This window comes from Acinetobacter sp. YH12108, assembly GCF_013419055.1.
In the GTDB taxonomy this organism is placed as follows: domain Bacteria; phylum Pseudomonadota; class Gammaproteobacteria; order Pseudomonadales; family Moraxellaceae; genus Acinetobacter.
This window is the reverse complement of record NZ_VPAW01000001.1, coordinates 112,930-170,600: the sequence shown is the minus strand read 5'-3', so window position 1 is coordinate 170,600 and position 57,671 is coordinate 112,930. Positions and strand designations below refer to the sequence as shown.

Here is a 57,671-nt window from a genome sequence, read left to right as displayed (position 1 = left end):
TTGGGTGGGATTATCCAGAAATCATCAAACGTCGGGGTAGCTAAATTAGCTCTGTCACTGCCGTATGAAACTTTACCGACTTTCTATAAACGTCTTGGTTTTGGTCAGCGTTCCGCAGTGAAATTTCCGGGTGAAAGTTCCGGTCTGATTCTGCCGCCAAGTAAATGGAATGTGTCTGAAGTAGCAACCATGGCCTATGGTTATGGTCTGAATGCGACTGTGCTGCAACTGGCTGATGCCTATGCCATGCTGGCGAACAAAGGTGTGAAAGTGCCTTTAAGCTTGTATAAATTAGAAGAACAGCCACAAGGCGAGCAGATGATTGATCCACAAATCGCAGAACAGGTTCTGCTGATGATGGAAACAGCAACTTTGCCTGGTGGTACAGCAACCCGTGCAACCGTACCTGGTTATCGTGTTGCAGGTAAAACGGGTACTGCGCATAAATTGCGTGCCGACCGTAAAGGTTATTCAACTAGTGAATACCGTGCTTTATTTGCTGGTGTAGCACCCGTGAGTGATCCGCGTATTGCTATGGTGGTGGTCGTGGAAAATCCGCAAGGGTCTTATTATGGTGGTACGGTATCTGCACCTGTCTTTGCCCGTGTGATGCAGGAATCTTTACGCCTGCTAAATGTCCCGTTGGACAAACCTTTAGAATCTCCCAAAGTCCAGTAAATAGGTGATCAATGTCCATTACATTTCAAGATCTCTACGCCGTTCAAGAACCTGCTGAATGGATGCGACAATCCTTTCAGGGTTTCGAACTGGACAGCCGCAAAGTTAAACTGGGGCAAATTTTTATTGCCCTGACCAGCTTGTCTCAACCTGAAAAAACCGCAGAATATGCCAAAAAAGCCCTGTCATTGGGTGCACTGGCCGTAATTTCAGAACAAGAGCTAGGTGTTACTCCAGCTTTGGTAGTACCCAATGTCCGTCACTTGATGGGCGAGTGGCAAAAGCGCTATCTGCAAGCGACTCAGCCAGTCAAGGCTGCCCGTATTCTGGCCGTAACTGGTACCAATGGTAAAACCACAATTTCCCGTCTGGTTGCTGAGTTGCTGATGCTGCAAGGCAAAGCTTGTGCAGTTATGGGGACTACAGGGAATGGTGTTTTGCCGAATCTGGAAGCCTCTTCTCATACCACACTGGATGCCCTGCAATTGCAAAATGCCTTGCATGCCTATGCACAGGCAGGCGCGGAATTTGCTTCAATTGAAGCGAGTTCGCATGGTCTGGAGCAGGGCCGTCTGAATGGTTGTGCGATTGAAATTGCGGCTTATAGCAATTTAAGTCGTGACCATCTCGACTATCACGGTACGCTGGAAGCTTATGCAGAAGCAAAATCGCGTTTATTCAGCTTTGAATCTCTGAAAGTTGCAGTCATCAATATTGATGACGCACATGCAGAGGTGATGCTGAATACTGCAAAAGCCAATCCGAATCAGCCGAAAATTCTGACTTATTCTTTGTCGCAAGCAGCTGATTATCAGGTTCAGGATATCCAGTACAGTATTTCCGGTGCTGAATTCAAACTGATCACTGCACAAGATACATTTACTGTGCATAGTCCTTTGCTGGGTCATTTTAATATCGAAAATCTGGTTGCCAGCCTGGTTGTGGCAGAGCAAGCCGGTTTTGCATTAGCCGATTTAATTGCAACTGTGCCCGAGCTGAAAGGTGCCCCAGGCCGTATGCAGGTCATTCGTGATGATGAGCGTTTATTTGTTGTGGATTATGCACATACTCCAGATGCCCTCACTCAGGTCTTGCTTACGCTGAAGCGCCATGTCAGTCAAAAACTCTGGGTTGCTTTTGGTTGTGGCGGTGACCGTGATCGTGGCAAACGCCCGTTGATGACTCAAGCGGCCCTCGAAGGTGCTGATATTGCAGTGCTGACTTCGGACAATCCACGTACTGAAGATCCAAACCAGATTTTCGCTGACATGAAGCAGGGTATCGATTTTTCAGGCAAAACCTATCATGAAACTCATGACCGTCGTGAAGCAATCCGCTTTGTAGTCGACCAGGCACAGCCAGGTGACATTGTGGTGATTGCCGGTAAGGGACACGAAAATTATCAGGAGATTGATGGGGTGCGACATTGGTTTGATGATGTGGTCGAGGTACAGGCCGCGATTGATGCCCAGCATCACAACCGTGATTTAGCATTTCCAGCGCATTAGGATTTTACATGCATACTTCAACAACAAGTACCGTGCCTCTAGAGCCATGGACAATTGAACAGTTACAGCAAGCCACTCAGGGTTATTGGCTGAATGATAAAAAACCTGAAGGCCAGATTAAGCGGATTTTAACTGATTCCCGTCATGCCGAAGCAGGTGATGCTTTTCTGGCATTGAAAGGTGAGCGTTTTGATGCGCATGACTTTATCGCCCAAGTGGCTGAGAAGGGCTGTGGAATCGCGATTGTCAGCCAACCTGTTGACGCAGAGATTTGCCAGCTAGTAGTTGAAGACACTCGTCTGGCACTGGGTCATCTTGGCGCTTATCGTCGTCAGCAAAACTCACAGCTTAAAGTCATTGCTTTGACAGGCAGTAGCGGTAAAACCACGACCAAGGAAATGCTGGGCAGTATCTTGTCACGTCTGGCACCGACTTTAGTCACTCGCGGTAACCTGAATAATGATTTGGGTGTCCCAATGATGTTGCTGGAACTGTGTGCTGAACATCAGTATGCAGTGATGGAACTGGGTGCAAGCCATCAGGGTGAAATTGATTACACTTCCAACCTGGTACAGCCGCATGTGGCCGGTATCATTAATATCGGTACCGCACACTTAGGTGAGTTTGGTGGCCGTGATGGGATTTGTCGCGCCAAGTCTGAAATCTATTCGCATATTTCTGAAACTTCGATTGTGCCTGCAGCTGATGATTATGCCGAGCAAATCCGTGCAGCCGTCAAAACTGAGAAAACTTTGAGTTTTGGTCAGGGCGGTGATGTCTATGCAACTGACGTAGAACTACATCCGCAATCTGCGACTTTCACACTAAATACACCGCAAGGCAGTAAAACCGTAAATCTGCCATTTGCTGGTGAACACAATGTGCAAAACGCAACTGCAGCGGTGGCTTTTTCTTTAGCAATTGGTATTAGTCTGGATGATATCGTGGCTGGCCTTGAACAGGCTGTTGGTGCCAAAGGTCGTTTGAACTTTATTCCGCACAAAGATTTTTTATTTATTGATGATACCTACAATGCCAATCCAAGCTCGATGCGTGCAGCGGCTGAAGTTTTAGCGCAGCAGCAGGGTATTCGAGTGATGGTGACCGGTGATATCGGTGAACTGGGTTCATCTGCCGCGATCGAGCATTATAAACTTGGTCGGGATCTGGTATCGGTCAAAGGCATTAATTTTGTGGTGGCTGTGGGTGAATTTGCTCCAGCTGCACAAGAAGGTGCACGTAGTACGCAATATGGTAAGAAGATGCAGGCTTTCCTCAATCAGGAGCAGGCTTTACCATTTTTAATTGATTTGATTGAAACACATCATCCCCAGCCAATGTCTTTTCTATTTAAAGGGTCGCGTTTTACCCATATGGAAACATTAATGGCTGCATTGATGGAGAAACTCTAAATGCTGTTATGGCTATTTGACCAGCTGGCGGGCTTTGATAGCACGTTTCAGGTGGTTCGTTATCTAACTTTACGTGCTTTGCTCAGCGTCTTGACCGCTATGACTATCGGTTTGGTCTTGGGTCCGATCATGATCCGCAAATTGCAGGCACTAAAATATGGTCAGGCAGTAAGTTCGTTTGCTCCTGAGAATCATGCCAAGAAAATGGGCACACCGACCATGGGTGGGGTATTAATCCTGCTCTCGATCGGGATCTCCACCTTACTGTGGGCGGACCTGACGAATCCTTATGTCTGGATTGTGCTCTCGGTGATGGTGATTTTTGGTGCCGTTGGTTGGGCGGATGACTGGATTAAAATCCGTTATAAAGACAATGCCGGTTTACCTGCACGTAAGAAATTCTTCTGGACATCAGTGGGTTCTTTGGGTGCTGGTATTGCGCTGTATGTGATCGCCCAGCAGCAACCGAATCCGGTAGTGACTGCCAATATGCTGGATGTGTTAATTCCATTCTTTAAGGATCACACCATTCCATTGTCTGTGATTCCGCTGGGAATTGGCTTCATTATTTTCACTTACTTCGTGATTAATGGTGCATCCAATGCCGTAAACCTGACTGATGGTCTGGATGGTCTGGCAATTATGCCAATTGTCCTGGTTGCGGCAGGTTTAGGGGTATTTGCTTATCTGGCAGGCGATGTACGTTTCGCTAACTACTTACATATCCCTTATGTAAAATATTCTTCTGAACTGGTAGTGATCTGCGCTGCGATGATTGGTGCCGGTCTGGCATTCCTCTGGTATAACGCTCACCCAGCTCAAGTGTTCATGGGTGATGTAGGGGCGTTATCTTTAGGTGCAATGCTGGGTACGATTGCTGTGATGGTGCGTCAGGAAATCGTGTTTGCGATTATGGCAGGTGTATTCCTGGTGGAAGCAATTTCAGTCTTCCTGCAAATCGGTTCATTAAGAATGCGTAATAAACGTGTATTCCTGATGGCACCTTTGCATCACCATTATGAAAAGAAAGGTTGGCGTGAAACTCAAGTCGTCATTCGTTTCTGGATTATTACGATTATGCTGGTAGTTTTGGGTCTAATGACCTTAAAATTACGCTAAGAAATGCATTTGAAAAAGTCGGCGCATGCCGGCTTTTTTGTTTTGGAGAAATTTAAAAATGAACCTACTGATGTGTCCTGTTTGTCGTGAGCAGTTACGCTTAAATGAACGTACATGGCGCTGTGACAATCAGCATAGCTATGATGTAGCCAAGCAGGGTTATGTGAATTTGCATGTGGTGCAGCATAAACATAGTAAAAATCCAGGTGATACGCCTGAATCTGTGCAGGCACGCCGTGCATTTCTGAGTGCAGGTCATTATGCGCCTTTGCAACAGGCTGTGGTTAAGAAAATCCGTGAGCTGCGGATTGAAAATCTGCTCGATATTGGTTGTGGCGAAGGTTATTACACCAATGCCATGCAGGCTGAAGTAATGCAATGTGTCGGCGTAGATATTGCCAAAAATGCAGTTCAGGTTGCAGCTAAACTGAATAAAGAAATTACCTGGGTGGTAGGGACAGGGGCAACCTTGCCGGTATTGGATCAATTCATTGATCTCTGTACCAGCTTATTTAGCCCGATTCCGAAACAGGAAATCTTGCGGGTATTAAAGCCAAAATCTTATTTGATGGTAGTGACGCCTGCACCACAACATTTGTACGCGATGCGTGAAGCCTTATTTGAGGAAGTGAAAGCACACGAGCCACAGAAATTTGTTGAGCAGTTGCAGGATGTATTTAATCTGGTAAGTGAACAGGTGATTGATGCGCCAATGACTTTGCCTCAAGCGGATTTAAAAAACCTGATTGCTATGACTCCCTATGCTTATAAAGCCAAACCTGAACGCCGTTTGGCACTTGAGCAGCAGGATCAATTCGATTTAATGGCCCAATTCCAGATTTATGTATTTCAGAAGAAGTAAATCGGTTATTTAGAAATAAATAATCCCTCATTATTGAGGGATTTTTTATTGGTTCAGATTATTCAATTTCTTCAATCAAGTTTTCCAAAGGATCCACCACCCGATTTGGTTGTAGTGGCTGGTCTCTTGGCGCCACTCTTTCATCATCCGGTATGCGGATTTCCTGATCAGGCAAATCTTCAAAATCATTGCTTTGTCGTTTAGGTGCTACAACCGGGGCAGGGCGATATAGAGGCGTCGCTAAAGGTGGAGAAGACGGATCATACTGTTCCTGCTCACCTTGCACTACTTTATTACGGTTAATAGGTGCTTTAGCATTACGATCCAGGCGAACCCAAGCTTCTGGTGTACCTTTTAAGGCATTACCCATAAAGTCGGTCCAGATTGGTAAGGCTGCCACGCCACCGTATTCACGGCGACCTAAAGTTTTTGGCTGGTCGAAACCGACCCAGGCAACGGTGACTAGCTTGCCATTAAAACCTGCAAACCAGGCATCTTTGGCATCATTGGTGGTACCGGTTTTACCCCCAATATCACTACGACCAATTCTTAAAGCAGCACGCCCCGTACCATGCTGAATCACATCACGCAGGATATTGGCCATATCATAAGCAGAACTAGATTTTAGAATACGTTCTGCCTGACGGTAATTACTGTCTTCAGCCGAGATTTTTGGTGTCTCTGGTTTCTGTGCTAAGGTTTTGTTATTGATTTCAATGGCTTCATCATCAGGAGTGAGTGCGCCTGTTGGTTGAGGACTTTCTTCCTGGGCATTAATACACGAGATGCAGGCATATTCAGGCTTAGCCTCAAAAATAGTCTTGCCATAGGCATCTTCGATACGCGTAATAAAATGTGGCTGAATCCGATAACCACCATTGGCGAACGTAGCATAACCAGTGGCCATCTGGATTGGTAAAACCTGAGGTGTACCTAGAGCAATGGTATAGTTCCGTGGAATCTGGTTATCCTGCAAGCCAAAATCCATAAATAACTGACGTGTACGCTCAATACCAACAGTTTGTAATAGGCGTACTGAAACCGTGTTACGTGACAGATATAAAGCACGACGTAAAGGAATCATCCCTAAATAACGGCCATCCGAATTACGCGGACTCCATTTACCAATAGTAATCGGTGCATCATTGACCATGGTGTGTGGAGTCATACCACGTTCTAAAGCCAGAGCGTAAACGAAGGGTTTAATAGTTGAACCCGGTTGACGCCAGCCTTGAGTCGCGCGGTTAAATTTGGATTGATAAAAATTATAACCACCGACAATGGCTTCAATCGCACCATTATTCGGGTTTAATGCAATTAATTGGCCCTGTACCTGAGGCGTTTGTACCAGTGCCCAGGAACTTTTATTCTCGTTAGGTCTTAAACGAACAATATCTTTAACTTTAACAATCTGTGAAGCTCTGCTTGGTGCAGCACCTACACTATCTGCACTACGATAAGGACGGGCCCAGGACATGCCTGACCAAGGCACAGTTACGGTTGTACCATCCTGCATCAACGCTTCAAAGCTATTATTATTGACCTTGGTCACTTCAGTAGGGTAAGTGTTGGCATAGACACGGAAATTTTGCAGGGGCTGATCGTGAGCTTCAGCACCTCGCCAGCCATGACGGCGGTCATAAGCTTCTAAACCATCCTGAACTGCCTGTTCAGCATAAGCCTGACGTTCACTGTGGATCGTCGTGTAGACTTTATAACCTGAATCTATGGCTTGTTCACCAAAATTTTCTACTAGTTCGGAGCGAACCATTTCACCGACGTAGGGAAATTTGTTACGCGTACTGCGGTCAGGCATATCCAGGTTAATCGGTTCAGCAATGGCTTCCTGATATTGGCTTTGATTCAGATACCCCAATTGCAGCATGCGACCTAAAATCCAGTTACGGCGTTCTAATGCACGTTTAGGGTTGGCCACCGGATTATAACGAGAAGGTGCTTTAGGTAGGCCAGCAATCATTGCCATTTGCGCAATCGAAAGCTCATCTAAACTTTTGTTGTAATAGATTTTCGCTGCTGCCGCGATGCCATAAGCGTTTTTTCCTAGGAAAATTTTATTGACATATAAAGTCAGAATTTCTTCTTTACTTAAATTCTGTTCTATTTTACGTGCCAGGAAAATTTCAGTCAGCTTACGCTTTAAAGTACGTTCGGGACTTAAATAGTAGTTTTTGGCGACCTGCATGGTAATGGTCGAACCGCCAGTCTGTACATCAGAGCCGGTAATAGTTTCACTGACTGCACGTCCTAAGCCTTTAAAGCTGATCCCGCTGTGTTCGAAGAAACTGGAATCTTCTGCAGCGAGGAAGGCGTGAATAAATTCTTTCGGAATCTGTTCATAATTCACAGGAACAGAAAGCTTGCCACCATACTCTGCAATGAGCTCATTATCTGAGCTAAAAACTTGTAAAGGCTTTAATAAAGGTGCCTTTTTAAGCGTAGACATTTCAGGCAAAGATGGGGCAATATAGAGATACATGCCATAGAAACCCATCGGAATTGAGATCAAAATAATGATAATGATCAAAAAAAATGGATGAACAAGGCCTGAACAAGATAGCTTTTTCATAACAAGTAAGTTTTAATAAGAGCTAATGGCAAACTAATTACCGGTCAGTATATCCTTTAGATATACATATTGTTAGATGAGTTATTGTATCTGTATAAAATTATAGGCCGGCACAGATTGGTGAGTTTGTTTTTATTGGGGATAAAAAAATAATAGGAATTGTATTGTGCGCAGGTTATATCGTAAGCCAAATAAGGGGTTAATAGGAGTCGATATTAGTTCGACTTCTGTTAAAGTTTTAGAGCTCTCTGTAAAGAACGGTCGGTACTGGGTAGAAAGTTATGCTTTAGTCCCATTACCAGAAAGTAGTGTCGTTGAAAAAAATATTTTAAATCCAGAAGCGGTGGGTGATGCGTTGGGGCGTGCGATTAATTTGGCCAATACCCAGTCCAGTCAGTCAGCCTTTGCGATTCCAACTTCTATGGTCATCACCAAGATCATCGAAATGGATGCCGATATGTCGGATGATGAACGTGAAATTCAGATTCGTGAAGATGCCGAACAATATATTCCTTTCCCACTTGATGAAGCCAGTCTGGACTTTGAAGTTCTGCCAGACCGTTTAACCAATCCGAACCGGGTCAATGTCCTGTTAGTAGCGACCCGAATCGAAAATGTTGAAGCGCGTTCTGAAGTACTGCAAATTGCCAACCTCAATCCAAAAATTGCAGATGTCGAAAGTTTTGCATTAGAAAATGCATTCAAGGTGTTTTCGGATACCTTACCGATGGGGGTAAATACTGTCGGGATCCTGGATATTGGTCATAGTATGACGACCTTATCCGTCATGCAAAATAACAAGATCATTTATACCCGTGAGCAGGTTTTTGGTGGCAAACAGCTGACTCAGGAAATCCAGAACCGTTATGGATTGTCTTTTGAGGAAGCAGGGCGTGCTAAAAAAACCCGTGCCTTACCGGATGATTATGACATCGAAGTGCTGGAACCTTTCCTGGATGCAGTCGTGCAGCAGGCAGCGCGTTCATTACAGTTCTTCTTCTCTTCATCTCAGTTTAACGAGATTGACCATATTTTATTGGCAGGGGGGAATGCCAATATTCCAGGTCTGGCAAAACTATTACAGCAAAAACTCGGCTACCGGGTCACGATTGCCAATCCATTCCTGCAAATGGGCTTTTCTCCTCAAATTGATATTAAAAAAATTGAAAATGACGCGTCCTCACTCATGGTTGCATGTGGTTTGGCATTGAGGAGTTTTGATTAATGGCAAAGATTAACTTACTCCCTTGGCGCGATGAGCTAAGAATTAAAAGAAATAATGAATTTGTAGCGATTTGCGCAGGGGCACTTTTTCTAGGATTGGCAGCAGCAGGTTCAACCTGGTTCTATTACGATCAAAAACTTCAGGATCAGGAACAGGCCAACCAGCTGGTGGTCAGTACTAACCAGAATCTGGATGTACAGCTGAAAGCATTGGATGGTTTACAAGACCAGCGTAATGCAATTGTTGAACGTATGAAGCTGATTCAGGGTTTACAGACTCAACGGCCGATTGCAGTTCACCTGATTGATGAAATTGTACGGGTCACACCAGGCAATATGTACATTACAAAATTTCAGCGTACCGGCGATAAATTCACCATTGAAGGTAAGGCAGAAAGTCCGAATACAGTGGCTGAATTGCTACGTAATCTGGAAGCTTCCACCTGGTATCGTAATGCATTTATGAATGCTTTTCTGGTTGCTGAAGAGCCAAAAGATAAAGCGCCATCCTCAGTGATTCCTAGAGTAGAAGAATCTTATGGCAGCTTTACGGTCACGGTTGATCTGGATCAAATCGCTGAGCCAACACTTAAAGAAGGACAAACACCAGCCACAACTACAGCGGAGGCATCATCATGAGTAATGACGGATTCGATGAATTAAGCCAAGACGTAGTGGCTGTTCCTAGAAAAAAAATGACAGTTGAAAAATTCTTTCAACAATTCAATACACTAGATCCAAATAATTATGGTAGCTGGCCATTATCAGTCAAAATTACCTGCTGGATCTTTATTGTTATTCTGGTTTTTATGCTGGGGTATTTCGGGTTTATTCGCGGCAAGATAGAAGCAATTTCACAAGCCAGTGCTCAAGAACAAAACCTGTTAAATGAATTCCGGGAAAAGGAATCCAAGCTGCGTAATTTACAGCAGTATCAGATTCAGTTGCAGGAGATGGAAGCACGTTTTAATCAGCAATTGGAACAATTGCCGAAAGAAACTGAAATTCCAGGTCTGGTGGAAGATATTAACTTGAGTGGAGTGAACTCTGGACTGAAATTTAAGAATATTCGTCTTGAACCTGAAATCAAGCAGGAATTCTTTATTGAACAGCCAATCGCGATTGAAGCCACTGGGGATTATCATGCCTTTGGTTCTTTTGTGAGCAGTATTGCAGGGCTTTCGCGCATCGTTACACTGCATGACTTCATCATTACAGGAACTGAAAATAAAGAAAAGAAATCTGAAATTCCTGTCATTGATTATGTGGTAAAAGCAAAAACCTATCGGTATGTAGGTAATGCAGATGCTTCATCTACTCCGGCTACAACTGATATGCAGGGAGCTCAGTAATGAATATCATTAAAATTACTTCAGCTTTAACGCTCGGATTTTTATTGGTGGGCTGTGAATCAAGAATTGATGCAGTCAATCAGGAAATGGCCAATATTCGCAATCAACCGCCATTACCGATTGAGCCGGCACCAGATTTTATTCCGACAGAAATGTTTAATTATGCAGCTCATCAGCTGAAAAGTCCTTTTCTGCCGAGTTCTTTAGCGGCTGAATTGAAAATTATGGCAGGTAAGCGAGTTTATCCGAACTTGTCACGCCAATTACAGCCTTTAGAGAGTTATCCACTAGAGACCTTAAGCATGAAAGGCAGTATGCGGAATCAGGCGGGGCAGATTCTGGCTCTAATTCAAACGCCTGATGGGGAAATTGAACGGATACAACGTGGCAGCTATATGGGACTTAATCATGGTCGTGTAACGAGAATTACGCCGACACAGATTGACTTGATTGAGATTATTCCAGATGGCCGTGAGGGATATGTGGAACGACCACGAAGTCTGGTTTTGATTGGGCCAGCGCCATAAGTTTTAAGGAATAAAAATGAATAAGAGTATTAAAGAATTTATTTTTGGGGATGCTAATACAATGAATCATGTGTTTCGTCAGTTTTCTATGGGGGCTGTCGCGATTGCTGTGATGCAAGCAGCGAGTGCGCAAGTTTCAATGACCAATGTGGTGCCAATGCAGATTCCTGGACAGGGAACTGAAATCCGGGTGATGTTTAACGGTCTGCCACCTCAGCCTCAAGCTTATCAGCTTGAATCTCCATCACGCCTGATTCTGGATTTTAATGAGGCACAACAAAATCTAAAACAGTCTAGTATTCCAGTCGCAACTGCTGAAGCTAGTTCAGTGGATGTTAGCTCGGATGCACAGCGTTCTCGTTTGACAGTGAATCTTGCTAATGCAGGTGCATTTACAACGCGTGTGGAAGGCAATACCTTTATTTTAAAAATTAATTCTGCCACTCCAGTCGCTATTGCTCAGCCTGTACAACAGCAGGTCGCTCAGGGGATTACTAATATTGGTTTCCAGCGGGGTGCGCAAGGTGAAGGACTGGTGGTAATTGATCTGGCAGGTCAGAACACACCAGTCGATGTACAGCAGCAGGGAACCAAAGTGATTGTGCGGACTCTGGGCTCCAAGATTCCGGCACATTTGACCCGACGTTTGAATGTGAATGATTTTGCCACGCCTGTTTCAACCGTAGATGCAGTCAATCAAAATGGTTCAGGTGTAATTACTATTCAGTCTGCAGAAAGTTATGAATATATGGCTTTCCAGACGGATAATAAGCTGACGATTAGTTTGAAGCGTCCAGAAGTTAAGGGTCCATTACGTCCTAAATCAGTCGCTTATACAGGCAAGAAAATTTCCCTCGATTTCCAAGATATTGAAGTTCGTCGAGTTCTACAATTATTAGCCGATTTTACCGATATCAATATGGTTGCTGCAGATAGCGTACAGGGTAATATTACCTTACGCCTCAAAGAAGTGCCTTGGGATCAGGCTTTAGATATTGTATTAAAAACCAAAAATCTGGATAAACGTCGTAATGGTAATGTGATCTGGATTGCACCAGTGGCAGAACTAATTAAGGCCGAAGAAGAAGAAGCGAAAGCACTAGCACAGAGTGTTAAGCTTGCACCAATTCAAACTGAATATATGCAGCTCAGTTATGCAAAAGCAGCAGATATTGAAAAACTGATTACTCAAAATAAGAGTGCATCAGGATCAGGGAGCTCGAATAGCACAAGTAACGGTGATGATAGAGAAAGTTTACTAAGTTCACGTGGTTCTATCTCTATTGATGCTCGTACCAATACCATTATTGTGAATGATACCCAGCCTTTTATCGATAAAATTCGTAATATGGTCGATCTGCTGGATGTACAAGTGAAACAGGTGATGGTTGAGGCGCGTATCGTTCGTGCAACCACAGACTTTACCAAAGAAATGGGAGTGAAATGGGGAATCCTGTCTCAAGGGATTACCAATAATAATCACCTTCTTGTTGGTGGTAGTGATACGACTCTTTGGGATTTGAGGGAGCCTGAATTTGATAGTGAAAGAGGGGGGTGGACCTATGAAATTCAAAGACCAGATAACCTGAATGTGGATTTAGGTGTCACTAGTCAAGGTGCAAGCCGTATTGCTTTTGGCTTAATTAGCCTATCAGATTTTATGCTGGATCTTGAACTTTCTGCGCTACAGGCAGATGGTTATGGTGAAGTGATTTCTACGCCAAAAGTGCTCACTGCTGACAAACAAAAAGCAACCGTTGCCTCCGGTTCGCAAATTCCATATCAGTCTGCAGAAGGTGGTGGTGCTAATGCAGTGTCGACTACATCATTTATTGATGCAACTTTAAGTTTAGATGTAACACCAAGTATTACTCCAGATGGTAAGGTACAGATGGAGTTGAATATTACCAGTGACTCACCAGGGAATCCGACACCCACTGGACAGTTAACCATTAATAAAAACCAGATCAATACTAATGTACTGGTTGATAATGGTGAAACAGTAGTGTTAGGGGGTATTTTTGAGCAAGAAACTCGAAATGCACAAACTAAAGTTCCTTTCTTGGGCGATCTACCTTATTTAGGCCGTTTGTTCCGTAAAGATGTAAAAGCGGACAACAAACGTGAGTTACTGATTTTTGTTACACCTCGAATTGTTAATGACAGTGTTTCAAGAAATCATTAATATATTTTGAATTTAACAAAATGAATAGGTGACTCCTTGCCAAGCAAAGAGTTTGAAACCCTGCCAAATATCTATTTGGTAGGGCCGATGGGGGCCGGTAAAACAACAGTAGGACGACATTTAGCAGAACTGTTAGGACGAGAATTTCTGGACAGCGATCATGAAATTGAGCGGAAAACAGGAGCTACAATTCCCTGGATCTTCGAAAAAGAAGGTGAAAAGGGTTTTCGTCATCGTGAAACTGTTGTAATTGATGAGTTAACCTCACGTCCACAGCTGGTGCTTGCGACTGGTGGTGGTGCAATTACTCAGGCTCCTAATCGGGATTATTTAAAGCAGCGAGGCATCGTTGTTTATCTTTACACTCCAGTTGAAATTCAGCTTCAGCGAACCTATCGCGACAAAAACCGTCCCTTGTTACAAGTTGAAAATCCTGAACAGAAACTTAGAGATCTGCTTGCAGTGCGGGATCCGTTGTACCGGGAAGTCGCACATTACATTATTGAGACCAATCAGGGAGCTGCACGAGATCTGGCGCAGCGTATTCTGAATCTCATCCTTCCGAAAAAATAAGTTCAGTTGAAAAAGTGGTCATTCCTTCATGAAAACCTTATATGTCGAACTCGGTGAACGTCGTTACCCTATTTTTATTGGCAGTAACTTGAATCCTCAGGAATTGCTTGAGCCCTATATTCATGGCAAGCAGGTGATGATTGTCAGTAATGATACGGTGGCACCACTCTATCTGGATCGCTATAAGGCTGCATTGGAAAATTTGGGTAAAACTGTGGCGACCTGTATTTTGCCGGATGGTGAGAAATACAAAAATATTGAGCATCTAAACCTAATTTTTGATGCATTGCTTGAGGCGGGTTTTAACCGCGATTGTACAGTTCTGGCACTCGGTGGTGGTGTTATTGGAGATATGGCCGGCTTTGCTTCTGCCTGTTTCCAGCGTGGAGTATATTTTATTCAGGTGCCAACGACGTTGCTGTCTCAAGTAGATTCCAGTGTTGGGGGTAAAACCGGCATTAATCATCCACTGGGTAAAAACATGATTGGTGCTTTCCAGCAGCCACAAGTGGTGCTGGCAGATATGTCGCAGCTATCTACGCTGCCAGATCGTGAGCTATCTGCCGGTTTGGCTGAAGTGATTAAATATGCCTTACTCGGAGATGAAGATTTTCTGGTCTGGTTAGAAGCCAATATGGAAGGTCTTATTGCTCGTGATGAGCAATTGCTGGCCGAAGCGGTTTATCGTTCTTGTGCGCATAAAGCTCGTATTGTAGCGAATGATGAAAAAGAGCAGGGTGAGCGTGCTTTACTTAATCTCGGTCATACTTTTGGTCATGCGATCGAGTCTTATCTGGGTTATGGTGAATGGCTGCACGGAGAAGCGGTAGCAACCGGTATGGTGATGGCAGCAGATTTATCCCATCGCATGGGCTGGATTTCATTAGAAGACCTTGAGCGTACAAAAAAAATCATTTCTCGTGCGCAATTACCTATTGTTTGTCCTAAAATCCCACTTGACGATTTCTTGGCTTACATGGCTCACGACAAGAAAGTTTTAAATGGGCAGCTTCGTCTTGTATTATTGCAGCAACTTGGAAAAGCGGTCATTACTCGAGACTTTGATGTCGAGTTGATGCAACAGGCGATTTTAGCTCATCAGGCATAGGTTTAAATTTTTATGACAGCATTACGTACCCCTTGGCAAAAGATTCAGCATTATTTCTGGCTGGTCTGTGGCGTATGCTGTCTATTTGCTGCCTTGGTTTTTTGGGCTATTACCGATACAGATGAAGTGGTAGAAGTAGAGAAGAAGCCGGAAACGGAAGTTGAATTACAGATTCAACCAGAAAAAGTGGCCTCAATGACCCATCTTGGTGCACTTTCTGATGAGGTTAAGCCTCTTGCTCTCAATACTCGGATTGTTGTCAATGTTAGTCATGAGCCTGAATTCCGCGGAACCAAATATATTGGTGAAGTAAAGAAACAGCATGCGATTGAGCTATTTCGTGTAGGTAATGAAGCCATTCTAAAAACCTTCCTGAAAAAGCAGCAGGATCGTAAGCCTTTTGTTTATTTAAGGCTTTCGGGTGAGAACCAGCCTGAACAATATGTATTGTTATATGGTCTGTATAAAACCGCAGCAGAAGCTCAACAGGCTTTATCAGTGCTCAATCTGAATCTGCCTAAATCCGTCCAGCCTAAAGTTGTGGCCATGCAACAATATGCCAGTCTAGTCAACAGTATGGGTTCGGAAGAACTGGCAAGTAATCAAAAACTTTATGAAATTCAGTTGAAAAATGTACCTTTACCGAAAGTCGATGAATCCGTACAGATAAGACCGAAAGCTCAACCTTCAGCACCTGTGGTCACCCCTAAAGAAAGCACCACGAGTACCACGATTGTTCGACGTGATCAGGAAGGTAATGTAGTAGATGTACAGAAATCTCAAAGTCATGTCGAAGGAAGTCCGCGCTCATCAAATGGCAATTCTCGACCTCAAGAAAACGAGATTAGTGATCCATTTAACTAGGCCGGTCTAAAATAGCGCACGGACACTTTATCTTTATTATAAATGTGCGCTTTTGGTGCAAAAAATACGCACCATAAATAATCATAATTTTTCTTTTGTAGGCTAAATCTTTGTCATTTGTGTTGTTTTGATTTTTGCTCCTTAAGTTGGCATGAAATTTGCTTTATTGGTGCATGAATTGAATTAATCTCCCTGTTTTGGCGCGAAAATGATTCGATGAATAGGCGTAATTGTCATCTTTGTTGCTTATTTTTATCTTATCCATCAGCAAAATGAATGTTATTTTTCATGCATTCCGTCTGAAAAAGGATTATGTTGAAAAGATACTCAATGATATTTTGCTCTATAAAGCTGCTTAGCTTGCCGAGTAAATCAGACAGTCACGCACAGCAGAATTTAGATTGTTTAATAGCCTATCGGGCTTAGTGAAAAGAAGGGTACGCTATGCACATGCCATCGCCTAATAATGTAGCTCCCGCTCAAGGTTTATACCAACCGGATGAGTTTAAAGATAACTGTGGTTTCGGTTTGATCGCCCATATGCAGGGTGATGCCAGTCATGATCTGGTCAAGACCGCAATTCATAGTCTAAGTTGTATGACCCACCGTGGCGGTATTGCTGCTGATGGCAAGACCGGTGATGGTTGTGGTCTATTGCTGGCAATGCCTAAAGAATTCTTCCGTGAAGAGGCCAAACGCTTAAGTGACATTACCTTAAGTGAGATTTTTGCTGTGGGTACAGTATTCCTGAATCTGGATCCAGCATTAGCCGCACATGCAAAACAAGTCCTGACGAAAGAAATTGAAGAAGAAGGCTGTCGCGTTATCGCATGGCGTGTTGTACCGACGAATAATGATGCGCTCGGTGAGATTGCAATGCAGTCTTTGCCGGCTTTTGAGCAGGTCATCGTGAACTGCCCAATCGGTGTGACTGAAGTTGAATTCAACCGTAAATTGTTCCTTGCGCGTCGTCGTGCTGAACAGCAGTTAACCAGTGATCCATACTTCTATGTGACGACCCTATGCTCAACTGTAATCAGCTATAAAGGTCTGATGATGCCAGCAGCTATTGCTGACTTCTATACTGACCTGGCTGATGAGCGTCTGGCATCACATATCGTGGTCTTCCACCAACGTTTCTCTACCAATACATTGCCACGCTGGCCATTGGCTCAGCCATTCCGTTACCTGGCACACAATGGTGAGATCAATACCATTACGGCTAACCGTAACTGGGCAATGGCGCGTACGCCTAAATTTGAAAACCCGTTACTGCCAGGTCTGACTGAGCTGAGTCCAATCGTAAACCGTACTGGTTCAGATTCATCTAGTCTGGATAATATGCTGGAAATCCTCGTGGGTGGTGGTATGGATCTGTTCCGTGCGCTACGTATGCTGGTTCCACCTGCTTGGCAGAACGTTGAAACGCTTGATACTGATTTACGTGCATTCTATGAGTTCAACTCTAAACATATGGAAGCATGGGATGGCCCTGCTGGTTTAGTTATCCAAGACGGTCGTCATGCGATCTGTATGCTGGATCGTAACGGCTTGCGTCCGGCACGTTGGGTTATCACTAAAAATGGCTACATCACACTGGCTTCAGAAATCGGTGTATGGGGTTATGAACCTGAAGATGTCATTTCTAAAGGACGTGTAGGTCCTGGCCAAATGCTGGTGATCGATACTTATACCGGTAAAGTACTAGATACTCAGGATGTGAATAATCACCTGAAACGTATGCGTCCGTACCGTGAATGGTTACGTGAAAATGCTGTACGTTTACAAGGTAGCCCTGAGCTGGAAGAATATCTATGTGAGCGAGGCTTGAAAGGTGACAACCTGAAAGCGGCACAGAAAATGTTCATGGTGACTTTCGAGGAACGTGACCAGTTGCTGCGTCCAATCGCTGAAAGCGGTCAGGAAGCTGTCGGTTCTATGGGTGATGATACCCCAATGGCGGTGCTGTCACGTCAGGTACGTCATGTATCAGACTATTTCCGTCAGCAGTTCGCTCAGGTAACGAATCCGCCAATCGATCCATTACGTGAATCGATTGTGATGTCGCTGGAAACCTGTTTAGGGCGTGAACAGAATGTTTTCGAACAGGGTCCAGAACATGCAGACCGTCTGATTATTTCAAGTCCGGTCTTGTCTAATTCAAAAATGCATCAGATCCGTACGCTAGGTCGTACAGGTTATGAGATTGCGGATATTGATCTGAACTATGCTGAAACTGAAGGCTTAGAAGCTGCGATTGCTCGTATTTGCGAAGAATCAGCGCAAGCGATTCGTGACGGCAAAACTTTATTGGTACTTTCAGACAAGAAAATCCGTGAAGGCTACCTGCCAGCCAATGCTGTGATGGTCACTGGTGCAGTACACCATCATCTAATTAATACTGGTTTGCGTACTGATGCCAACCTGATTGTTGAAACCGGTTTTGCACGTGATCCACATCAATTTGCCGTTCTGCTTGGCTTTGGTGCGACAGCAATTTATCCATACTTAGCATATGACGTGATCAATGATCTGGTTGCTAAAGGTGAATTGCTGGGTGATCCAGTCTATGCACAAAACAATTTCCGTAAGGGGATTGAAAAAGGCCTGCTGAAAGTCCTGTCTAAGATGGGTATTTCAACTGTAGCTTCTTACCGTGGCGGTCAGCTGTTTGAAGCAGTCGGCCTATCTAATGAAGTCGTGGACAAATGCTTCGTAGGTGTTCCGAGCCGTATTCAGGGTGCAACTTTTGCTGACCTTGAAAATGACCAGAAGCAACTGGCAGATTTGGCATGGAAAAACCGTAAGCCAATCGATCAGGGTGGTATGCTGAAATTTGTCTTCGGCAAGGAATACCATGCATTTAATCCGGACGTGATTAATTCACTGCATAAAGCAGTACGTTCTGGTAATTATGCTGACTTTAAAGAATATGCAGAGCTGGTAAATAATCGTCCGATTGCAACCATCCGTGACTTATTCAAGCTGAAAACTGACAACTCAATTCCAGTGGAACAGGTTGAATCTGTAGAAGATATCCTGCCTCGCTTTGACTCTGCGGGTATGTCTTTGGGTGCATTGTCTCCTGAAGCACACGAAGCCATTGCGATTGCCATGAACACCATCGGTGGTCGTTCTAACTCTGGTGAGGGCGGTGAAGATCCAGCGCGTTATGGCACCATCCGTAACTCGAAAATCAAACAGATTGCATCCGGACGTTTTGGTGTAACTCCAGCGTACTTAACATCAGCAGAAGTACTGCAAATTAAGGTAGCTCAAGGTGCAAAACCAGGTGAAGGTGGTCAGTTGCCAGGTGGTAAAGTGAATGGCTTGATTGCCCGTTTACGTTATTCAGTTCCGGGTGTTACTCTGATTTCACCACCACCACATCATGATATCTATTCGATCGAAGATTTATCGCAGTTGATCTTTGACTTGAAACAAGTTAATCCACAAGCGATGGTATCGGTGAAACTGGTATCTGAACCGGGTGTGGGTACGATTGCAGCAGGTGTGGCAAAAGCTTATGCCGATTTTATTACCATTTCTGGTTATGATGGTGGTACAGCAGCATCTCCATTGTCTTCGATTCACCATGCGGGTTCTCCATGGGAATTAGGTTTAAGTGAAGCGCATCAAGCACTTCGTGTAAACGACCTGCGTGGCAAAGTACGCGTTCAAACTGATGGTGGTTTAAAAACTGGTCTAGACGTCGTAAAAGCAGCGATCTTGGGTGCAGAAAGCTTCGGCTTCGGTTCGACTCCAATGATTGCCTTAGGTTGTAAATATCTGCGTATCTGTCACTTGAATAACTGTGCGACCGGTGTTGCGACTCAGCAGGATCATCTGCGTCAAGAGCACTACATCGGCGAACCACAAATGCTGATCAACTTCTTCACTTTCATTGCTGAAGAAACTCGTGAATGGTTGGCGGCACTTGGCGTATCTAGCCTGAAAGACCTGATTGGTCGTACCGACTTACTGGAAATCCTGCCAGGTGAAACTGACAAACATGCTCACCTTGACCTGAGCAAACTGCTAGAGTCACATCCAGCAGCAGAAGGTAAAGCACAGTACTGTGAAGTACAGGGTAATGAACCATTCGATAAAGGTATTCTGGCTGAGAAGATGGTAGAAGAAATTCTGCCAGCGATCGAAGCAGGTACAGGTGGTGAATACAGCTTTACCGTAGGTAACTGTGACCGTTCGATTGGTGCACGTCTGTCAGGTGAAATTGCCAAACGTTATGGCAACCTGAGTATGGAAGCACATCCGGTTAAAGTAAATCTGACTGGTACAGCGGGTCAGTCACTCGGTGTCTGGAATGCCGGTGGTCTGCATCTCAAACTGGAAGGTGATGCGAACGACTACGTGGGTAAAGGTATGGCAGGTGGTCGTATCTCGATTTTCCCACCGAAAGGTTCGCCATTCCAGACTCAAAATACTGCGATCATTGGTAATACCTGTCTGTATGGTGCGACTGGTGGTAAATTGTTTGCTGCGGGTACTGCGGGTGAGCGTTTCGCGGTACGTAACTCAGGAGCCTTCGCCGTGATTGAGGGTGCAGGCGATCACTGCTGTGAATATATGACTGGCGGTATTGTGACTGTTCTAGGTAAAGTAGGCCATAACTTCGGTGCAGGTATGACTGGCGGTTTTGCTTATGTGCTTGATCTGGACAATGACTTCGTTGACCATTATAACCACGAGTTGATTGAACTGAACCGTATCTCAACTGAAGCGATGGAAGAACATCAGACCTTCTTGCTTCGCATTTTAGATGAACATATTGCAGAAACAGGTAGTGCTTGGGCGTACAAGATCCGCCATGAGTTTGATTTCTATAGTCGTAAGTTCTGGCTGGTAAAACCAAAAGCAGCTAACTTATTGACCTTGTTGAAAACAACTCAAGCTGATCCACAATAATTCCACTACTGCAGATATAGGCAGACCTAAGGTAATGCGAATAAAGCCTTGGGTCTACCCACGGAGAGAGAGATGGCAGAGCGCCTAAATAATGACTTTCAATTCCTGGATGTCGCACGCCAAGATCCAGAGAAAAAAGAGATTGACGTCCGCAAAGCAGAATTTGTGGAAATTTATAAACCTTTCACAACAGAAGTGGCTGCAAATCAGTCACATCGTTGTCTAGGTTGTGGTAACCCGTACTGTGAATGGAAATGTCCGGTTCATAACTACATCCCAAACTGGTTGAAGTTACTGGCAGAAGGCCGTATTTTCCAAGCAGCAGAATTGTGTCACCAAACCAATACTTTGCCAGAAGTGTGTGGTCGTGTTTGTCCTCAAGACCGTCTGTGTGAAGGTGCTTGTACCCTCAATGATGGTTTTGGTGCAGTCACCATTGGTAATGCTGAAAAATATATCAATGACACCGCTTTCGCTTTAGGCTGGCGTCCAGATATGTCTCATGTGAAATGGACTGACAAGAAGGTTGCTATCATTGGAGCAGGTCCTGCGGGTCTAGGCTGTGCTGATATTCTGGTACGTAATGGTGTTAAACCTGTTGTATTTGATAAACGTCCTGAAATTGGTGGTCTGCTGACTTTCGGTATTCCAGAATTCAAGATGGAAAAAGACGTGATGAAACGCCGCCGTGAAATTTTCACGGGTATGGGTGTTGAATTCCGTCTGAATACTGAAATTGGTACCGATGTTACTATCGACCAGTTACTTGCTGACTATGACGCTGTCTTTATGGGTATGGGAACATACACTTATATGAAAGGTGGCTTTGCTGGTGAAGATCTGGATGGAGTGTATGATGCACTGGATTTCCTGATTGCTAACGTGAACCGTTGCCAGGGGTGGGAAAAAGATCCATCCGAATACATCAGCGTTGAAGGCAAAAAAGTGATTGTCTTGGGTGGTGGTGATACCGCGATGGACTGTAACCGTACTTCAATCCGTCAAGGTGCTGAGTCAGTAGTTTGTGCTTATCGTCGTGATGAAGCGAACATGCCGGGTTCACGTCGTGAAGTAAAAAATGCGCGTGAAGAAGGTGTGGAATTCCAGTTCAACCGTCAGCCTATCGAAATCGTGGGTGAAAATGGCAAAGTGACTGGCGTAAAAGTGGTAACGACTCAACTGGGTGAACCAGACAGCCGTGGCCGCCGTAGCCCGGAACCAATTCCAGGTTCAGAAGAAATTCTGCCTGCAGATGCAGTATTGCTGGCATTTGGTTTCCGTACCAGCCCAGCAGACTGGTTCACTGATGTAGAAATCAACCTGGATGGTTCTGGTCGCGTACTTGCAGCTGAACAGCAGCAATACAAATTCCAGACTTCGAATCCAAAAATCTTTGCTGGTGGCGACATGGTCCGTGGTTCTGACCTAGTCGTGACTGCGATCTGGGAAGGTCGTCAGGCTGCAGAAGGTATTCTGGATTATCTTGATATTTAATCTAATTTAATCATCTATTTAAAAAAACCCGCTACGGCGGGTTTTTTTATTTTTCTTTGTTTTGAATATTTGGTTAGCTTAATCCTATGAGCTTATAAAATATGAATTTGAACTTATAGATATATCCAATATTAATTCGTAGCTCTGAAGCAGAACAGAAGGAATAAAAACGATAAAAGTAAAAAATTATAAAAATTAACAAAAACCAGGAAAAATATGTTTAAAATCAAATTAATTAAATAAATATCAATAAAGAATTGAGGATAAAAGATGATCCCTGTATTAAAAAAATCTTTCATTGCTCTGATGTTAGCCAGTACCCTGACGCTTACAGGTTGTGGCTATAACACCTTACAAGTCAAGGATGAGGCTGTGACTGCGGCATGGTCTGAAGTGCAAAACCAGTACCAGCGTCGTGCTGACTTGGTGCCGAATTTGGTGAATATTGTCAAAGGCTATGCGGCGCATGAAGAGCAGGTATTGACTGAAGTGACTCAGGCACGCGCTAATGTTGCAGGTTTGAAAGTCGATCGTGAAGTGCTGGAAGATCCTGAACTGTTCCAGCGTTATCAGGAAGCTCAGGCACAAATGACTAGTGCTTTATCGCGTTTATTGGCCGTAACCGAGAATTATCCTGATTTGAAAGCTAATGAGCAGTTCCGTGATCTGCAGGTACAACTTGAGGGTACTGAAAACCGTATTGCGGTAGCGCGTAACCGTTATATTACGACTGTACAAGATTTTAACTCTTATGCACGTCAGTTCCCGCAGGTGATGACGGCCAAAGTTATTGGGATGGATACCAAACCAAACTTTAGTGCAGAGCAGAGTGCGCAACAGGCACCTAAGGTTTCATTTGAATAAGCCTGATCTTGGGTAATCTGCTAATAAGGTGGCTGCAATGATGCATATAAGCGCTGTAAAACTTTGTACAGGTATATTTCTCAGCCTCATTATGAGCCTGATGAATCCTGCCTGGAGTGAAACAGCAACAGCAACTGATACAGAAGAAGTGATTGTTGCACGTGAAATTTTGCAGCCTAAAACGAATACTACGGATCAAAATGTAGAATCTGCAGATACAGCACCGCAGCGCCAAATTGCCAATGATATGGCAGAAGGTCAGGTTCAGCGCGACTTGCCCACCATGAATGAGCCGGTGATTGATCAGGCAAATTTATTAACGGCAGCAGAAAAACAACAACTTAGTCAACGAATCATCAATCTTTATCAGGCAGGTAAGGCTCAGATCGGAGTAGTGATTGTCCCTACTACTGGACAGGAAGATATTTTTGACTATTCCATGCGTGTGGCAGATCGTTGGCAACTGGGATCAAAAGAACATGATAATGGTCTGTTAATGACCATTGCGGTAAATGACCATCGTATCCAGATTTTAACGGGTTATGGGCTAGAAGGTGTTCTGCCGGATATTGTGGCTGGACGGATTATTAATAACAAAATTACACCTTTGTTTAAGCAGGGTCAGTATGCACAAGGGATAGATGCTGGGCTGGCAGAAATAGAGCGTATTCTAAATCTGGATCCTGAGATTGCAGCTCAAGCAGCGGCTGAGCTTAAAGAGCGTCAGGAGCAAGCTTATAAAGCGCAGCAAGCATCTCAAGCGACTTTTAGTTCGGTTATTTTTATTATCGTCGCTGGTGTCATTGGTTCCATGATCTTTGGCAGGAAGCTGAGTGCGGCCACTGCTGCAGTAGCGGGTACCGCAGCCGGGTTAGTCAATGGTATGGGATTGGTCGCTAGCCTATTAATTGGTGCTGGAGTTTTCTTTTTGCTCGTGACCTCACTTGCTCAGTTGATCCTGCATGCTTTCATGGCAGGTGGAGGTCGTGGCGGTGGTAGTGGACGTGGTGGTTTTGGAGGCGGCGGCTTCGGTGGAGGCGGCGGTGGTTTTGGTGGGGGAGGAGCATCAGGCTCATGGTAACAACTACAGATACAACAGATATTGTCACGCAGCCTAAGCTGGAAGAACATGCCCAACCAAGTTTAAAGCGCTGGCTTAAGCACTTTTTTTATATGCCTGCAACCAAGCGGTTTTTCTCCAAGCAGGACCAGCATGCGATTGCATTAGCTGTAGAAGAAGCCGAGCATGGGCATGTGGGGGAAATTCAGGTGGTGATTGAAGGATCTCTACCTTCTCGTTCTGCTTATTACCAGGATACGCTTTGTCGAGCTCGACAACTTTTTGCTGAACTCGGGGTCTGGGATACAGAGCATAATAGTGGTGTGCTTGTATATTTAAACCTCTGTGATCATAAAGTAGAAATTGTGATTGATCGGGGAATTAAACAGGCAACTACACAGGACGTATGGGATCAGATTTGCCAGAATATTATTCAGGAATTGAAACGACAGCAGTATAAGAATGGGGTGATTTTGGGTGTAAAGCAGATTGGAGAAATTTTAAATCAATACTATGATCGAAAAATGGATGATTTAAAGAATGAATTAGGAAATAAACCCATCATTCTGGGGTGACTTTAGTCAAATAAATGACAATTTTTGTCAGTTATCTACACAAAATGAAACCCAAAAATAACAAATTGAAAAATATTTTTTTAAACTGCTGTTTTTTCTGTCAAAATTATTATAATAAAAGTTGGCACATTTAGTGCTAAATACAAAATAGGCTAAATTAGCTTTTGCTTAAGCTTATAAATAAACAAAAAAACATTTGTGGAGAATGTTATGAAAACTATGCAAAAGGGTTTTACCCTTATTGAATTAATGATTGTTGTAGCAATTATCGGTATTCTTGCTGCGATTGCACTTCCTGCTTACCAAGACTATACAATTCGTACACGTGTGACAGAAGGTTTAACTGTTGCTGGCGACTTACAGAAACAAATTGCTGGTGCAGCATCTGCAGCTGATTTAGCAGTTGTTGTTTCTACATGGAATGCTCAAGCTGGTGGTGTAGGTGCTACCACTAAATACGTTACAAGTGTATTGGTCCCTACTGCCACAGCGGCTGATGGTTTAATTACAGTTACATACAATGCAACAAATGTCGGTGTTGGTGCTTCGGCAAATACGCTTAACTTGAAACCGTTGATCCAGGGTGGTGCAGGTCCTGTAGCATTATCTGCTGCATATACAGCGGGTACAACAGGTTCTGTAGACTGGGCATGTGCCTCTACAACCTCAGCTACTGCAGATGCTCAACTTACGGGTCATGCTACTCCTAAGGGTACTTTGGATGCAAAATATGCACCTGCTCAATGCCGTTAATCTCTTAATTGCGTAAAAACAGCCTTCGGGCTGTTTTTTTATTACCCATAGAATTAATTAAAGCTGAATTAGGTTATATAAAGTTTTATTAAATGATAATATTTTTAAATATAATTGGGAAAACTATGAAAACCGCAAAATTTAGATTCGTTGCTACCCATTTTGCAATTTCTGTTTTTATTGCATGTTGTGTAGCCTTGGTCGTATTTTTGCTATGGTACCCTGTACCCTTGAATACTGCAGTGGGTGTTACGTATATCTTTCTAATGATGCTCGGTATTGATATGGTACTGGGTCCTTTCTTTACCTGGTTAGTCTATAAAGAAGGTAAGAAAAGCCTGAAGTTTGATTTAACCGTTATTATTTTGATTCAGGTGCTGGCATTAGGATTTGGTTTATATAAAATTGCGGATGGCCGACCGGTTTGGATCATATTTAATGTCGATCGCTTTGAACTTGTTAAAAATAATGAGGTAGTTATTCAGAATATAACAAAAGTTTCTGAACAGTTTCATAATAATAGTTATTTTAAGCCTCAATTTGCAGCGACTCAATTTGCTAGTGATGCAAAAACACGAACATCTGATTTGATGAATGAAGTACTAAATGGAGTATCTATTGCTCAGCGTCCAGAACGTTATATTCCACTTGAAAAAGCAAAAAATCAAATTTTAAAAAGAGGTCAGTCATTGGATCTATTGAATAAATATAATACCAAAATTCAAGTACAACAAATTTTAAGTCAATATCCTGATGCGAAAATATATTTGCCTTTGGCTGCGACTAAGCAAGACATGACAGTACTTCTCAATAGTCAGGGTGACATCATCAAAATCGTCAATCTTCGCCCCTGGAATTAATCCTATCTTTAAAATTTCTTATCAAAAAGCAGATTACCCTTTAATCTGCTTTTTGTTTATCATGTGCCAAACTTCCACCGCCTGATATTTCCATGAAATTCACGCTTGCCCTCATTGCAGCAATTCTTATCTCTCTCGCATGGCTCATGCCTATCCATTATCGTCCATGGGTGACCTATACCGGTGAACTCTATTCATTTTTTGCGCTATTTGCTCTTGCTGCAATTTTCTTAAAAGAAAAAATTAAATTACCTGCTATCGGTTTACCTTTCTTAGCACTGGCTGTTATTCCCTTAATCCAGTTGCTGGCAGGGCAGGTATTTTTCTTTAGCACTGCCATGATGGGAACAATTTATATTTTTAGTTTTTGGATGGCAAGCGTACTGGGCTATAACCTTTCAACAGGAAACTATAATCGGGAAGAAACTTTTACTAATTTGAGTTATGTGTTTCTGGCTTCAGGTACAGTCACAGGTTTAATTGCTTTGTGTCAGTGGACTAACTTAGATGCCACCCTACCAGGTATGGTAAATATCAGTGGTACTCAACGTCCCTATGCCAACTTTGCCCAGCCGAACAATATGGCGACTTTCTTGATTATGTCCTTGATGAGTTGTTTATATCTCTATGAAAAGAAAAAAATCCCGACTAAATGGTTAGTGGCTTGCGCCTTAGCTATCGTTATTGGAATTGCTTTAAGTCAGTCGCGTACTGCTTGGGTTGCTGCGATTGCGATTATCCTTTATTTAGCTTTCTACCAATACAAAGGCGTGATCCGCCTGAAATGGTATTACAGTATTGCTTGGTTTATTTTATTTATTTCTTGTATTGTCACTTTTCCATTACTCGGTCAGTTGGCTGCTCAAGCGATAGATGCAGATGTAGTGCAAAGCCGTGATGTAGTTGCTCGTGCTACAGGGGATATGTCTCGTTTAGCAATCTGGCAGCAAATGCTAGCGGCAATTCAGGCACAGCCATGGTTTGGTTATGGCTGGTATCAGACCAGTGTTGCCTTCGTCTCGATCAGTGATACAGTGCAGGGTCCGGTCTGGATTCGCAGTGCACATAACTTAATTATTGATTTCTTGCTGTGGAATGGGCTAGTTATTGGTCTGCCTTTCTTAGCCTATTTCGGCTATTTGGGTTATCAAATGCAGCGATGGGTTAAGACCCCTGAGTCGGTCATTGGTATTTTAATGATTGGGACTTTTCTTACGCATGCCATGTTTGAGTTTCCGCAGCACTATGCCTATTTCCTTTTACCAGTAGGTTTTATTTTAGGTACTGTTCTAGCCCAAAATCCGAATATCAAAACCGTGACCTTACCCGCTATAGCAATGAAAATCATTTTTGGGTTTGGACTACTGTTATTGATCGTGATCTATCGGGATTATGATGTCGCTGTGCCAAAACTTGGTCAAAGTATTCGTTATGAGCAACAGCCCGAAAAAATCACCAATCAACAGCCAATCTATTTATTAACAGAGTTTAATCATCGTATTGATTGGATTCGTCTTAACCCTTATAGCAAAGCATCCCCTGAACAGATTCAAGCAGGTGAGCAGATGGTATTAAGTTATCCAACTAAATATAATCTGATTAAATACGCCAAACTGTTAGCTTTTAATGGTTATGAAAATGAAGCCAAGCATCAGCTGCAGCGCTTAAAAACCATTCAAAAGACTGAACTGAGTTATGATGAATTAACGCAGGATATGCCACGCTAAATACAAAAAAAGCCAGCAGATGCTGGCTTTTTCTTGGCTTAATTTTAAGTTTAGAGCTGACTTTGAATATAGTTTTCGATACCAATATTCTCGATCAGATCGATTTGTGTCGTGGTCCAGTCCAGATAATTTTCTTCTTTTTCCAGAATTTCCTGTACCAGATCACGGGTCACATAATCCATTTCAGTTTCAGCCAATGCCACAGCTTTCTGAATGGTCTCAATGTTTTCTTTAACTTTACGTACATCACAATGCAGCACTTCTTGAGTATGCTGGCCGATATACAGTTTGCCCAGATGTTGCAGATTCGGCAGACCTTCTAAAAATAAAATCCGTTCAATAATTTTATCGGCATGCTTCATCTGCACAATCGATTCTTTATATTCTGCCGAGCCCAGTTTCTCAATGCCCCAGTCATTAAACATGCGTGAATGCAGGAAATACTGGTTAATTGCAGTTAGGTGGTGATACAACACCTGGTTCAGCTGATTAATTACATCACGATTGCCTTTCATCGTATCACTCCATATAGCCTGTTGACCCATTTATTACTATGGGTTTTTGATTAACTTATCTTAAATCAATCGAGCGAGCAATGGCGAGTAATTTATTGAACTGCAAATGAAAATCGCAATCAAAAAGCTTCAGGTGAAATATAAAGCAATAAAAACCCGCCAGAGTCAGAGGCGGGGGAGGAGTAATGATACGAGACCATTGATTTTATAATTATCGTTATCCGCTTTAGGCAGCAACCGCTAGCCGTGCAGCAATCTGGGAAATTTCATCACTAATGATCATACGGGCTTCTGGAGCGCAACGACCACAACATGTGCCTAGGTCAAGCATTTCACGCACATCACGGTAACTTTCGGCGCCATTTGCAATAGCATCTTTAATGTCTTGATCTGTAATGCCACGGCATAGACAAACGTACATAGGATACAACCACAGTGAATAAATAAGATAAGAGATATTATTGATAATTGTTATCGTTTGTCAATAAAAATCATTTGAAAATGCTTTTTATAATGATTGATGATTTAGATAAAAAAATAACACCTGAGCGGAAATCCGAGTGCTACTCGGATTTCTGCGCAAGAGCGATTTATAATTTAGAATTAAATATTGCAGGCTGGAGATTTGGTGATTTTTATAACTTATTGATTGATAACAACAATACCATCCATCTCAACTAAAGCACCTTTAGGTAAGCTTGCAACACCTAAGGCAGCACGTGCTGGATAAGGTTGGGCAAAGTATTCACCCATAATCTGGTTGACCAGCTGAAAATGAGAAAGGTCGGTTAAGAAGATATTCAGTTTGGCAATATCAGCCAATGAGCCACCCGCTGCTTCACAAACCGCTTTCAGGTTATCAAACACACGGCGAATCTGAGCTTCGATGCCTTCAACCAGTTCCATACTATATGGATCCAGACCAATCTGGCCGGATAAATAAAGCGTATCCCCGACTAGAATTGCTTGTGAATAGGTGCCTATGGCAGCTGGGGCATTTTCAGTATGGATCACTTGGCGGGACATCAATTTCTCCTTTTATCATCAACATACATCATATTAGATCAATTCAACTGACAAAAGCATTATCGTTTTAAATGATTAACTGGCTTTAGAGGTTTCAGCAATATTGAGCGGTTGTTCTAAGCGGGTAATACGTGGAAAACCAAAATGCATGCGTAAATCACGAATAATCTTGGCAATCTGTTTACGGTTATGCACCACAATATTTACATAAGTTTTGCCATCATAATTACGCACCATCTCTACACCTGTATGGCCTTTACGACATTGATAAATCAGATCGGAAATCTGTTCATCGTCCATGGCCTGATCAATACAGAGATAGGCAGTAAAGCTGACATCATCCAGATCTTCAGTCGTCCATTGTAGAGGCATAATATTTTCAGGATGCATATGTTGTTCCTGCAATAAATTATGGCAACGGGCACGATGTACAATTAGGCCACGACGAGTCAGATGACCTTGAATTGGATCACCAAGTACCGGGTTGCAGCAATGTGCGTATTTAACATCTACACCTTCTGTACCCTGAATAAGACGACCTGAACTATTCGCATTTTGATGCTGGTCATGTGCAAATAAATGGTTAGCAACCAGTTGTGGTAATAAGTCACCTACAGCAATCTGTTCAAATAGTTGCTCTTTAGTGGGAACATGACGCCATTCCAGTACATTTTTCCAGTCAGCTTCGGTCAGATCGAGAATAGAACACTGGAAAAGTTTTAAGGCACGGTTGAGGGCCTGTTGACCGACAAGGCGCTGTTCATCAATGTCTTGATCGCGCAGGATATTCTGAATCGCGCGACGGGCTTTTTGGGTGTTAATAAAACTGAGCCAGTCCGGGTTTGGGGTTGCAAGAACATCAGTGATAATTTCAACGACCTGACCACTCAATAATGGCGTAGAAAGCGGTTTGGTTTCACCATTAATTTTGGCGCCAATAGCATGGTTACCGAGGAACAGGCTGGCGGCATATGCAAAATCAACAGCAGTCGCACCTTGCGGCAACTCATGCAGATGACCGTGAGGGGTATAAACCCAAATTTTTTCCTGATGCAGATAATCCAGTAATTCGCTGAACGTAGTTTTGGCGCATTCACCATCAACCAGTACGTTCAGATTTTGCATGGATGCCTGAATAGCAGAGCGACAGGCTTGAGGCGCATTTTCGCCCAGTACAACACCAAAGCGCGCAGCTTTGCGCATTAGTTCAGTTTGAATAGTCAGCGATAGGGTGGTCTTTTCACCTTTTAAGCGCATGGTTAAAGACTGGTTGCCACCTGGCAGAGGGCGACGAATATTGTCCTGATAATTTTGAACTGTAAAACTCTCAGTCAGGATATCTGCGAGACGGTCACAGTCGGCAATGCTCTGTAAGATAATTTCAAATGCGTGGCTATGCGTAAGTTCCTGCAGATCAATATCATTTTTTACAAAGTGGCGTAATAGCTCAATATTATTGTTTTTCTTTTTAACCCGGCCTTCAATCGCATATTGCTGTAGTAGTTCGTTAAGTTTCTGTTCCCACTTGGCCTGATATTCACAGCGTTTAGGCTTGGTTTCTAAAAGGGCGGCCTGGACATCGTTGTACATATCCAGATCCAGATTCTGATAACACAGATGTTCCAGATTATCTGCCATTTCGTTCATGCCGACCAAGCGTGCCATTGGAACGAAAATTTCAAAGGTTTCTCGGGCAATACGAGCACGTTTATCCGGGCGTAATGCTTCCAGCGTAGTCATGTTGTGATAGCGGTCTGCCAGTTTCACAATAATGACACGTGGATCCTGTAAAGTCGCTTGCAGAATTTTACGGAAAGAGGCTGCTTTATTATACTCTTTATCGCTGGAATGGCTGAGCTTAGTGACCCCATCAACCAGCTCTGCAACCGTGCTGCCAAATTTTTCAGTAATGTCATCTTTATTGAAGTCGGTATCTTCAATGACATCATGCAGCAGCGCTGCCATTAAAGTTTCAGTATCCAGACGCATATGGGCCAGAATACAGCTCACCGCGATAGGGTGCAGAATATAAGGTTCACCACTTTTACGGGTAATGCCATCATGGGCAATATCGGCATAATCACAGGCCGCAAGCACACGTTCGACATCGCTTTCACTTAAGTACGCGTCGATGATGATTTTTAACTGTTGCTTAGCTTCACTGACCTGTGGGCCTGGCATAAAACACCTTTAAAACTGGATTTTTTAACAAATAAAACAGAAAAAGCTCGTATGAAATGTATAACATAAAGTGGGTCAGTTTTTTCATATCAACAAGTGAAAAATTTATACTGACTTTAGAGCTAACCCTTATGTTATAACCGTTCTGCGCAAAATATAAAAGTCACAGAACAAAAAAAGCCTAGTTTAAAACTAGGCTTTTTGGAATGGTTTATTCTTATTGAAAAGAAAAACCATCTAAATTTAGATTATTTGCAGAAAGAGCAAGGTCTAAACTTGAAGTTTGATAATCTTGATCACGTTGTTTCAAAATATCTTTTGATACATGACCTGCAGCGATTTCACGTAAAGCAACTACAGTCGGTTTGTCATTGTCCCATTCCACAGTTGGTTCAATGCCTTGACGTGCCAATTGACGCGCGCGTTTGCTTGCCACTAGTACAAGCTCAAAGCGGTTGTCTACATGGTCTAAACAATCTTCAACGGTTACGCGTGCCATAAGAATTCTCGTTTTGAATAGTAAATTTCAACAGACTGCACAGTATAAAATGCTTTGTCTGGAGACTCAAGTTTTAATCACTGTTCGCTTGGAGTAATTAGAGCCTGGATCAGTTTTTCATGGCGGGTCGCTTGCTGGGAAAGGACCAGTCGATTAGCAATAATCACAGATTCAAGATCATGCAATGCCTTATTAAAGTCATCATTGATAATGACATAATCAAAGTTGACGTACTGCTGCATGTCTTCGACTGCACAGCTAAGACGGTGTTCAATCACCTCAACAGAATCTGTTCCACGGTTGGAAAGGCGCTGACGCAAATCAAACTGGCTTGGCGGAAGAATGAAAATCTGTTTAGATTCAGGAAAAAGTCGACGGACTTGTTGTGCACCTTGCCAGTCAATTTCAAGCAATACATCATGACCTTTAGCAAGTTGTTCTTTTACAGTCGCTTGTGCTGTACCGTAATAATTACCAAAGACTTCGGCATATTCAATAAAACCACCTTCTTCGACCAGGTTTAAAAAGTCTTCTTTAGTCGAGAAATGATAATGTACGCCATCGAGTTCGCCAGGTCGTTGACCGCGTGTCGTATGAGAAACAGAAACATGAAGATTGTTGACGCGTTCAAGTAATGCTTTAACGAGGGATGTTTTGCCCGTTCCAGACGCTGCAGAAACGACAAACAAGAGACCCGACATGATATTTTTCCTGATATGATAAAATATCTTCTCTATTTTAGAGTAGACCGGCTTCAAACTAAATAGTTGTACGTCGATTGTTTTACATTTATTTCAATTGTAGCGCCATAAATTGAGTGAGTACTGAGGATTTCTATGGAAATTGTTTTAGCTAACCCGCGTGGTTTCTGTGCCGGTGTGGATCGTGCCATTGCGATCGTGAACCGTGCCCTAGAATGCTTTAATCCACCTATTTATGTGCGTCATGAAGTGGTGCATAACAAATTTGTCGTAGATGATTTACGTCAGCGCGGTGCGATCTTTGTCGATGAGCTAGATGAAGTTCCGGATGACAATATCGTAATTTTTAGTGCACATGGTGTGTCTAAGGCTGTACAACAGGAAGCCGAGCGCCGTGGTTTAAAAGTTTTTGATGCGACCTGTCCATTGGTTACCAAGGTGCATATTGAAGTGACCAAATATGCCCGTGAGGGAGTAGAAGCGATTCTGATTGGTCATGAAGGCCATCCAGAAGTTGAAGGCACCATGGGGCAATATGATAAACGTAATGGCGGTGACATTTATCTGGTCGAAGATGAAGAAGATGTTACTGCTTTAGTGGTACATAATCCTGAAAAAGTCGCTTTTGTTACTCAAACAACTTTGTCAATTGACGATACAGCGAAAGTCATTGATGCACTTCGCAAAAAATTTCCGAATATTCAAGGTCCACGCAAAGATGATATTTGCTATGCGACACAAAACCGTCAGGATGCTGTACGTGATTTAGCTGCACGTTGCGATGTTGTGTTGGTTGTAGGATCACCAAATTCATCCAATTCAAACCGTTTGCGCGAACTGGCGGAACGTATGGGTAAATCGGCTTATCTGGTTGATAATGCAGATGAGCTAAAGCAGGAATGGTTTACCAATATTTCTAAAATTGGGGTAACTGCAGGTGCTTCCGCCCCGGAAATTTTAATTAAGCAGGTGATTCAGCGTTTACAGGATTGGGGTGCACAGGCACCCAAAGAACTGGATGGGCGAGAAGAGAATATTACATTTAGTCTACCAAAAGAGTTACGTATTCCTGTAACACAGGCTTAAATTGTTAACTATTTAACAATTTATTTTTTATTAAAAAATAAACAGATAGCTATAATATGACAGTTATCTGTTTTTTTATGCCTTTTATCTACTCTGTGTAGGTTTTGTAAAATTTATAGATATTATTTTTAATAGGGGAAAGTTTTGGAGCTGGGGAAGAGTGTGCAAAAGAATAAAGGTTTTACGTTAATTGAACTCATGATAACTGTTGCTATTTTAGCAATTATTATAACAATGGCTGCGCCTTCTTTTAGCGACATGATGGTTCAACAAAATATGAAAAAAAGTACAAATGAACTGATTAGTATCTTAAATCAAACCCGTGCTCGTGCAGCCCTAGAACGTAGAGATATTGAAGTTCAGCTTAGTCGAACGGAAGTCACTACATTGCCGCAAAATACTGATACTGTTCAATATTGGATGCCTTATGGATCAGTGACTTTAATGCCTGTTAGTCCAGTAAGTATTACTTACGGTATAAATGGAGGAATTGTTGGAGCAGTAGCTGACACGAATTTTATATTGTGTTCGACGCCCGGAGGTACCTCACAAACAATAAGTATTTCTAGAATGGGAACGGTTCAGCGAGTCGTTGAGGGAACATGCTAATGATCAAAATTCATAAGCAACAAGGTGTGGGTTTAGTGGAAGTGCTGGTTGCACTTTTAGTTCTAGCGATTGGTGTGATGGGATTTATTGCATTGCAATATCGTGCCGTGGAAGCAACTGCAGAAAGTGGTTCTCGTATTCAAGCAATTAATATTGCACGTGATTTGGCAGAAAGAATGAGAGTTAATCGTGGAGCTGAAGAAGTTTATGCTTATCATCTGAACACTGCAAGTGCACAAAGATTATTTAAAACTAATTGTTTTACAACGAATTGTACGAGTGATGATTTGGCAGATTTTGATGTGGCACAAGTTTCTAATAGGGCCAGAACTATTGGAATGGTAGTCAACTATTTATCTTGTCCGGGCAATACAGACGGTCGCCGCTGTATCTATATAGCTTGGGGTGATACCGCACCCACAAATGGTAATGTCGGTGAAGGTAACTGTACTTTAGGAAATAGTTATGATCCAAATTCTACCTGCTTAATTATGGAGGTCTACTAAATGAATATATATAAACAAGTAGGCTTTACATTAGTTGAATTGATGATTGCGCTAGCACTTGGGCTAGTAATTTCTGCAGCAGCAATAATGTTATTTTTAACAGGTTCGCGTAGTCAGGCATTACAGCAAGGACAGGCTAGTTTACAAGATGATGCTAACTTTGGGTTAAGCTATATTGTCAAAGATATTCGTCTAAGTAATTTAAATACGATTACATCTGTTATTAATGACTTAACTATAAAAGGAGGCTTGGTTTTTAGATCATCTGCAAATTCAATTACAGTTGATGGAACGGAATTAGCAAATTTGCCAATTACCCTAGTAGGAAATACTGTTGCTGAAAATTTATTATCTCGAAGCCATGGTTTAACGGCTGGCACTGCCCCTCAATGGACTGGGGTATCTAATGTAAATGATTTTTCCAGTGATCAGCTCACGATTCAATATCTGCCAGAATATATTTTAGATCAAGATGGTGATTGGTATGGCGGTTTTGATTGTGAAGGAAATGAACTTAAATTTAATGCAGCTCAAGGACGACACATTATAGTTCAACGTTATTTTTTGCGTGCAGATACGAATAATTCGCTAAATGAACCCAACTTGCCGTTGTCATTAGTGTGTGATGCTGGACATTATCCACTAGATGGTAACCCTGATTCTATTACAGGTTTTGGGGGGGCAGGTGAGGTTATTTTAAAGCGAGCAGATCATTTTAGAGTGTTATATGCCATTCAGATGGGAGATCATCATCGTTATGTAGATGCAGCAACTTATCTGGCCTTGAATCCGCGCCCAAGAATTCTTGCGGTTCAGATAGGGGTTCTAGTGCGTTCTAATCAGTCAGTAGGTAATGATTCCATGTTTTCTGATGAGCAGGTTTTTCAAGTGCTTGATCAAGCAGTCACAGTTAGAACTCCGGCAGGTAATCCTCCTAAATATGCTCGTCAAGTTGTCGCACAAACTATAGCGTTACGTAATACATTTGGAGAGAGAGGGCAATGATTAATCAACAAAAACAGCGTGGAGCGACTTTAATTGTTGTCTTATTTTTATTGCTCGCAATTATTGTGTTAGGCACGCTAGCAATTCGACAAAGTTTAATAGGTTTGAGTATTGCAACTAATAGTCAAGCACAACAATTATTGCTCCAAAATTCAGACGCAGCCTTTTTTAATACTGAGCGTGAAGACAATATTATTCAAGCATTAAGCTCGAGTGGAATGTTTGGTTATATCAGTGGTGCTACGGATAAAGATAAAGAAATGGTCTTTTGTTTTCGAGGAGAAGAAAACAGCTTTTTTGATATCAATCGCGCTAGCATTATTTACTGGAAGGCTCGTCAAACAGCGCCAACATATAATGAGTTTGGTACTGAGGGATATTGCAATGCAAGCAAGACAATAACGACAAATTTTTTCACTAGTGGGCGTAAGGCGGTTATGACACAAGTGGCTGTGAAGTTTTCAAGTATATCTGATAATGATCCTTTTTTTGGAGAGCAGTTTGGCACTGATGGGGAAACTGTGAAGTTTGACCGCGCTAAGCCGGTGAAATTATTTGCAGTTTCTGTAATGCCAACATTAACCAGTGCAGATTCAGATGATATTAACAGTTGTTTTAGAAATCATATGAGTGAAGTTACTATTCCTCCAGGTACAACCGTAAGTGCAACAGCGAATAGTAGAAAATCTATAACGGAATGTTTAAGTGACTTAAATGTGCCTTATTCATCGTATGTAAGTGAATATGTCATTGTGCAAGACTTTGTATAAGTTTGGGGAGTAATAAAATGGAATTACAAGAAAATAATTTCCTGCGTTCAGCTCGTTATAAAGTTCTTGTAGCTAGTCTTGCTGCATTATCAACGGCTCTATTAGCAACAAGTATTACACAAGCAAGTGATATCGAAATTTACCAAGATGCAAAATCAGGCGATATCACTTTGATGTTTATGCTTGATATTTCAGGGAGTATGAGCCGTTATAATGGTAATACAGCTGGTTACGCTTGTGACCTTCCTAGTGGAGTTAATGAAAAAAGTAGTAATGGACGGGGCACTGCAACGGAAGCTCAATTTACAGGAGGACCTCAATACATCAGAGCGTGGTGTAATGGAACTGATAACAAAAAATATTATGACCGAATTACGCGTGTAAAAGATGGAATGATGGATTTATTATATGGTAATCCATCTAACGGTGTAACAAAACTTTCAGATGATAAAATTATTGGCCTTTCGACTTTAGGCGCATATACAAATACTAATTATAATACTGGAGCTGTTCTGGTTCCCGCTAGGCGTTTGGACTTTCAGATTACTCCGACAAAAACACAAAGACAGTTGTTAATGGAAACAATTGGAGCTTTTAATAATTGGACTAATACACCTACTGCACGTTCATTTGCAGAGACTGTTGCTTACTTTATGGGGGAGAATACTAGTAATACTCTTCGTGTAACAGACATGCCTATGTATCGGGAATATAGTACTACACGACAAAAATGTATCTCTTGGAATAGGGATTATAGTACATGCTCTTCTTGGACAAATATTAGTGAAATTATACCTGCATGGGATGAATTAGACTCGTATAGTTGTACATTTACTACAGGTTCGGGATGGAGTCTTACAACTAGAAATGGAACTTGTTATGATTATACGGGTATCCATGTTCTTGATACGACTAATAGCGGTTTCAAATACTCCAATGATAGTACTAAAAATTCAACTAAAACTAAGTATACAACGCCAACATCATTGATTTCTCAACCTGAAGAAATTAAAAAATGTAGCGGGCAAGGCATTTATGTATTAACCGATGGTGAACCAACCCAAGATGGTAGTTCACTCACATTGATGCAGAATGCTCTGGGTACAAGTGGTAGTTCATTTACATGTGATAATACAAGCTTTGACTGTTTACATAAAATGTCGCTTAATTTATTGGATCCACAAAAAAATCCACTAAATTTAAAATTTAAAACAGCTGTGGTTGGTTTTGGTAAAAGTTTTAATAATGTTGATAAATATGACTCAGCTAAAACACAAGCTCAAAATATTTCAGCATTGGGAATCATAGATACGGATGTCAAACGTGCTGCTTTATGGGGAATTTTAGGAGAGGGGGGGTGGTACTCAGGTAATAGTTCACAGGACGTGGTAGATAGTGTGAATGAGTTTATTAGCAATCTATCAAAAGAAATTCCTTCTGTAACTACAGGTTCACCAACGATCCCTCGTGATGCATTAAATCCAGCAGAACTCCAAGATGAAGCTTATTACCAAACGTTTCAACCTACACCAAATACTAATTATCAATTATGGCTAGGCAATCTAAAAAAATTTGAGGTTAGTGAAAAGGGTATATTGAAAGGAAAAAATGGATTAAATGTTTTTGAAAAAGATGGTCGTTTAAAAGAACCAACTTATGACGAAAACACAGGTAATATTATTACATATGTTGAGGATTATTGGGCAAAGGCAGTTAATCCGTCTGTAGCCAATAGTGATGAAGATACAGTAGGTAGTAAAAAATTTGCTGCACGTGGTGGAGCATGGTCACAGATGCTTTTAGGCGCGACTGCACAAAATACGGCAGAACGTAAATTATTTACAAATCGTAAAGCAGTTGTGTCAAACGGTACTACCACTTTTGGTGGCACAGGATCCTTACGTCAAATTGAATTAGCAGATATTGAGAATACAACATATAAAAATGATCCAAATCGCGGTTATTTATTATCTCTTTTAGGGTACAACATTGATCTAAGTAAACTACCAACTACAGTTAATAATTTAAAAGCACAACCAGCTTTGCGGCAAATGGGTGCAGTAATGCACTCTTATCCAGTATTGGTCACCAATAAAGGCAAATTAGAATATAACAAGTCTAAAAAAGCGATGGAGGCCAAAGATCGTGAGGATTATATTTTGTTTGGCACAACGCAAGGTTTATTACATGTTGTAGATGCAGAAACGGGTGTAGAAAAGTTTGCATTCGTTCCAAATGAAATGGTTGAAAATCAGAAGGATGCATTCCGTTTATCCAATGTGACAAATGGTGGAATGCAAAAGCTTTATTATGGTGTTGATGGTCCTTGGGCATTATATACCCAATATGTGGTTGATAGCTCAGGTAATTTGGTTGTTGGTTCGGGGCGTACTGCGAGTCAAACAGGTATGCAAATAGCATATGGTGGTTTGCGTATGGGTGGACGCAGTTACTATGCTCTAGATTTAAGCAATATAAATAAGCCAGAACTTAAGTTTCATATTGATCCGGCAACAAAAAAGGTTTACAGCGGTTCTACAGCTAAGACATTTAATGAATTGGAATATATGGGGCAAAGCTGGTCTAAGCCGACGATTGGCTGGGTAAATTGGAAAGGCACACGTAAACGAGTCATGTTTGTTGGTGGTGGTTATGATGCTGGTGGTGTAGATGGGGATGCAAGATATACTGATCCTGATGATAGTACTAAACTGAAAAAAGGCGCTTATGCCGGCTACGAGAATCACAACTACAACCAAATCAATAAAAAAGGTGCTGGCGTTTATATGTTTGATGCCGACAATGGGGATTTATTGTGGTGGGCGAGTGATAATGTAACTAGTACCTCTGAAGCCAGCACTAATTCTGGTGTCATTGCAACAAAACATACTGATTTGAAATATAGCGTGGTAAGCGAAATTCGTACGGTTGATCGCGATGGTGATGACTTAACTGATCATATCTATTTTGGTGATCTCGGTGGTCAACTATTTAGGATAGATTTTGATAATAAACAAAATACGATGGGTGCGGTGCCTCAAACTCCCGTCAGACTTTTAAAACTGAATGAAGGTGCTAAAAGTCCACGTTTTTATGATATGCCTGGTTTCTCTTTATATAGTCAGAGTGGTGATATCTTTGCTGTAATTTCAATTGGTAGTGGTAATCGTAGTGAGCCATTGAAAGATTTCACGTCGTCAGATACAACATATGATTATGATTCTATTTACAATATATACGACAAAGACGTTGCCCGTCGTGATTTGTTTAATAGAACAAAAGCTTTAAATACTCAAAATCTTACAAAAGAAAACTTAGGGGAAATTACAGAGGGAAATAGATTTTCTAATACTGATCCAGTTGCCTCTTATGATAAAAAAGATGGCTGGTTTTATCGGTTCCAACATTGTACGGTTGGTGTAGATGGTCAATTAACTAACTGTAGTAATTACAAGAAGCAAAGTGAAAAAGTGTTTGGTACACCACTTGCAATGAACTATAAATTATACGTATCAACCTTTGATGCAAGTAAACCAGGTATTTCTGGTGACTGTGGTGCAGGTGTGAAAGGTGAAAGTATGCTAACTGCTTTCTGTCTGCCTTTCGGTCAATGTGCTTCCCAATTAGAGCCTTCACGTAGCGTAATTGGTGTCGGAATTCATACAGTCACTGTAGGTGGTAAAAAAGGCGGTGGCGGTGGCGGTGAAGACTGTATAGGTAATAGTTGCCCACCTAAAGATTGTGAAGGAGAAGCTTGCCCGCCAGATGCTACTGGTGAAACAAGTGCAAAAAATTACTGTATTAATACCAGTGGACGTATTGCATTAACTGTAACAGGTGGTTTTGATGATGGTGAAGCAACTGAAATATGCTTAATTCCACAGCGTTGGTATGAAAAACTTGCACGTAAAACATCATAGGTGAAATATGAAAAAAAATAGTTCACCTGAGCAGGGTTTTACACTTATTGAATTAATAGTTGTTTTAGTGATTGTAGCGATTTTCGCTGCAATTGCTATTCCTTCCTATCAATCATATGTACGTCGTGCCCATGCAAGTCAGGCTCAGGATCAATTACAACAGATTGCAGTAGCGTTAGAACGACATAAGTCTAGAAACTTTAATTATTTAAATTTCTCATTACCTACGAGTTTAGCAGTATCGCCTAAAGGTGCTACGGGCTCTTCAGTCAAATACAATTTTACTGTAGAAACAGGTTCGGGGCAGTCTTGGGTGATTTTGGCAGCAAGTACCGATATACGTAATTTTAGTTTTCTAATGTCGAGTACAGGGGTGCGTTGCCGGAACAAAACTTTAAGCAATATTGATACGACGACTGTTACATGTGGAACGGGGCGTGAAGAATGGTAAAACAATTTAAAGGATTTACCTTGATAGAGGTCATGATTGTTATTGTAATTATTGCAATCTTAGCAGCAATAGCATATCCATCTTATCAAGAGTACGTACGTAGTACCAAAAGAGCAGATGCTCAAGCGCAAATGCTTGAAATTGCGAATCGTTTACAGCGCTTTAAAGTAGCTAATTTTTCTTATGTACCAATTGTAGATGATGCTGATAAACCAGTAACACTTGCAGAAATTCGGCATTCAGGCTTTTTACCAAGGCCTACAGATGCTTTATACACACTTACATTAACTAATGTAACACCCACTACATGGACGCTAACAGCAAGACCTATTAACGGAACTCTTATGGCGAATGATGGTGTAATATGTTTGAACCATCGTAATCAAAAATTCTGGGAAAAAGGCGCATCTGCTTGTGTTTTGAATGAAACCTCTACTTGGGACGTACGCTAACCAAATTCAAAATTGTGGATAACTAACTTTTGATCTTTCATTCAGGGCAAATTTCGCGTAAAATATTGCCCTCTATGAAAGGGGTTTGAAGTGTTCCGGTGGTCGGTACATGAATAATCCGTAAAAACTATAAGGTTCTATCATGGTTGTTATTCGTCTTGCACGCGGTGGTGCTAAAAAACGTCCGTTCTATCAAATCATTGTGACTGATAGCCGTAATGCACGTGACGGTCGTTTCATCGAACGTATCGGTTTCTTCAACCCTACAGCTCAAGGTAAAGCAGAAAAACTTCGTTTAGATGCTGACCGTTTTGCTCACTGGGTTTCTCAAGGTGCTCAACCTTCTGAACGTGTTGCTTCTTTAGCTGCTCAAGCTAAGAAAGCTGCAGCTGCTGCTTAATTTTAAGGTAGCAGGTAGCCCATGACACCAACACAGAATGTTCCCGAAGATCGTATTCAGATTGGACAGTTACGTTCAGCATATGGATTAAATGGGTGGCTCTGGGTCTATTCCAATACAGAACCTATGAGCAATATATTTGATTACCTTCCTTGGTACATTGAGACCAAAGCAGGTTGGCAAATTGTCGATGTAAAACGTTGGAAACCACATGGCAAGGGCCTGGTTGTTTCGCTAAAAGGTGTGAGTGATCGTACCGCAGCAGACGGCCTGGTGGGTGCTAATGTCTGGATCTCTAAATCGCAACTGCCTCAACCAGGCGTGGATGAGTATTACTGGTCTGATTTAAAAGGTCTAACTGTGTTAGGTCTGGATGAAGAAGAACAGGAAGTGAATCTCGGTCAAATCCATGAAATGTTTGAAACAGGTGCCAATGACGTGATGGTAGTTCGCGCTACTGCTGATAGCGTTGATGGCGAAGAGCGGATGATTCCATGGCATAAAGATGTGGTACAGCGGGTTGATCTCGAAGCTGGTCGTATCTACGTAAATTGGGGCGTAGATTATTAATCCTTAAAAAGGGTTAACGCAGCAGGAAAATGAGGAGTCTGCGGTGTTCTTTGCAGTCATTACGCTTTTTCCTGAAATGTTTGAAGCGATTACAGCCTACGGTATTAGCGGGCGCGCAGCAAAACGTGATTTGATGCAAATTCATTGTATTAATCCACGAGAATTTGCTGAAGGGAACTATAAACGGGTGGATGAACGTCCATTTGGTGGTGGTCCCGGTATGGTGATGATGGCTGAGCCATTAGCGAAAGCAATTCATCGTGCCAAAGAGCTTGCAGCGCAAGCGGGTGCAGTTAACGTTCCTGTGGTGTATATGTCACCACAAGGAAAAACCTTAAATGAACCTGCGGTACAGGACTTCGTAAACTATGACGGACTGATTGTACTTTGTGGTCGTTACGAAGGTGTCGATGAACGTTTGATCCAGAAATATGTTGATCAGGAATGGTCGATTGGAGATTACGTGTTATCGGGTGGTGAGCTCCCTGCGATGGTTTTATTGGACAGTATTATCCGGAGACTTCCGGGTGCAATGTCAGATGAACAATCACACGTACAAGACTCATTTGTGGATGGTCTGTTAGATTGCCCACAATATACCAAGCCAGACCATTTTGAAGGTATGGATGTACCGGACATCTTGAAATCGGGACATCATGCCAATATTGAAAAATGGCGGTTTTTGCAGCGATATCAGCGCACTTTGGAACGCCGGCCTGAATTGGTAGAAAAAGTTGAACTGACCAAGCAGCAAAAGAAATGGCTAAAAGATTTAAAAAGTGGCAACAACTAATCCTGTTGTCCAAATCTGTATTTAAGCAATGTTGTTTAAATATTTAAAATAGGCTCTTTATGCATTGAAGCGGTCAAGCATAAAGGGAAAGTCAATCGGGTCTATGCGATTCAGCCTCTATACCCAGCGATAATCAGACCTCTTCTGACTCGCACATATTGGAGATACCCCATGAGCGGTAAGCATCCTTTAGTACAAGCTGTTGAAAATGCTCAGCTTAAACAAGACATCCCAGCTTTTGCACCAGGTGACACAGTAGTTGTCCAAGTAAAAGTAAAAGAAGGCGACCGTGAACGTCTACAAGCGTTCGAAGGCGTTGTCATTGCTAAGAAAAACCGTGGTCTGAACTCTGCGTTCACAGTACGTAAAATTTCTAGCGGTGTTGGCGTTGAGCGTGTATTCCAAACTCACTCTCCAATCGTTGCTAAAATCGAAGTGAAACGTCGTGGTGACGTTCGTCGTGCTAAACTTTACTACCTACGCGAATTGTCTGGTAAAGCTGCACGTATTCGTGAAAAATTGCCAGCTCGTAAACAAGGTTAATTTTAGCCTTGCTTTTAAGCAAAAAAATGCGCCTTTGGGCGCATTTTTTTATGTTTGCTTTTATCTGGATTTATTCGAAATGTTCCTGCAAAGGCAAGATCATGGCATCCAAAATATCCAAGAAAATTTTATGAATAAACATCAGGAATAATACAAAATATCCCCAAGACTGGAATCCTGCATTAAAAAGTTGAATGCAAATAAAACATTGTGTGATAGCCAGTAAAATACTGATCCATACATTTGCGATAATATGTCGATGACAAGAGGGACAATAATAAGGCTCATATTTTTTAAATTGAAAAGGATTAATCACTTTTCGTTTGCAACAGGGGCAGGTTCTTTTAAATCTGTTTTTGATTTCTATAGAAGGTATCTGCATTTATTTTATTTCACAGTTCTTTTTATATTTGATGAATATTTTATATGCAGTTTAATCATGATTAACAAGTAAATTTTAAGAAAAAATTTAGCGAAAAATAAGATGGAAAAAGCCTCTGGATGAATAGAGGCTTGTGTAGCTCTATAAACCTTGCAGTTTTAAGCGGTTGGCATGCTGGCGATAAACATCGACTGGGTCTGGAGCAAAGACATTTTTTAACCCGAGTAACTGGTTCACTTCGTCCAGGTGGTTCCAGTTGTAGTTATCCCGAATGGTTTTACCGAATTTGGCACTACAGCGGGAGACCAGACCATCATTTTCCTTGCCGCCATCAATGAGCAGGGCTGTAACTTTGAGTGCTGAATCAGGATCGAGCGGGTTGGTAACTTGGCCTACACCTGTGAATGAATAGTTGTAGATACCTTTTTGTTGATATGCACCTTCACCACAGGTGGTAGTCGGCATACCAATGGGATATCTCTGATTAAAGTTCGCAGAGCCCAATGCCGTTAAACTGCTGCCACCTGCAAGTGAATCATGCGGATAAGAGTTTGGGTCCAGGCCTTGAGCCCAGGTAATGGCTTTAGAAACCAGATTTATTGTGCCGACCAGTGGCGCTTCAATAGCAGTCCCTTCAGCTTTTAGAATCAGGTCTGCAACCGGTGAACCTTTGTGCGGTGCACCTACTGTGGTTAATGAAGCCACCAGTTTAGGTTCTGAACCGGCCACATAACGAATTGTTGGGCCACCATGTGAGTGTCCGATCAGATTAACTTTATCTGCTCCGGTAATTGCGGCAATTTCCTTGACCTGCTCCAAAAGTTGTTCACCGCGAATTTCAGATGAGTTAAAAGGGGAGACTCGCGTTGCCCAAACATTCGCACCATTACGGGCCAGATCAGGTAAAATCTGATACCAATAGTCCAGTCCAAACTGGTCAGTGCCAACCCGAATGAAACCCGCCATGCCGTGTGAAAATACAATCGGATATTTGGTTTTGGCATATTGTGAACTGGCTTTCGCCGTCACCTGACTGGCCTGGGTAGAGGCATGAGCCGTAAAGCAGGCCGCTGCCATGAGCAGACCTGTCGTTAATACTCCATATTTCATCATTATTTCCTCATTCTTGTTGTTGTGTTAAGGCGATCCTCGCCATAATGTGGGGAATAGCCAGCTGAAAAGCTGACCCATTAAGCGTTTTGAGTGTTTTATCTCCCTATTTTTTTAAGTGAAAATAACGAAAAAGCCCTTATATCCGCAGATAGAAGGGCGATGAAAATTATAGATTCTGAAGTTTTAAACGATTGGCATGTTGACGGTACATCGCCACCGGATCCGGAGCAAACAGGCCTTTAAGACCAAACATCATATTGGCCAGATCGGTATGGTTCAGCTTGTACTGGTCATTAATCACCTTACCAATGAATGCACTACAACGGGCAACCATGCCATCGTTGTCTTTATTGCCGTAAGATAAAGGGCCAAGCTGCATCAGGATGGTATCGATATCCAGTGCATTGGTCGCTTGAGCCACACCGGTCCAAGAATAATAATAGATACCGTTACGGTCTTTTGATTTCAGGTTCTTATTACAGTTTTCTGTGGAGGCTAAGACACCATCCTGCACCATCTGTTTGGCCACGCTGGCATTAAAAGAGCTGGAGCCAGTTTGGGTCAGGGATTTCATGGATGCATCGAAATCAATTTCCAGTTCAGGTTTGAACTGTCCCAGTGCGATCAGTGGCCCAATAATATAATCACCGAGAACATTAAAAGCAGTGCGGGTAAGAGTATTGTTCTGAATATCATCGGCCACTTTAGAGCCATGATAGGTGCCTGCAACCCCCGTAATGGATGCAATCTGCTGCGGTCGAGTCGCTGCCACATAGAGTACAGTCGGGCCACCATGGGAGTGACCGATGAGATTGATTTTTTCCTTCCCTGTAATTGCCAGCACTTCATCGACCTGATGAATGAGCTGTTCACCACGGTGGGTCGTGGTATTGGCAGGCGACAATTGGGCGGCAAACACGGTAGAGCCATTACGAGCCATATCCGGCAGAATCTGATACCAGTAATCTAAGCCAATGGTATCAGTACCTATGCGTTGCCAGCCTAGCCAGCCATGCACCATCAGAATAGGATATTTGGTTTTGGCATAGTCTGATTTGGCTTTTTCAGTGACCTGAACTGCACTTGCTGCCGCCTGGGTTTGTGTTGAAAAGCCAAAACCGAGGCCTGCTGCCAAGGAAAGCGCCAGCATCTGTGTTGTTTTAATAAAAGTACGCATAACCGTTCCTTTGTTCATTTTATTGTTATAAAAAGCAATCATTGCTCGGGAGTATTGATGCACGATAAATATTGAAGTTGGATGTCTCGATCGTGCAGACCTAATCTTCAATCACGTGCAAAAATTATTATTTTGAAGCAGAAGCATTTTTTCATGCTGATGAGCCAATTCCATGTCATTTTGGGCCATGCCCGATGAGCATTTATGAGTCCATAAATTTGCAATTTATATACGTATGTATTTTATTGTTAACTCCTTGAAATATAAGATTGATGAATGTTTAGGTTGAAATAGTTAGAAACAAATAACAATGTTAAAAAAAGTAATCAGCCCAAGAAAATCAAGGCTTTCAGAGGGAAATGGCTCTGTTAAACTCTCAAAATAGAGGGTCAGCGTTACTGTTTTTATATAAGAGATGAGACAAAAAAAGGGAATAAGAGAAGATATTCGACACCGTAGCAGTACTGTGTAGCTACGGCGTCAATGAGCAATTTTAGCTGAAAATTAATTGGCAAAGGGTAGGGTCCCACCCTGATCATGTACCTGTTCAAATGTACCTACACGAAGCCGTTCTTCAGGGCGCTGGAAATGTTTCTGACGCAACTGATCAACTGCCTGCTGTTTGGCATTTTCACTCAGGCCACTTTTTAGGATGTTATCGCGCTCGCCCAAGTAACGCGTCACACTGGATTTCCAATTCGCACGTTCATCATCAAGTTTTTCCAGACGTTGGGTTGCTTCAGGACCGACCAGATTCAGGCGCATCTGACGGATTTCTTCCGCAGAACCACCCCGGGCTTTAATATCAGCGGTGAGTTTACGCAGATCTTCCAGTTTATTCAGTTGCTCCAGATTTTCTTGCCAGTCCTGCGGTAACTGCGCAAACAGTTCTTTTAGCTTCTGGGCTTTTTCTGCTTCGCTCAGCTTTTTATCTGCCATGACTGCCATCCGGTCTAAGGTATATTCATGATAGGTATCTTCAGTGCCAAACAGTCCTTCAATTTCATAATCAGAGAAAAAGCGTTTACGCAGGTTCTGGGTGCTGGCATAGATACTGCGGTAGTAAGCTGGATCTTCTTGATCCAGACCTGCAGGTGGAGTCAGTTCTCCCAAACCTTGACGATACTGGATATAACGATCCCAAAGATCCAGAACTTGTGAGAGTGCAGGATCCTGATAATTTTGCTGAATATAGGCTTTAAAATCTCGCTGGATTTGTTCGAGGGTTTTTTCCCCATATTGGGTAATAAAATATTCAAAACAGTTACGGGTCTGTTCATTGACAATCAGGCGATTGCTGGCATCCATCTGCATCTGGCAATTAATTTCCGTATCCTGCTGGCTTGGACTCGGGAATATATTATTTACGGGGCCATTGGCCAGTGCTGCTGCCTGTTGAGCACTGCTTTCATTGGTGGATTGCGGGCCCGAGACACGTGCCTGTGCTTCATCCCTGGGCGCAAGCCATAGAATCAGGGTAATCAAGCACAAGATGATGAGCGCAATCACGATCCATAGTTTATATTTCTGCATATCCTATGCACCTTTATTTTAATTATCGGATTATTTTAAATTTTGCATTCGGCAGGATAGGAGATATTGCACCTTATATGCTGTAGAAAAGTTGTAAATAATTGGCAGGGGTTTTACCATTGCGCCAATTTATAAAATGTCTGACTTTTTGCCATGAAATCCTCATCTCCTAAAATTCAGCGTCGTCATATCAGCGGTGTATTTCTATTAAATAAGCCTCTAGGCATCAGCTCGAATGCTGCATTGCAAAAAGTACGCTGGTTATATCGTGCGCAAAAAGCTGGACATACTGGTGCACTAGATCCCTTGGCCTCCGGTCTTTTACCGATCTGTCTGGGTGAGGCGACCAAGTTTTCGCATTATCTGCTGGATTCAACCAAGCGTTACCAGACCACAGTTTTTCTAGGACATAGCACCACCACAGGTGATGTCGAAGGAGAGATTCTGCTGGAAAAACCAGTCCCTGAACTGAATGAAGAGTTGATTCAGGAGACAATTGCCAAGTTTGTCGGTGAGATCCAGCAAGTGCCACCGATGTATTCGGCTCTGAAAAAAGAAGGTCGTCCGCTGTACGAGCTGGCGCGTAAGGGCATTGAAATCGAACGTGAAGCACGTCCAATTACCATTTATGCAATTGAGCTTTTATCTTTTACTGAAAATAGCATTACGCTGGATGTGACCTGTTCCAAAGGTACTTATATCCGGGTACTCGGCGAAGATATTGCCAAAGCACTCGGTACTTATGGTCATCTGACTTATCTGCACCGGATTCAAACCGGTCATTTTGACCTTATTCCAAGCTATACCATTGAATATCTGGAAAGCTTGACTGAGGCAGAACGTGAAGCACTATTACTGCCAGCTTATGCACCGGTACAGCATTTCCCGCAGATTCAGGCACCGGAAGGCCGTGCAGAATATTTTAGCCGGGGTATGGAAAGTAATATCGACCATTCGGCAGAGCCACAGGTGCTGGTTTTTGATGGCGAGAAATGCTTAGGCCTGGCTGAAATCACAGATAAAAAACGTCTGGTACCCAAACGTGTTCTTAATCTCTAGGCGCGTTGAATAACAATGGACATTGAGATTATCCTCAGTCTGGTGCTTTTTGCCTTTATGGCCGGAGCGATTGACGCTGCCGTCGGTGGGGGTGGTCTGATCCAGATCCCGGCGATTATGAGCAGTCTGCCGCAGCTGCAACCTGCCACAGTATTTGGCACTAACAAGCTAGCCTCTATTTTCGGTACAGGCTCGGCAGCCTTTTCCTATCTTAGACAGGTCAAGCTGCCATGGGTTTTACTTGGTGTAATTGCGCTGTGCAGCTTTATTAGCTCATTTATTGGAGCAGCCAGTGTCACCTTGATTCCGGTGGATATTCTCAAGCCTTTTGTGCTGATCATGCTGATCGTGATTGCGATTTATACCTTCATGAAAAAGCAATTCGGACGGGTACATGTCGAGCAAAAGCTGAATAAAAAGATGCTGATACTGGCAGCATTAGGTAGCCTGGCTATCGGTTTCTATGACGGAATTTTTGGCCCAGGCACGGGCAGTTTCTTTATCTTTTTCTTTATCCGTTATCTGAGCGTGGATTTCTTGCATGCCTCAGCTTTATCGAAAATTGCCAATTTCACTACCAACTTGGCGGCACTGAGTTTCTTTATTCCTACAGGTCATGTGCTGTTTCTAGTCGGTGCCATGATGGCGGCTGCCAATATTTGCGGTTCGCTATTAGGAGTTAAACTGGCCTTTAAATATGGCAGCGGTTTTATCCGGATTCTGTTTCTGATCCTGGTCAGTTTGCTGATTTGCCGTATGGCTTATCAGATGTTTTTAGCCTAAAAATAGATGTAAACTATTCTCAATATTAAAGTTTTTTATACAAATTCGCCTTATAAATATTCCTGACCATTTGCCGGTTTCACTCTATGCTGGAGCAAAGGCATGACAAAAACAGGAGAAAAATTACATGACCACCATTTTTGAAGCATTAAGGGAAAGTCATGAAATCCAGCGTGATCTGGCAGAAAAATTACTGCAAACTTCGGGGGATTCGCCAGAACGTCGTGAGTTGTTCAAGCAGCTGAAGAATGAACTGTTTGCGCATGAAACCGCAGAAGATCGTTACTTTTATATTCCCTTGATGATGACAGATCCCGGCCTGAACATTACCCGTCACGCCTTGGCAGAACATCATGAAATGGATGAAATGATTGAGGAACTGACTGAAACTGAATTTAGTAGCCCAAGCTGGATTGCAATTGCCAAGAAACTGTCAGATAAGGTACATCATCATTTGAAAGAAGAAGAGCATGCTTTCTTCCAGCAGGCCGGAAAAATTCTGGGAGATGAACAAAAACAGGCTTTAGCGGATCAGTACAAAACTGAATATCAGCGTTATAAAGAAATGAAAAAAGACATGCTGGTTAAAAGCTAATATTTAAATTTATTTAAATTCAAATTTTCATGACAAAAAAAGATGGCCAGAGTGCCATCTTTTTTTATTTATTCAGCTTTCTATTTTCCGGGTTTTATATTGCTGTCGTGCTTCCCGCATGGTCACGCCAACTGAAGCCAGCATAATACAAACCAGTGCGACGGTTTGAAGTAGCGTAATTTTTTCACCCAGCAAAATAAAACCCACCAGTGCCGCCAGAGCTGGAGACAGACTGGAAAGCGTACCATAACTGGTTTTATTCAAGTGCTGGAGCGCTTTTAAATCCAGCGCATAAGGAATAGCGGTTGCCAGCACTGCAATAGTAATGGCCTTGCCCCAATATTGAGTATCAATCAAAGCAGAGGCGTTGTTATATAGTCCGATTGGTAGCAAACACAAGGCTGAAATACTGATGGCAATCGTCAGTGCATGCATGCCGATATTTTGCTGCACCACGCGTTGCCCAAAATAGATATACAGCGCCCAGCAGAGGCCGGCACCTAAGGCGCAGGCTGCACCAAACAGGTCAAAGTTACTGCTATTGGCTTCCCCCCATGGCACCATCAGCACAATACCTAAAATTGCCAGTAGCACCCAGACATAGTCCTTACGGTTCTGAATCGAAATTAAGGCCAGTCCTAGCGGGCCAATAAATTCCAGTCCGACTGCAATCCCTTGAGGAAGTTTCCCTAGCGACATATAGAACAGGATATTCATCACGCCCAGAGAAGCGCTATAGCAGAGCAGATCCTGCCATTTCAGGAATTGTAAACGTCGAATAACTTTCCAGGAACGGAACATGATACAGACAATAATGGCGGCAAAGCAGAGTCTTAAAATAGTGACGGTGATCGGGTCAAGCACCAGGAAAAGTTGCTTGGCGAAGGATGCACTGATCTGGTATGAAATCATGGAGAGAACCATGTACAACACAGCAAGAAGTTGGACGTTTGGCATGGGAGAAACTACTTATACCAGAAGGGTATAATCGAGATACAGAAGAAAGCGGAAGTATATCAAACTGGTTAATTTTTGATGAGTAGGGCAGAAGAATATTTTGTGAATACGAAGCAGATTTTGGATCAGTGGATTTAAATTTTTGATTTTATCCCCCACCGAAAAAATTAAATTCAACGTTAATTGTTGATGAGATTGTGGTTACAAATTAATCAATTTTTAATTTGATCTTAATTTTATATTTATTAAAATGGCTTAGACCTCATGATTTGGGTCAACTTTAAAATAACAATGAAAAATAAAACGATCAAAAAATAATAAGGTAGATAATAATGAAATTAAGATTACTCTCTTGTGCTGTCTTGAGCCTTATGCTGACTGCATGTGGTGGCTCTGATTCTGATAATAACGAGCCAGTCGCAGGTCAACCAACCCCAACCAATCCTGGTAATCCGAGCAATCCTGGAACTCCGGATAATGATGATGGAACATCAGATACGATTTCTGAATTCTATACCTATCAGTTCAACCTGCCGAATATTGATGCTTCAGATATGGAGTCGGAAAAGCTTCTATTGGCCAGTCATAAAAATAAAATCACTGACGGCATCTTGTATGCAGATGATAACCGGACTGTTGATACTGAATATGATCTTGATGAAGATATGACCTTCCCAATTTATGTCACAGAAAAAGGCGTATTCCCTGCAGATCGTGCCCGTACAGCATTAGGCTATAAACTGGAAAAAGTACTGGAAAATACTTCTGAACAATTTACCAGTCGTCCCGTCACTATTCCGGAAAATAACATCAGCAATCATCGACACCTGGAATGGTACGACCTGTCAGGTAAAGCATTAACTGAACGTACCAATATTGCTGTCGTGAAGATGTATGACGATACCGAGACCAGAGTTTTCTTTGATACTGATACCACGGATGCTGAACGTAAATATTACAATCAGTTTGCTACCAATTTTGTCGGTTTGCAGAAGGCACGTACTTTCCCGAACGGATCTAAATGTTTCCGTATTCTGGCGGAACATCCTGAGGAAGAATTTATTGAATTTGATCCGGATATCAAAACTGGCTATCGTACACTGGCTGAATGGCAGACAGGCGAGTCTGTTCAAGAGATGGCGAAAACTATTTTAGATGGCACGATGGCTAACCTGAAATTTAAAAAAGCCGAATATAAAGACGATGCTCAGCAATATTATAAATACTTTGGGGCGATCGAATATCAGGGTGAAATTTATTCCAGTACTTTCTCGGAACATGGAGAGCATATTGATCATGCCGATTATATTGCTCAAGCAAGAAAAGCTGCCTTGGACAATTTAAGGGAAGAGGGTGCAACTCCTCTAATGCTCAAATGGACAGATTACCTGTATGACCATCTTGCTTCGGCATGTGATGGCTATAATGTGACAGCAGCTACAGCATTAAATACAGCTATTAAGGATGCAACGCCACGCTAAAATTAAATAGGTCATTTAAAAAAGGCGCTTGAGCGCCTTTTTTATTTAGTGCTTTCTTCTTTGTGTCATCACCGTACAGCCAATCGACGCACTGATAATGGTGGCCAGTGCCAGCCATTGTGTCCACAATAAAGTTTCGCCTAAGAATACAAAACCGGAGAGTGCTGCAACAGCAGGTTCCAGGCTCATTAGAGTGCCAAAACTCAATGCGGTTAAATTACGCAGTGCAATCATTTCCAAAGTAAAGGGTAAGGCACTGGCAAGTGCAGCCAAAATAACAAAATACATGAGGCTGCTTGGCTCAAACACATGAGCAGGCATTCCCGCAAACAGGGCAATCGGCATCAGCACCAGCATGCCGACGAACATGCCCAGACACACGGTATGATTCCCTGATACACCCGAAGGCTTTTGTCCGGCCACGATATATAGTGCCCAGCAGGAACCTGCACCTAAGGCAAACAGGATGCCCATCGGGTCAAGCGGTTGTGCAGCCTGATCAAAGGGAAACAACAGAACCAGCCCCAGAATGGCCAATCCTACCCAGATAAAATCAAATTTCTGCCGGGCATAAAACAGGGCAACACTTAAGGGGCCAATAAATTCAAAAGAGACTGCGATTCCAATCGGCAATCGATCAATTGCCAGATAAAACAGCATATTCATGCCAGCTAATGCCAAGCCATAGCTGATAATGGCTGGCCATTTGACCTGGCGGAAATTGATCTGCCAGACCTTAAAAATGAGCGCCAGAATCAATCCACCAAGAAGTAGGCGCATTGCAGAAACGGTCAAGATCGGGAACTGGCCAAATAGATATTTGGCAAAGGAGCCGCTGCTCTGCATGCTGATCATCGCGATCAGCAGAATCAGCGGCGCTTGCACCATAGGTGCAATTTTAAGATTTGGCATGACTAAATTTGTTTCGATTTCTCGAAGAGCGGAAGAGCAGCATCAGCTGAGTAAGGCTTAAAAATAAAAACCTTTAAGCAATAAAAAAACCACAGCCCGAAGACTGTGGCTTTTTAACAACCTGAATTAGAACAATACGCGAACGCGGATTGTACCTTCAAGGTTGTGTAGAGTATCGAGTGCTTCTTGAGATGCAGTTGCGTCTACATCCATCACCAGGTAACCCACATCGCCTTTGGTCATTAAAGTCTGACCAGAGATGTTGATGCCGTGTTCAGCAAACAGGTTGTTGATCTTAGACAACACACCCGGAATGTTTTTGTGGATGTGAAGCAGACGGTGTTTGCCTTCAGTTAATGGAAGCGCGATTTCTGGGAAGTTCACCGCAGAAAGCGTCATACCTTTATCTGAATAAGCTACAAATTTCTCAGCAACTTCCAGACCGATGTTCGCCTGAGCTTCCATAGTAGAACCGCCCACGTGTGGAGTCAGGATCACATTTGGAATGTTACGTAATGGAGAAACAAATTCTTCACCGTTCGCTTTAGGCTCTTTCGGGAATACGTCAACCGCAGCACCCGCAAGGTGGCCAGATTTCAATGCTTCAGCCAGATCTTCGATCACCACACATGTACCACGTGCCGCATTGATGAAGATTGAGCCTTCTTTCATTTGCGCGAATTGTTCTTTAGTCATGAAGTTACGTGTAGACGGAACATCAGGAACGTGAATAGAAACAACATCAGCATTTGCAAGAAGTTCGCCCATTGTGCCGACCTGACGTGCATTACCTAATGGTAATTTAGTCACTGTGTCGAAATAGATCACTTTCATACCCAGGCTTTCAGCAAGGACAGAAAGTTGTGAACCAATTGAACCGTAACCAACGATACCTAAAGTCTTACCACGAGTTTCGAACGAACCTACAGCAGATTTGTTCCAGCCGCCTGCATGTGTATCTGTAGATTTTTCAGGTACACGGCGAAGCAGAAGAATCGCTTCAGCAAGTACAAGTTCAGCAACCGAACGTGTATTTGAATATGGTGCGTTGAATACCGGAATACCGCGACGCATTGCTGCATCCAGGTTCACCTGGTTAGTACCGATACAGAAACAACCTACCGCGATCAGTTTGTTCGCAGCTTCAAACACTTCTTCAGTGAGCTGAGTACGGGAACGGATACCAATGAAGTGTGCATCCTTAATCGCTTCTTTCAGTGCTTCACCCTCAAGCGCTGTTTTGCGATAGTCGATATTGGTATATCCAGCTGCATTCAATGTGTCGATTGCGTTCTGGTGAACGCCTTCTAACAATAGAAAACGGATTTTATCTTTAGGTAGAGATAGATGTTGGCTCATTACGGCTCCGCTACAAAGGCCAAATTTAGTCGCCGTATAATAGCACAGGAATGGGGCGGTTATACATTTCCTTGATGACTACAATATCAGCTATTTTTGCAAGTGATAGTAGTGAAAATGATAGAACTGGTTGAATTAAACTATCATTTTCAAAGGTATATTATCAAAATTGTCATTTTTTAAGGGAAAGCCCCAAAAATAGCTTATAATATTGCGCCATGCTGTTTAAGCTGCCAGTTTTGGTGCTTTAATCATCATGTTTCGCCTGCTTTGTATACAGGTTTTAATGCCTGAAAAATATACAAATAAACCGGCGAGGTCTCTCTTGTTTAATTCATGCTAGGTCTGCAAACGATGAATGCTCCAGTCGCTTTAACCCCAGAGTTATTGACCCAATTGACTGCAATTGTGGGTGAAAACCGTATTAAAACTGATGCGGACAGCCTCCAGAATTGGGGTCGTGATCATACCAAACACTTTGATCCAAACCCATCGGTCATCGTTTTCCCATCTTCAACTGAACAGGTTCAAGCAATTGTGAAGCTTGCGAATCAGTTCAATGTTGCAGTAACACCATCAGGTGGTCGTACTGGTCTTTCTGCAGGCGCTGTCGCTGCGAATGGCGAGATTGTGGTGAGCATGGATAAGATGAACCAGATTCTGGAATTCTTCCCGGCAGACCGTATGGTGCGCGTACAGGCAGGTGTGGTGACTGAACAGCTGCAAAACTATGCTGAAGAGCAGGGTATGTATTACCCGGTAGATTTTGCCTCTTCTGGTTCAAGCCAGATCGGCGGGAACATTGGTACCAATGCCGGCGGGATTAAAGTGATCAAATACGGCATGACCCGTAACTGGGTGCTAGGCCTGACTGTGGTCACAGGTAAAGGTGATGTGCTGCGTCTGAACAAGGGCATGATCAAAAACGCGACTGGTTATGCGTTACAACACCTGTTCATTGGTGGTGAAGGTACTTTAGGTTTAGTCACTGAAGCAGAAATCAAACTTGAGCGTCAGCCACACGACCTGCAAGTGTTGGTACTAGGCGTCCCTGATTTTGATGCGATCATGCCAGTGTTACATGCCTTCCAGGCGAAAATCGACCTGACTGCATTCGAGTTCTTCGGTGAGCTGGCGATGCAAAAAGTATTGGCCAATGGTCACGTACAGCGCCCATTCGAAACTGAATGTCCATTCTATGTATTGCTTGAATTTGAAGCGCCGTTTGAGCCGATTATGGACAAGGCGATGGAAATCTTCGAGCACTGTATGGAACAGGGTTGGGTGCTGGATGGCGTGATGAGCCAAAGTCTTGAGCAAGTACATAGCTTATGGCGTCTGCGTGAAGACATCTCTGAGTCAATCGCTCCATTCATTCCATACAAAAATGACATCTCTGTACTGATCACTCACGTACCGGCATTCATTAAAGAAATTGATGCGATCGTGAATGAAAACTACCCAGACTTCGAAATCTGCTGGTTCGGTCATATCGGTGACGGTAACCTGCACTTGAATATCCTGAAACCGGCTGACCTGACCAAAGATGAATTCTTTGCAAAATGCCAAGTCGTGAACAAGTACGTATTTGATACTGTGAAAAAATATGACGGTTCAATTTCTGCGGAACATGGCGTAGGTATGACCAAGAAACCTTATCTTGAATACACCCGTTCAGCTGAAGAAATCGAATACATGAAAGCCTTGAAAAAAGTATTCGATCCAAATGGCATCATGAACCCAGGCAAACTATTCGATCTTTAATCAGAATAGATTTACAAAAGCGCATCGAAAGGTGCGCTTTTTTTATTGCTCTGTAACTGGACTTACAGAGTCTAAATAGCGTTAAGCTGAAAAGCCCGGCATGATAATTTCTGCATAATAAAGATAATCTGGGTTAAACAATATGTTACGGTTATTGGCGGTTACAATTTTAGGTCTGGGTGTGATGACATCAGGTTGTACGACTACCCAGAAAGTGATTGCAAAAGTGCAGTCTTCTTCAGATACACCTTTGGATCAGGTGCTTAAAATG

Annotated in this window: 52 protein-coding genes (2 of these 52 only partly in view); 39 read left to right on the top strand and 13 right to left on the bottom strand. The window is 42.6% G+C overall.

Features of this window, described 5'->3' with window-relative positions; all coding sequences use genetic code 11:
- The 5 genes in view from ftsI to FTU46_RS00885 are tightly spaced (at most 58 nt apart) and all read left to right on the top strand, a layout consistent with a single transcriptional unit that may run on beyond the window.
- Window positions 1–678, top strand: the end of a protein-coding gene (gene ftsI, locus FTU46_RS00905) for a penicillin-binding protein PBP3 (RefSeq protein WP_159122698.1). Its footprint begins 1,146 nt before the window's first position; the window shows 678 of its 1,824 coding nt (coding positions 1,147–1,824); its start codon lies beyond the left edge, outside the window; its stop codon occupies window positions 676–678.
- A gap of 11 nt (window positions 679–689) precedes the next feature.
- On the top strand, window positions 690–2,186 hold the full coding sequence (locus tag FTU46_RS00900; RefSeq protein ID WP_159122697.1) for a UDP-N-acetylmuramoyl-L-alanyl-D-glutamate--2,6-diaminopimelate ligase: 1,497 nt from the start codon (window positions 690–692) through the stop codon (window positions 2,184–2,186).
- Window positions 2,187–2,194: 8 nt separating this feature from the next.
- A complete protein-coding gene (gene murF / locus FTU46_RS00895) occupies window positions 2,195–3,598 on the top strand; it encodes a UDP-N-acetylmuramoyl-tripeptide--D-alanyl-D-alanine ligase (protein ID WP_180104161.1) in 1,404 nt (467 codons plus the stop codon).
- Window positions 3,599–4,717: a phospho-N-acetylmuramoyl-pentapeptide-transferase gene (mraY, locus tag FTU46_RS00890; protein WP_180016598.1), complete on the top strand. Its 1,119-nt coding sequence runs from the start codon at window positions 3,599–3,601 to the stop codon at window positions 4,715–4,717.
- A gap of 58 nt (window positions 4,718–4,775) precedes the next feature.
- Window positions 4,776–5,579 carry a putative RNA methyltransferase gene (locus tag FTU46_RS00885; RefSeq protein WP_180104160.1) on the top strand — a complete coding sequence of 268 codons (804 nt, stop codon included), beginning with the start codon at window positions 4,776–4,778 and terminating at the stop codon, window positions 5,577–5,579.
- Between the two features lie 58 nt (window positions 5,580–5,637).
- Here the strand turns inward: FTU46_RS00885 and ponA are convergent, their stop codons facing one another.
- Window positions 5,638–8,166, bottom strand: a complete 2,529-nt coding sequence (gene ponA, locus FTU46_RS00880; RefSeq protein ID WP_180104159.1) for a penicillin-binding protein PBP1a — start codon at window positions 8,164–8,166, stop codon at window positions 5,638–5,640.
- A 166-nt stretch (window positions 8,167–8,332) separates the two neighbouring features.
- Between ponA and FTU46_RS00875 the strand changes: the two genes are divergently transcribed.
- The 16 genes from FTU46_RS00875 to FTU46_RS00800 all read left to right on the top strand — a co-directional run bounded on the left by FTU46_RS00875 (window position 8,333) and on the right by FTU46_RS00800 (window position 28,258).
- Window positions 8,333–9,391 carry a pilus assembly protein PilM gene (locus FTU46_RS00875; protein ID WP_180002742.1) on the top strand — a complete coding sequence of 353 codons (1,059 nt, stop codon included), beginning with the start codon at window positions 8,333–8,335 and terminating at the stop codon, window positions 9,389–9,391.
- The gene (locus FTU46_RS00870) at window positions 9,391–10,029 is read left to right on the top strand and encodes a PilN domain-containing protein (protein ID WP_179992180.1); all 639 of its coding nucleotides are present in this window, start codon (window positions 9,391–9,393) and stop codon (window positions 10,027–10,029) included. The genes FTU46_RS00875 and FTU46_RS00870 overlap by 1 nt, the downstream gene beginning before the upstream one ends.
- Complete coding sequence (locus tag FTU46_RS00865) at window positions 10,026–10,742, top strand: type 4a pilus biogenesis protein PilO (RefSeq protein WP_180002740.1); 717 nt, start codon at window positions 10,026–10,028, stop codon at window positions 10,740–10,742. Before FTU46_RS00870 ends, FTU46_RS00865 begins: the two co-directional genes overlap by 4 nt.
- On the top strand, window positions 10,742–11,269 hold the full coding sequence (locus tag FTU46_RS00860; RefSeq protein ID WP_034169727.1) for a pilus assembly protein PilP: 528 nt from the start codon (window positions 10,742–10,744) through the stop codon (window positions 11,267–11,269). Before FTU46_RS00865 ends, FTU46_RS00860 begins: the two co-directional genes overlap by 1 nt.
- A gap of 61 nt (window positions 11,270–11,330) precedes the next feature.
- Window positions 11,331–13,454 carry a type IV pilus secretin PilQ family protein gene (pilQ, locus tag FTU46_RS00855; protein WP_180104196.1) on the top strand — a complete coding sequence of 708 codons (2,124 nt, stop codon included), beginning with the start codon at window positions 11,331–11,333 and terminating at the stop codon, window positions 13,452–13,454.
- Between the two features lie 36 nt (window positions 13,455–13,490).
- On the top strand, window positions 13,491–14,027 hold the full coding sequence (aroK, locus tag FTU46_RS00850) for a shikimate kinase AroK (RefSeq protein ID WP_005233593.1): 537 nt from the start codon (window positions 13,491–13,493) through the stop codon (window positions 14,025–14,027).
- Window positions 14,028–14,055: 28 nt separating this feature from the next.
- Window positions 14,056–15,135 (top strand): 3-dehydroquinate synthase, encoded by a 1,080-nt coding sequence (gene aroB / locus FTU46_RS00845; RefSeq protein WP_180104158.1) that lies wholly within the window; start codon window positions 14,056–14,058, stop codon window positions 15,133–15,135.
- 12 nt (window positions 15,136–15,147) lie between these two features.
- A complete protein-coding gene (locus FTU46_RS00840) occupies window positions 15,148–15,999 on the top strand; it encodes a hypothetical protein (RefSeq protein WP_179992175.1) in 852 nt (283 codons plus the stop codon).
- A gap of 450 nt (window positions 16,000–16,449) precedes the next feature.
- Complete coding sequence (gene gltB / locus FTU46_RS00835) at window positions 16,450–20,925, top strand: glutamate synthase large subunit (RefSeq protein ID WP_180104195.1); 4,476 nt, start codon at window positions 16,450–16,452, stop codon at window positions 20,923–20,925.
- 72 nt (window positions 20,926–20,997) lie between these two features.
- Window positions 20,998–22,419 (top strand): FAD-dependent oxidoreductase, encoded by a 1,422-nt coding sequence (locus tag FTU46_RS00830; protein ID WP_180002733.1) that lies wholly within the window; start codon window positions 20,998–21,000, stop codon window positions 22,417–22,419.
- Between the two features lie 270 nt (window positions 22,420–22,689).
- The gene (locus FTU46_RS00825) at window positions 22,690–23,283 is read left to right on the top strand and encodes a LemA family protein (protein ID WP_218945690.1); all 594 of its coding nucleotides are present in this window, start codon (window positions 22,690–22,692) and stop codon (window positions 23,281–23,283) included.
- 37 nt (window positions 23,284–23,320) lie between these two features.
- Window positions 23,321–24,364, top strand: a complete 1,044-nt coding sequence (locus FTU46_RS00820; RefSeq protein ID WP_180104157.1) for a TPM domain-containing protein — start codon at window positions 23,321–23,323, stop codon at window positions 24,362–24,364.
- Entirely contained in the window at window positions 24,358–24,918 is a 561-nt protein-coding gene (locus FTU46_RS00815; RefSeq protein WP_180104156.1) for a TPM domain-containing protein, read from the top strand. Before FTU46_RS00820 ends, FTU46_RS00815 begins: the two co-directional genes overlap by 7 nt.
- 219 nt (window positions 24,919–25,137) lie before the next feature.
- Complete coding sequence (locus tag FTU46_RS00810; RefSeq protein WP_373686575.1) at window positions 25,138–25,671, top strand: pilin; 534 nt, start codon at window positions 25,138–25,140, stop codon at window positions 25,669–25,671.
- Between the two features lie 125 nt (window positions 25,672–25,796).
- The gene (tfpZ, locus tag FTU46_RS00805) at window positions 25,797–26,531 is read left to right on the top strand and encodes a TfpX/TfpZ family type IV pilin accessory protein (protein ID WP_180104154.1); all 735 of its coding nucleotides are present in this window, start codon (window positions 25,797–25,799) and stop codon (window positions 26,529–26,531) included.
- 92 nt (window positions 26,532–26,623) lie between these two features.
- Window positions 26,624–28,258 carry a PglL family O-oligosaccharyltransferase gene (locus FTU46_RS00800; protein ID WP_180104153.1) on the top strand — a complete coding sequence of 545 codons (1,635 nt, stop codon included), beginning with the start codon at window positions 26,624–26,626 and terminating at the stop codon, window positions 28,256–28,258.
- 50 nt (window positions 28,259–28,308) lie between these two features.
- On the opposite strand, the gene bfr is transcribed toward FTU46_RS00800, so the two are convergent.
- The 6 genes from bfr to gmk all read right to left on the bottom strand — a co-directional run bounded on the left by bfr (window position 28,309) and on the right by gmk (window position 33,180).
- On the bottom strand, window positions 28,309–28,773 hold the full coding sequence (gene bfr, locus FTU46_RS00795; RefSeq protein WP_180104152.1) for a bacterioferritin: 465 nt from the start codon (window positions 28,771–28,773) through the stop codon (window positions 28,309–28,311).
- 226 nt (window positions 28,774–28,999) lie between these two features.
- Window positions 29,000–29,194: a bacterioferritin-associated ferredoxin gene (locus tag FTU46_RS00790; RefSeq protein ID WP_004787097.1), complete on the bottom strand. Its 195-nt coding sequence runs from the start codon at window positions 29,192–29,194 to the stop codon at window positions 29,000–29,002.
- 221 nt (window positions 29,195–29,415) lie between these two features.
- Window positions 29,416–29,799: a RidA family protein gene (locus tag FTU46_RS00785; RefSeq protein ID WP_005233608.1), complete on the bottom strand. Its 384-nt coding sequence runs from the start codon at window positions 29,797–29,799 to the stop codon at window positions 29,416–29,418.
- A gap of 75 nt (window positions 29,800–29,874) precedes the next feature.
- The gene (locus FTU46_RS00780; RefSeq protein ID WP_180104151.1) at window positions 29,875–31,980 is read right to left on the bottom strand and encodes a bifunctional (p)ppGpp synthetase/guanosine-3',5'-bis(diphosphate) 3'-pyrophosphohydrolase; all 2,106 of its coding nucleotides are present in this window, start codon (window positions 31,978–31,980) and stop codon (window positions 29,875–29,877) included.
- A gap of 217 nt (window positions 31,981–32,197) precedes the next feature.
- Window positions 32,198–32,479 carry a DNA-directed RNA polymerase subunit omega gene (gene rpoZ / locus FTU46_RS00775; RefSeq protein ID WP_004650579.1) on the bottom strand — a complete coding sequence of 94 codons (282 nt, stop codon included), beginning with the start codon at window positions 32,477–32,479 and terminating at the stop codon, window positions 32,198–32,200.
- Between the two features lie 77 nt (window positions 32,480–32,556).
- Entirely contained in the window at window positions 32,557–33,180 is a 624-nt protein-coding gene (gene gmk / locus FTU46_RS00770) for a guanylate kinase (protein ID WP_004787090.1), read from the bottom strand.
- Window positions 33,181–33,315: 135 nt separating this feature from the next.
- Between gmk and ispH the strand changes: the two genes are divergently transcribed.
- From ispH to rplS, 12 genes are all read left to right on the top strand, one after another.
- Window positions 33,316–34,266: a 4-hydroxy-3-methylbut-2-enyl diphosphate reductase gene (ispH, locus tag FTU46_RS00765; protein WP_180104150.1), complete on the top strand. Its 951-nt coding sequence runs from the start codon at window positions 33,316–33,318 to the stop codon at window positions 34,264–34,266.
- 162 nt (window positions 34,267–34,428) lie between these two features.
- Entirely contained in the window at window positions 34,429–34,875 is a 447-nt protein-coding gene (locus tag FTU46_RS00760; protein WP_373686572.1) for a Tfp pilus assembly protein FimT/FimU, read from the top strand.
- Window positions 34,875–35,381 carry a type IV pilus modification protein PilV gene (gene pilV, locus FTU46_RS00755; RefSeq protein WP_373686571.1) on the top strand — a complete coding sequence of 169 codons (507 nt, stop codon included), beginning with the start codon at window positions 34,875–34,877 and terminating at the stop codon, window positions 35,379–35,381. Before FTU46_RS00760 ends, pilV begins: the two co-directional genes overlap by 1 nt.
- A 6-nt stretch (window positions 35,382–35,387) precedes the next feature.
- Complete coding sequence (locus tag FTU46_RS00750; protein WP_180104194.1) at window positions 35,388–36,386, top strand: PilW family protein; 999 nt, start codon at window positions 35,388–35,390, stop codon at window positions 36,384–36,386.
- Window positions 36,383–37,156, top strand: coding sequence for a pilus assembly protein PilX (locus tag FTU46_RS00745; protein ID WP_180104147.1), 774 nt, complete (start codon window positions 36,383–36,385; stop codon window positions 37,154–37,156). The genes FTU46_RS00750 and FTU46_RS00745 overlap by 4 nt, the downstream gene beginning before the upstream one ends.
- Before the next feature lie 17 nt (window positions 37,157–37,173).
- Window positions 37,174–41,076 carry a pilus assembly protein gene (locus tag FTU46_RS00740; RefSeq protein ID WP_180104146.1) on the top strand — a complete coding sequence of 1,301 codons (3,903 nt, stop codon included), beginning with the start codon at window positions 37,174–37,176 and terminating at the stop codon, window positions 41,074–41,076.
- Between the two features lie 7 nt (window positions 41,077–41,083).
- Window positions 41,084–41,527, top strand: a complete 444-nt coding sequence (locus tag FTU46_RS00735; RefSeq protein WP_180104145.1) for a type IV pilin protein — start codon at window positions 41,084–41,086, stop codon at window positions 41,525–41,527.
- The gene (locus FTU46_RS00730) at window positions 41,521–41,979 is read left to right on the top strand and encodes a type IV pilin protein (protein WP_180104144.1); all 459 of its coding nucleotides are present in this window, start codon (window positions 41,521–41,523) and stop codon (window positions 41,977–41,979) included. Before FTU46_RS00735 ends, FTU46_RS00730 begins: the two co-directional genes overlap by 7 nt.
- 142 nt (window positions 41,980–42,121) lie before the next feature.
- Entirely contained in the window at window positions 42,122–42,379 is a 258-nt protein-coding gene (rpsP, locus tag FTU46_RS00725) for a 30S ribosomal protein S16 (RefSeq protein WP_004826436.1), read from the top strand.
- 21 nt (window positions 42,380–42,400) lie between these two features.
- Window positions 42,401–42,949 carry a ribosome maturation factor RimM gene (gene rimM, locus FTU46_RS00720; RefSeq protein WP_004787070.1) on the top strand — a complete coding sequence of 183 codons (549 nt, stop codon included), beginning with the start codon at window positions 42,401–42,403 and terminating at the stop codon, window positions 42,947–42,949.
- A gap of 43 nt (window positions 42,950–42,992) precedes the next feature.
- Window positions 42,993–43,742, top strand: a complete 750-nt coding sequence (gene trmD, locus FTU46_RS00715; protein ID WP_034704491.1) for a tRNA (guanosine(37)-N1)-methyltransferase TrmD — start codon at window positions 42,993–42,995, stop codon at window positions 43,740–43,742.
- 171 nt (window positions 43,743–43,913) lie between these two features.
- Window positions 43,914–44,285 (top strand): 50S ribosomal protein L19, encoded by a 372-nt coding sequence (rplS, locus tag FTU46_RS00710; protein WP_004787066.1) that lies wholly within the window; start codon window positions 43,914–43,916, stop codon window positions 44,283–44,285.
- A 523-nt stretch (window positions 44,286–44,808) separates the two neighbouring features.
- Here rplS and FTU46_RS00705 read toward each other — a convergent pair.
- The 3 genes from FTU46_RS00705 to FTU46_RS00695 all read right to left on the bottom strand — a co-directional run bounded on the left by FTU46_RS00705 (window position 44,809) and on the right by FTU46_RS00695 (window position 48,490).
- Entirely contained in the window at window positions 44,809–45,777 is a 969-nt protein-coding gene (locus tag FTU46_RS00705) for a triacylglycerol lipase (RefSeq protein WP_034704494.1), read from the bottom strand.
- A gap of 169 nt (window positions 45,778–45,946) precedes the next feature.
- A complete protein-coding gene (locus FTU46_RS00700; protein WP_179992159.1) occupies window positions 45,947–46,957 on the bottom strand; it encodes a triacylglycerol lipase in 1,011 nt (336 codons plus the stop codon).
- Between the two features lie 504 nt (window positions 46,958–47,461).
- Window positions 47,462–48,490: a lipase secretion chaperone gene (locus FTU46_RS00695; RefSeq protein WP_034704499.1), complete on the bottom strand. Its 1,029-nt coding sequence runs from the start codon at window positions 48,488–48,490 to the stop codon at window positions 47,462–47,464.
- Window positions 48,491–48,643: 153 nt separating this feature from the next.
- On the opposite strand from FTU46_RS00695, the gene truB reads away from it, so the two are divergent.
- From truB to FTU46_RS00680, 3 genes are all read left to right on the top strand, one after another.
- Window positions 48,644–49,549 carry a tRNA pseudouridine(55) synthase TruB gene (gene truB, locus FTU46_RS00690; protein WP_159122666.1) on the top strand — a complete coding sequence of 302 codons (906 nt, stop codon included), beginning with the start codon at window positions 48,644–48,646 and terminating at the stop codon, window positions 49,547–49,549.
- A gap of 15 nt (window positions 49,550–49,564) precedes the next feature.
- A complete protein-coding gene (locus tag FTU46_RS00685; RefSeq protein ID WP_004787054.1) occupies window positions 49,565–50,332 on the top strand; it encodes a TSUP family transporter in 768 nt (255 codons plus the stop codon).
- A gap of 127 nt (window positions 50,333–50,459) precedes the next feature.
- Window positions 50,460–50,927 (top strand): hemerythrin domain-containing protein, encoded by a 468-nt coding sequence (locus tag FTU46_RS00680; protein WP_179992156.1) that lies wholly within the window; start codon window positions 50,460–50,462, stop codon window positions 50,925–50,927.
- 72 nt (window positions 50,928–50,999) lie between these two features.
- Here FTU46_RS00680 and FTU46_RS00675 read toward each other — a convergent pair whose 3' ends face one another.
- Entirely contained in the window at window positions 51,000–51,884 is an 885-nt protein-coding gene (locus tag FTU46_RS00675) for a DMT family transporter (RefSeq protein ID WP_180104143.1), read from the bottom strand.
- 332 nt (window positions 51,885–52,216) lie between these two features.
- Between FTU46_RS00675 and FTU46_RS00670 the strand changes: the two genes are divergently transcribed.
- On the top strand, window positions 52,217–53,365 hold the full coding sequence (locus tag FTU46_RS00670) for a hypothetical protein (protein ID WP_180104142.1): 1,149 nt from the start codon (window positions 52,217–52,219) through the stop codon (window positions 53,363–53,365).
- A 45-nt stretch (window positions 53,366–53,410) separates the two neighbouring features.
- Here the strand turns inward: FTU46_RS00670 and FTU46_RS00665 are convergent, their stop codons facing one another.
- Together FTU46_RS00665 and serA are read right to left on the bottom strand one after the other, a co-directional pair.
- Complete coding sequence (locus FTU46_RS00665; protein ID WP_180104141.1) at window positions 53,411–54,277, bottom strand: DMT family transporter; 867 nt, start codon at window positions 54,275–54,277, stop codon at window positions 53,411–53,413.
- A 126-nt stretch (window positions 54,278–54,403) separates the two neighbouring features.
- Complete coding sequence (gene serA, locus FTU46_RS00660) at window positions 54,404–55,636, bottom strand: phosphoglycerate dehydrogenase (RefSeq protein ID WP_005233651.1); 1,233 nt, start codon at window positions 55,634–55,636, stop codon at window positions 54,404–54,406.
- A gap of 354 nt (window positions 55,637–55,990) precedes the next feature.
- Between serA and FTU46_RS00655 the strand changes: the two genes are divergently transcribed.
- Together FTU46_RS00655 and FTU46_RS00650 are read left to right on the top strand one after the other, a co-directional pair.
- Window positions 55,991–57,400 (top strand): FAD-binding oxidoreductase, encoded by a 1,410-nt coding sequence (locus FTU46_RS00655; RefSeq protein WP_125279697.1) that lies wholly within the window; start codon window positions 55,991–55,993, stop codon window positions 57,398–57,400.
- A 142-nt stretch (window positions 57,401–57,542) separates the two neighbouring features.
- Window positions 57,543–57,671: the 5' portion of a hypothetical protein gene (locus FTU46_RS00650; RefSeq protein ID WP_004787040.1), read on the top strand. It continues 249 nt past the right edge of the window; 129 of the gene's 378 nt are visible here — the first part of the coding sequence; it begins with the start codon at window positions 57,543–57,545; the stop codon falls past the right edge of the window.

Bases quoted from the DNA above. Each gene is read 5' to 3' on its own strand.
- rplS (WP_004787066.1), top strand. From the start codon at position 43,914: ATGAGCGGTAAGCATCCTTTAGTACAAGCTGTTGAAAATGCTCAGCTT.
- FTU46_RS00860 (WP_034169727.1), top strand. From the start codon at position 10,742: ATGAATATCATTAAAATTACTTCAGCTTTAACGCTCGGATTTTTATTG.
- FTU46_RS00810 (WP_373686575.1), top strand. From the start codon at position 25,138: ATGCAAAAGGGTTTTACCCTTATTGAATTAATGATTGTTGTAGCAATT.
- FTU46_RS00800 (WP_180104153.1), top strand. From the start codon at position 26,624: ATGAAATTCACGCTTGCCCTCATTGCAGCAATTCTTATCTCTCTCGCA.
- FTU46_RS00740 (WP_180104146.1), top strand. From the start codon at position 37,174: ATGGAATTACAAGAAAATAATTTCCTGCGTTCAGCTCGTTATAAAGTT.
- FTU46_RS00820 (WP_180104157.1), top strand. From the start codon at position 23,321: ATGATGCATATAAGCGCTGTAAAACTTTGTACAGGTATATTTCTCAGC.
- FTU46_RS00695 (WP_034704499.1), bottom strand. From the start codon at position 48,490: ATGCAGAAATATAAACTATGGATCGTGATTGCGCTCATCATCTTGTGC.
- FTU46_RS00745 (WP_180104147.1), top strand. From the start codon at position 36,383: ATGATTAATCAACAAAAACAGCGTGGAGCGACTTTAATTGTTGTCTTA.
- gltB (WP_180104195.1), top strand. From the start codon at position 16,450: ATGCCATCGCCTAATAATGTAGCTCCCGCTCAAGGTTTATACCAACCG.
- FTU46_RS00735 (WP_180104145.1), top strand. From the start codon at position 41,084: ATGAAAAAAAATAGTTCACCTGAGCAGGGTTTTACACTTATTGAATTA.
- FTU46_RS00780 (WP_180104151.1), bottom strand. From the start codon at position 31,980: ATGCCAGGCCCACAGGTCAGTGAAGCTAAGCAACAGTTAAAAATCATC.
- FTU46_RS00790 (WP_004787097.1), bottom strand. From the start codon at position 29,194: ATGTACGTTTGTCTATGCCGTGGCATTACAGATCAAGACATTAAAGAT.
- rimM (WP_004787070.1), top strand. From the start codon at position 42,401: ATGACACCAACACAGAATGTTCCCGAAGATCGTATTCAGATTGGACAG.
- pilQ (WP_180104196.1), top strand. From the start codon at position 11,331: ATGAATCATGTGTTTCGTCAGTTTTCTATGGGGGCTGTCGCGATTGCT.
- serA (WP_005233651.1), bottom strand. From the start codon at position 55,636: ATGAGCCAACATCTATCTCTACCTAAAGATAAAATCCGTTTTCTATTG.
- rpoZ (WP_004650579.1), bottom strand. From the start codon at position 32,479: ATGGCACGCGTAACCGTTGAAGATTGTTTAGACCATGTAGACAACCGC.
- FTU46_RS00655 (WP_125279697.1), top strand. From the start codon at position 55,991: ATGAATGCTCCAGTCGCTTTAACCCCAGAGTTATTGACCCAATTGACT.
- ispH (WP_180104150.1), top strand. From the start codon at position 33,316: ATGGAAATTGTTTTAGCTAACCCGCGTGGTTTCTGTGCCGGTGTGGAT.
- FTU46_RS00680 (WP_179992156.1), top strand. From the start codon at position 50,460: ATGACCACCATTTTTGAAGCATTAAGGGAAAGTCATGAAATCCAGCGT.
- murF (WP_180104161.1), top strand. From the start codon at position 2,195: ATGCATACTTCAACAACAAGTACCGTGCCTCTAGAGCCATGGACAATT.
- FTU46_RS00685 (WP_004787054.1), top strand. From the start codon at position 49,565: ATGGACATTGAGATTATCCTCAGTCTGGTGCTTTTTGCCTTTATGGCC.
- truB (WP_159122666.1), top strand. From the start codon at position 48,644: ATGAAATCCTCATCTCCTAAAATTCAGCGTCGTCATATCAGCGGTGTA.
- gmk (WP_004787090.1), bottom strand. From the start codon at position 33,180: ATGTCGGGTCTCTTGTTTGTCGTTTCTGCAGCGTCTGGAACGGGCAAA.
- FTU46_RS00665 (WP_180104141.1), bottom strand. From the start codon at position 54,277: ATGCCAAATCTTAAAATTGCACCTATGGTGCAAGCGCCGCTGATTCTG.
- FTU46_RS00700 (WP_179992159.1), bottom strand. From the start codon at position 46,957: ATGCGTACTTTTATTAAAACAACACAGATGCTGGCGCTTTCCTTGGCA.
- FTU46_RS00825 (WP_218945690.1), top strand. From the start codon at position 22,690: ATGATCCCTGTATTAAAAAAATCTTTCATTGCTCTGATGTTAGCCAGT.
- FTU46_RS00865 (WP_180002740.1), top strand. From the start codon at position 10,026: ATGAGTAATGACGGATTCGATGAATTAAGCCAAGACGTAGTGGCTGTT.
- FTU46_RS00830 (WP_180002733.1), top strand. From the start codon at position 20,998: ATGGCAGAGCGCCTAAATAATGACTTTCAATTCCTGGATGTCGCACGC.
- FTU46_RS00675 (WP_180104143.1), bottom strand. From the start codon at position 51,884: ATGCCAAACGTCCAACTTCTTGCTGTGTTGTACATGGTTCTCTCCATG.
- FTU46_RS00900 (WP_159122697.1), top strand. From the start codon at position 690: ATGTCCATTACATTTCAAGATCTCTACGCCGTTCAAGAACCTGCTGAA.
- FTU46_RS00885 (WP_180104160.1), top strand. From the start codon at position 4,776: ATGAACCTACTGATGTGTCCTGTTTGTCGTGAGCAGTTACGCTTAAAT.
- FTU46_RS00785 (WP_005233608.1), bottom strand. From the start codon at position 29,799: ATGTCCCGCCAAGTGATCCATACTGAAAATGCCCCAGCTGCCATAGGC.
- ponA (WP_180104159.1), bottom strand. From the start codon at position 8,166: ATGAAAAAGCTATCTTGTTCAGGCCTTGTTCATCCATTTTTTTTGATC.
- FTU46_RS00705 (WP_034704494.1), bottom strand. From the start codon at position 45,777: ATGAAATATGGAGTATTAACGACAGGTCTGCTCATGGCAGCGGCCTGC.
- aroB (WP_180104158.1), top strand. From the start codon at position 14,056: ATGAAAACCTTATATGTCGAACTCGGTGAACGTCGTTACCCTATTTTT.
- FTU46_RS00870 (WP_179992180.1), top strand. From the start codon at position 9,391: ATGGCAAAGATTAACTTACTCCCTTGGCGCGATGAGCTAAGAATTAAA.
- FTU46_RS00730 (WP_180104144.1), top strand. From the start codon at position 41,521: ATGGTAAAACAATTTAAAGGATTTACCTTGATAGAGGTCATGATTGTT.
- tfpZ (WP_180104154.1), top strand. From the start codon at position 25,797: ATGAAAACCGCAAAATTTAGATTCGTTGCTACCCATTTTGCAATTTCT.
- FTU46_RS00840 (WP_179992175.1), top strand. From the start codon at position 15,148: ATGACAGCATTACGTACCCCTTGGCAAAAGATTCAGCATTATTTCTGG.
- pilV (WP_373686571.1), top strand. From the start codon at position 34,875: ATGATCAAAATTCATAAGCAACAAGGTGTGGGTTTAGTGGAAGTGCTG.
- rpsP (WP_004826436.1), top strand. From the start codon at position 42,122: ATGGTTGTTATTCGTCTTGCACGCGGTGGTGCTAAAAAACGTCCGTTC.
- mraY (WP_180016598.1), top strand. From the start codon at position 3,599: ATGCTGTTATGGCTATTTGACCAGCTGGCGGGCTTTGATAGCACGTTT.
- FTU46_RS00815 (WP_180104156.1), top strand. From the start codon at position 24,358: ATGGTAACAACTACAGATACAACAGATATTGTCACGCAGCCTAAGCTG.
- bfr (WP_180104152.1), bottom strand. From the start codon at position 28,773: ATGAAAGGCAATCGTGATGTAATTAATCAGCTGAACCAGGTGTTGTAT.
- FTU46_RS00670 (WP_180104142.1), top strand. From the start codon at position 52,217: ATGAAATTAAGATTACTCTCTTGTGCTGTCTTGAGCCTTATGCTGACT.